This window comes from Mesorhizobium sp. M0019 (assembly GCF_040323975.1).
GTDB lineage: Bacteria > Pseudomonadota > Alphaproteobacteria > Rhizobiales > Rhizobiaceae > Mesorhizobium.
In genome coordinates this window covers 1-57,671 of record NZ_JAMYVK010000047.1, presented here as the reverse complement: position 1 = coordinate 57,671, position 57,671 = coordinate 1, and the positions used below count along the sequence as shown (strand labels likewise).

The window sequence follows — 57,671 nt, the reverse complement described above, 5'->3', positions numbered from 1 at the left end:
CATGCCGGCGCTGTCGGCAGCGATGCGCATGCAAAAATTCACAGATGCATTCTGGCCAAATGCTAGCTGCCCAGCAAATGTCCGGCATTTCGCAAGGCCCCTACGAAGAGACTGGCATGGCCGTTGGCATCGATCTTGGCCTGCATCGACAGGGGCATGCTGTGCCAGTTCTCCAAGGGCGTAGTGAAATGTGAGAACGTACCGTTGACGATGCACTGGTGGGTAACAAGACCCTGTCTGTCCAACGCCAGCACGCCGATCTGGTCGCCCTGATATCGGATGGCTGCGACCCGCTGGACCTCCGCGTCACCGTCGACCCGCACGTCGAAAAGCAGGATGCCGCGGCTCCTGGTGGCTACCTCGGCGGCCTTTTCAGCGAAGCTTAAGGAGAGCGAGCGGACGCTTTCGACCGCCAGCCGTAAAACCATCAAATCCAGTTCATCCACTGCCATAAGGTACCTGCGCGCAACACATGGGTGATAGCAATCGACCACACCGCTTGTTCTCAGATGTCGGCTCACGACCGATCATTCAGGGTTTGCCGGTCAGTCCATTGACCGAGGGCGTGCTCCGGTTCGAACCGATCCTGAAGCGGAATGCGCTGGATCTACGGAACCCGAGGAGCAGGCCAGCCAAAGTTGCCGCGACAACTGATGTCGTGATCATTCCAGACATCTGCATCGGCGTCGCTGAACATCCCACTGGTAAGTCCGTTGTTTGCGGCAAGCCCATCCTTGGGCCGTCTAGTACCTGAAACCCTCGCGGTGGCGTCCCTCGAAGCTCGGGACCGCCGGGCGCTTGATCGTCGGGAACTTTGTTTACGAAGGTCCGGACCTCCTGCAGAGCTTATTCTGGTGCGCTCGCCTTTGAGCATTCCGCTGAAGCGTGACGTTTCGCTAGTCAGTGTTCCTTGCAGGCTCACCGCGAGGGCGCCTTGCACACAGCTGCACGTCAGCGCATGAAACTCGTCCCCCGTTCACTTCACAAAATGGATTTCCTGAAGTACTGGGAGCGCAGAGAAATCTCCGGTCGCAGCCTACCCGGTTAAAACAAGGACCCAAAAATGAAGACTCTCGTCGTCTGCTCCGGCGGATTGGACTCCGTTACCCTTGCTCACAAGGTGGCAGCGGAGCACGAACTCGCCGGCCTCCTATCTTTCGATTACGGCCAACGGCATAGGAAGGAATTGGGCTTCGCCGCCCTTTGCGCGGAGCGACTGAGCGTCCCGCACCGCATCATCGACATCCACGAGATCGGCGGCGGCCTTTCCGGCTCCGCGCTGACCGATAATGTGGACGTGCCCGACGGGCACTACGCCGAAGACACGATGAAGGTCACGGTGGTGCCGAACCGGAACGCCATCATGTTGGCCATTGCCTTCGGCTTCGCCGCAGCGCACGGCGCTGAGGCGGTGGCGACGGCCGTGCATGGTGGGGATCATTTCATTTATCCCGACTGCCGTCCGGCCTTCATCGACGCTTTCCAGATGATGCAGGACCACGCGCTCGACGGCTACGCGAAGATTCGCATTTATGCACCCTATGTGAATCTCACGAAGGCGGACATTGTTAGGAATGGAGCAGCATACGGCACGCCATTTGCGCAGACCTGGTCCTGCTACAAGGGCGCCGAGCGTCACTGCGGGAGGTGCGGGACCTGTGTCGAGCGGCGCGAGGCGTTTCATCTCTCTGGGCAGCCGGACCCCACCGACTACGAGGACTCCGACTTCTGGCTCGATGCGCTGCGAAGGAGGACCGCGTAATGTTCCGCATCACCAAGGAATTCCACTTCTCAGCCTCGCATCAGCTCACCTCGTTGCCACCCGATCACCAATGCGCGCGCCTGCACGGGCATAACTACATCGTTGAAGTGGAGCTTTCAGCGAATGGACTGAACGAGAACGGCTTCGTGCGCGACTATCACGATTTGGCGCCATTCAAACGCTACATCGACGAGAGCTTCGACCACCGACATCTCAACGACGTGCTGGGACATGAGCAAGTCACGGCGGAATATCTGGCCAGACATTTTTATGAATGGTGCAAGGCACGCCTGCCCGAAACCTCGGCCGTGCGGGTGAGCGAAACGCCGAAAACCTGGGCGGAATACCGGCCATGACCGATACGCATCCCGCAATCCGCGTGAGTGAGATTTTCGGGCCGACGATCCAGGGCGAGGGCGTGCTCATCGGTTTGCCGACCGTCTTCGTCAGAACCGGCGGGTGTGACTATCGCTGTTCCTGGTGCGACAGCCTGCATGCGGTGGACAATCAATTCCGCCATGAATGGGAGATGATGTCCATTGGCGCGGTGTGGCAAAACGTGCTTGCGCTTTCCGGTGGCCGCCCGCTGATGGTGTCGCTGTCAGGCGGCAATCCGGCCATCCAGCCGCTCGCCGCGCTCATCGAGCGAGGCCATGGTGAAGGTTACCGTTTTGCGCTGGAAACCCAAGGTTCGGTGGCCAGGGACTGGTTTGCCGACCTTGACGTGCTAGTCCTCAGCCCAAAGCCGCCGTCAAGCCAAATGACGACCGATTGGGCCGCTTTCGAGGCGTGCCTCCAGGCGGCACAAGGCAGGCCGCAAGTCGTGCTCAAGCTCATTGTTTTCGACGAAAGGGACTACGCCTACGCGAAAGACGCCGCTGCGAGATTTCCGCGACTTCCGATCTATCTGCAACCCGGCAATCACACGCCGCCACGCCCCGCAAATGAAGACGCGCCTGTCGACCTTGACGGAATATTGAAGCGCATGGAGTGGCTGGTTGATAGCGTGACCCGCGACAGGTGGTTCGAAGCCCGTGTGCTGCCGCAGCTGCACGTTATGCTCTGGGGTAACAAGAGAGCCGTCTAGCCTAGGCCCGCTTTTCACTGAAACTGCGCCGGCGGATATTCGGGTGGACGGGTTGTCCCACGCTTGACGGCGCTGCCGGGGTGCTTGCGGACTTTCTGCCACCGGCACCAAGAGCGTGGCCAGCCGCTTACGACTCGGAATGTTGCCGAGGCTCGGTTTCGACGGGCGTCGGCCTGGCGCGAACCAATCAAAGGTTAGCGCGAGCCACGGGTGGATAGTGTGGTGGTGCGATGCGGCGGCGCCTGCTGCAGCTGGCACGGTCCTTGCGGATTCTTGTTGCAAGGCCGAAGGGAGCTGTCGGCCGACAACCATGATCTGGCCAGGACGATTGTCGACTGCTTCCGATACAGAAAAGAGGCCGGACTCGACGTGGCGCTTCAGGGACTGCGAAATGGAATACGGCGCCGGAAGGCACGACCGGACGATATCGTCGCTATGCCAAGACGCGTCTGGTCCGCTCTCTTGTCTCGACACGACGGTCGCCGATCAACAGTGAAAAACGTAGCGCAATCGGTTCACGATCGACTGAGAACCATGACCGTTCCTCTGCGGTGCTCAGACTGCCGCTGAGTGCCTGGCCGTTCCACTTTCGAAATATTTGTCGAACTTTGCCGCGATGCTCCTGACAAAGGGCCGGCTTTCCGCAGGCACGACGAAGCGGTCACCATCAAGTTCAAGCAACCGCGCAGGATCTTGGAGGGCCGTGGAACTCGCTCGGACGAGAAGTCTTTGGCCGGCTTCGCCAAAGCGCTCCACCAGTACGATCGCCGAGAAGCCGAAGTCACACATCAGCCGCTCGATGATCCAGCCGCGAACACGGTCGTCTTCGGAAAGCGCAATGCCGCGGACCGCAGCCAGCCCGCCGTCTTCGACCATGCGTCCATACTCGGCGGTCGAAGGCATATTCTGTGCATAGCCCTGGCGAAACTGGCTGATGGACGATGGGCCGAGGCCGATCAATGTCTCGTAGCCGTCCTCGGTGTAGCCTTGGAAGTTCCGGTGCAAAGTCCCGGCGCGTGCCGCAAGCGCCAGCGCATCGCCCGGCTTGGCGAAATGATCGAGCCCGATTGCTTCGTATCCCTGGTCCATGATCGCCCGCGCTGCCAATTGCGATTGGGCAAACCGCTCCGCCGGACCCGGCAACCAGGCCTCGTCGATCATCGTCTGATGTTTCTTGAACCACGGCACATGGGCGTAGCCAAAAAGCGCGATCCGATCCGGTTCCAGGGTCAGTGCCTGTGCAACCGTGGAGGCGACGCTCTCCCTGGTCTGATGCGGCAGGCCGTAGAGCAGATCGAGATTGACGGATTCGACGCCACGCGAACGGACGCCATCAACAACCGTCTTGGTCTGCAGAAAGCTCTGCTCGCGGTTGATCGCTGTCTGCACCTTCGGGTCGAAATCCTGGACGCCGAGGCTCGCCCTTGTCATGCCGATTTCGGCGAGTGCCTCGAGGCGGGCATCGTCCATATCATTGGGTTCGATTTCGACGCTGATCTTTGCACCGGGGAGAAACGTGAAGCTGTTGCGCAGGACGGTTCCCAGCGCCACGATATCTTCCGGTTTGAGCATCGTCGGCGAACCGCCGCCGAAATGAACCGCGCGAACTCGGCCCTTGCCGGTGACAAGGCCGCCAATAGTCGCGATCTCCGCATACAGCGAGCGCAGATAAGCGGCCACCGGCTCGTAGTGGCGCGTCTGTTTCGTATGGCACGCGCAGAACCAGCAGAGCCTGTCGCAATAGGGAATATGCAGGTAAAGCGATATCTCGTCACCACCTTCGAGCGCCTCCAACCAGCCTCGGTAAACGACGGCATCGACCCCCGTATGGAAATGCGGCGCGGTCGGATAACTGGTATAGCGCGGGACGTTCTCGCCAAGTCTGGCAGCTAGCTCCAGTCGCATGTCGTGGTCCACCGTGTTTGCGTCGCCGGAACTGTGGATGCTTGGATGAGCCTAAGCCCTGATTTCGATCAACGTTCAGCACGGACAAACTGCCGCAAGGATTTTTCTACCGTCGATTGCTATCCTGCCCGCACTGGACCGGTAGAGCGATCGAATGACATTACGGCAGGACATTCACAGTTCCGGCATTCCCGTTCTTTGCCTGTCTTGCGAGGCACGGCACCGCGGCGTCTGCGGTGCGCTCGAACCAGACCGTTTGGCTCGGCTCGCCAAGACGTCGTCGCGGCACAAAATCGAGCCGGGGGTCGAACTGATCGGCGACGCCGAGGCGGTCGACTGTTATTCAAATGTGCTTTCAGGCGTGGTGAAGCTGACGAAGAGCCTTTCGGACGGCCGCCAGCAGATCGTCGGCCTCCAGTTCGCGCCGGATTTTCTGGGACGGCCCTTCAAGATGAAAAGCGCGATCAATGCGGAAGCGGCAACAGCTGTCTCGCTATGCTCGTTTCCGAGAGCGGCCATCGAACGGATGATGAAGGAATCACCGGAATTTGTGCATCGCCTGCTCAAGCAGGCGCTGAACGAACTCGACGAGGCACGCGAATGGATGGTGACTCTGGGGCGCAAGACCGCACCGGAGAAGGTGGCGAGCTTTGTCCTCATGATCGCCCGGAACATCGGTTCCAGTCTTGACCCGGCGGCTAGGTCGGTGTGCTTCGAGCTGCCGATGACGCGTGCCGACATCTCTGATTTCCTTGGAATTACAAACGAGACCGTGAGCCGTCAGCTGACCAGCCTGAGAATGGACGGCGTGATTCGGATCGAGAACAACCGCCGTGTCACCGTGGACAGCATGAGCCGGCTGGAACGGCGCTGCGGCGGCCGAGGCGCAACCGCCGTTTGAATGACACCGAAGCTGCATCGCCTACGTCACTTACTTCGTTCGGGGCAGGGCATGCTCGCGTTGGGCTTAGAAGAAGTCGCATAGCGACAGCCCGCTCTCCATCCGATCGCATGAGCCAGGTGCATTTCGGCCAACTCGTCGGCGAAGCATCCATCCTCGAGGTGCTCGACGTGCAACCGGCTGTTCCAGGCAGGATCGCACTCGGCCGAAGTCAATACGCCTCATACGCAGGGGAAAATCGCCGTCTCCCCGAACCATGGATGTCACGAAGTCAGCGCAACGCTGGCGCTGGCTGTCCCAAGGCATTGAAACGATCGACGTTCGGCAAGGCATCGGCCTACTTTCCAGCGTCACAGAAGGCGCGCTTCCCACACGCCCGCGATCGCCTCCAAACCCGGCCCGACCTGGGACGCCGGGCCTGTCCATAAGCGTGGCGGCCGATGCTGCGCTTCCACATTCGATCGCCACAGTCTGATCGAACCGAACTCGATGCTGCTCGAAGCAAAATCGTGCGGCTCTGACATGGATCAGGGCGAGCAGGCCACGGCTGCGCAATAAGGCACTGCGGTTTGGCGCCCGCCGAAATCGGAAATCGGGGCTTGCGATGAAATTCGGCACAGAGATCGTCCTTCTAAGCCTGTTTGCGTTTGCGGCCCTGGTGGCTGCCGGCTTCGGCGTAGATGAACCTTTTCGGCGGCATATGTGGGTTTTGTTCTTCGCCGTGGCTGGCTTCACTGCGATTCTATTGCGCAACACGGAGTTCAAGCCGGCAGTTCCGATCGACCCCGCCGCTTACATGGATGGGCCGATCCGCTACGGCGCCATCGCCACCGTATTCTGGGGCGTCGTCGGCATGCTGGTCGGCGTGGTCATCGCCCTGCAGCTCGCCTACCCGGATCTCAACATCCAGCCCTGGTTCAATTTCGGCCGACTGCGGCCGCTGCACACATCCGGTGTTGTGTTTGCTTTCGGCGGCAACGCGCTGATCTGCACGTCTCTCTATGTGGTGCAGCGCACCTGCCGCGCGCGTCTGTTCGGCGGCGATCTCGCCTGGTTCGTGTTCTGGGGCTATCAGCTCTTCATCGTCATGGCCGCGACCGGCTACCTGCTCGGCATCACCGAGAGCCGCGAATACGCCGAACCCGAATGGTATGTGGACATCTGGCTGACCATCGTCTGGGTCGCCTATCTCATCCTGTTCCTCGGCACGATCCTGAAGCGCAAGGAGCCGCATATCTACGTCGCCAACTGGTTTTACCTGTCCTTCATCGTCACCATCGCAATGCTGCATGTGATCAACAACCTGTCGATGCCGGTCTCCTTCCTGGGCTCCAAGAGCTATTCAGCCTTCTCCGGCGTACAGGACGCCCTGACGCAATGGTGGTACGGCCACAATGCCGTCGGCTTCTTCCTCACCGCCGGCTTCCTCGGGATGATGTATTATTTCGTGCCCAAGCAAGCCAACCGACCGGTCTATTCCTACCGGCTGTCGATCATCCACTTCTGGGCTTTGATCTTTCTATACATCTGGGCCGGCCCCCATCACCTGCACTACACCGCCCTGCCCGACTGGGCCCAGACACTCGGCATGGTGTTCTCGATCATGCTCTGGATGCCGTCATGGGGCGGCATGATCAACGGCCTGATGACGCTGTCGGGCGCCTGGGACAAGCTGCGCACCGACCCGATTATCCGCATGATGGTGATGGCCATCGCCTTCTACGGCATGTCGACCTTCGAAGGTCCCATGATGTCGATTAAGGCGGTCAATTCGCTCTCGCACTACACCGACTGGACCATCGGTCACGTGCACTCCGGTGCGCTCGGCTGGGTTGGGATGATCTCGTTCGGCGCGATCTATTACATGGTGCCGAAGCTTTGGAACCGCCAACGTCTCTATTCGCTGCGGCTCGTCACCTGGCACTTCTGGCTGGCGACGCTTGGGATCGTCGTTTACGCCGCGGTGATGTGGGTCTCCGGCGTCATGCAGGGCCTGATGTGGCGCGAATACAACGAGCAGGGCTTCCTGGTCTACTCCTTCGCCGAAACCGTGGCCGCCATGCACCCCTACTATGTCATGCGCGCCATCGGCGGGGCCATGTATCTCTCCGGCGCCCTGATCATGGCCTGGAACATCGCCATGACCATTCTCGGATACCAGCGCGAGGAGGAGCCGATGCCCGGCTCCATCCCCGCCCTCCAGCTTGTGCGATCAGGAGCCAGAAAATGGGCCTGATGGACAGACACGCGGTCATCGAGAAGAACGCCACACTTCTTCTCCTCGGGTCCCTGCTGGTCGTAACAATCGGCGGCATCGTCGAGATCGCACCGCTCTTCTATCTCGACAACACGATCGAGAAGGTTGAAGGCATGCGCCCTTACTCGCCACTCGAACTGGTGGGGCGCAACATCTATGTGCGCGAGGGCTGCTACCTCTGCCATAGCCAGATGATCCGGCCGTTCCGTGACGAGGTCGAGCGCTATGGGCATTACAGCCTGGCGGCCGAGTCGATGTACGACCACCCGTTCCAGTGGGGCTCGAAGCGCACCGGGCCGGATCTCGCCCGGGTCGGCGACCGCTACTCGAACGGATGGCACGTCCAGCATCTCACCGAGCCGCGTTCGGTGGTGCCGGAATCGATCATGCCGAGCTACGCGTTCCTGAAGGACATGCCCATCGAGGTGAAGGATTTCTCGACGCATCTGATCGCCAACAGCCGTGTCGGTGTGCCCTATTCAGACGACATGATCGCTCATGCCAATGCCGATCTCATGGCGCAGGCCGATGCGAATGCCGACACATCGGGCCTGGAGAGACGCTATCCGAAAGTCAAGGTTGGGGACTTCGACGGCGATCCGCAGCAGGTCACCGAAATGGATGCGCTGGTCGCCTATCTCCAGATGCTCGGCACGCTGGTCGATTTCAGGACCTATGACGAAGCCGCCGGTTACCGCTGAGGAGAATGGCGATGACCTACAATTTCATGCGGGAGTTTGCCGACAGCTGGGGCCTGCTTGCCATGGCACTTTTCTTCCTCGGATGCGTTGCCTTTGCATTTCGTCCCGGCAGCCGCAGGCAAGCCGAGAGAGCCGCTCACATTCCTCTCAAGGACGACTGATCATGGGCAGCGAGCATATCGACGAGGTTTCGGGCATCTCGACGACCGGCCATGAGTGGGACGGCATCAAGGAACTCAACAACCCGCTTCCGCGCTGGTGGGTCATCACCTTCTACATCACCATTGCCTGGGCGATCGGCTACACCGTCGTCTATCCGGCATGGCCGATGCTGACTTCCGCGACCAGGGGTGTGCTGGGGTATTCGAGCCGCAAAGACGTCAAGAATGAACTGGCGGCGGCCGAAGTGGCCAAGGGCAAATATGTCGCTGCCATTCAGGCGAAGACCGTCTCCGAGATTACTGCCGACGATACACTACGCGAATTCGCGGTCGCCGCAGGTGGCGCCGCGTTCAAGGTCAATTGCGTGCAATGTCATGGCTCCGGGGCCCAGGGCTCCAAGGGCTTCCCCAACCTCAATGACGATGACTGGCTGTGGGGCGGCAAGGCGGATCAGATCCAGCAGACGGTCACGCATGGTATCCGCTTCGCATCCGATCCGGATACGCGACTTTCGGAAATGCCAGCCTTTGGCGACATTATCACTGCCGACCAGATTAAACAGGTCAGCGCCTATATTGCCGGCCTGTCCCAAGCCGTCAGCGACGAATCTTTGGTGGCGCCCGGTGCCAAGGTTTTTGCGGAAAACTGCGTTGCTTGTCACGGCGACAACGCAAAGGGCAACAGGGAGCTCGGCGCACCCGACCTGACCGACGCGATCTGGCTTTATGGGTCTGGCGAAACAGCCATCGCCGCGCAGGTCCGCGCCCCGAGGCATGGCGTCATGCCGGCCTGGATCGGGCGTCTCGGCGAGATCAAGGTCAAGGAACTCGCGGTCTATGTCCATTCGCTTGGCGGCGGAGAATAGGAACGCAAGCCTATTCTCGTCCTCCCCCCAACCGCCAAGCGACGAGGCCCGGCGCGAGCCGGGCCTCGGCATCATCCAGAAACCGATGGGTCGGGCTTCCGGCGAAATCGTCGCTGGTGACTGGAGCTTCTCGTGCTCGATAACACGCAAATAGAACGGCTCGAAGCCGATGCGGTCAACTCCGCCAAGACCCGTCAGCCGCTCTATGCCGGACGCAAGAAGATCTTCCCGAACCGGGCCTCTGGCAGTTTCCGCCGCTTCAAGTGGTCGGTGATGGCAATCACGCTGGGGATCTACTACCTGACCCCCTGGCTGCGGTGGGATCGCGGGCCATTTGCCCCTGACCAGGCCGTGCTGGTCGATCTTGCCAACCGCCGCTTCTACTTCTTCTTCATCGAGATATGGCCGCAGGAATTCTACTACGTCGCCGGCCTGCTGGTCATGGCCGGTGTCGGCCTTTTCCTGATCACATCCACCGTCGGCCGGGCCTGGTGCGGCTATACGTGCCCGCAGACCGTGTGGGTCGATCTGTTTCTGGTCGTCGAGCGAGCCATCGAGGGCGACCGCAACGCGCGCATCAAGCTCGACGCCGGTCCCTGGACTGCGCGCAAACTCGTGCTGCGAACATCGAAACACGCCATTTGGCTGGTCATAGGGGTGCTGACCGGCGGCGCCTGGATCTTCTATTTCGCCGATGCGCCGACGCTGCTTTGGGAACTCTTCACCGGCACCGCCGCCCCCGTCGCCTACATCACCGTGCCCGTGCTGACGGCGACGACCTATACGTTCGGCGGGCTGATGCGCGAGCAGGTCTGCACCTACATGTGCCCATGGCCGCGCATCCAGGCGGTCATGCTCGACGAGAATTCCCTCACCGTCACCTATAATGACTGGCGCGGCGAACCGCGCTCGCGTCACGCCAAGAGGGTCCTTGCCGCCGGGCAGCCCGTCGGCGACTGCGTCGACTGCAATGCCTGTGTCGCGGTGTGCCCGATGGGGATAGACATTCGTGATGGCCAGCAGCTTGAATGCATCACCTGCGCGCTCTGCATCGATACCTGTGACGGTATCATGGACAAGCTCGGCAGGGAGCGCGGACTGATTTCCTATGCGACGCTGGCCGACTACAACGCCAACATGATGCTGGCGACCCCGGGCGGCTCCGGTTCAGTCAACCCGTCACTGGTCAGGAGCGCTGACGGCCTGTTCTCCGACAAGGTGGCCCGTTTCCATATCCGCAAGATCTTTCGCCCGCGCATCTTCATCTACATGGGCGCCTGGTCGGCGGTCGGTTTCGCGCTGCTCTATTCGCTGCTGACCCGCGAACGGCTCGAATTGAATGTCCTGCACGATCGCAACCCGCAGTTCGTGACGCTGTCGGACGGTTCGATCCGCAACGGTTACACCGTCAAGCTGCTCAACATGATCTCCGAACCAAGAACGATCATTGTCACGATGCAGGGCCTGCATGGAGCCGAAATGAGCGTTGTCGGCATCGACCTGCCGGCGGATCGCTCCTTCGCCATCCCGGTCGAACCCGACCGGCTGAAGATGCTCAAGGTTTTCGTGCGTCAGCCGGCAGATCAGGTTCGGGGTGCAGCGCAAAGCTTCAAGTTCCGGGTCGAAAACAAGGCAACGTTCGAGTCGGACGAATACACGGCCACTTTCAACGCACCGGAGAGCGCCAGATGAGCGACACCTCGCGACAATCCTGCGAATTCACCGGCAGGCATATGCTGTTCACCATCCTTGGCTTCTTCGGCGTGGTCATAGCGGTCAATTTGACGATGGCGACGCTCGCCAACACGAGCTGGACCGGCCTTGTCGTCGAAAACACCTATGTGGCGAGCCAGCAATTCAACAAAAAGGCCGAGCAAGGGCGAGCTCAGGCAGCCCTCGGCTGGACTGGCAAACTGACCATCGCAGGCGGTGAGGTCCGCTACAGCCTCACCGATGCTGGCGGCAAGCCGGTTGCCGTGCATGGCGTCAAGGTGCTGTTTCGTCATCCCGCCTACGAGGCAGAGGACAAATCCGTCACTCTTGCCGCTGCCTCCGGTCAGATATTCGCCGCGCACCACATGCCCAAGGACGGCGTCTGGATCGTCGAAATCGACGCCGATGCGAGCCTTGCGGAACCCTATCGCGACGTTCGCCGGATCGTGATTTCCCGCGGGGCGCTGCAATGAGCTGCTGCGCGCCAGGCGCCGAAATGGCATTGGACCTGGAAAAGGTCACACTGGTCCTGCCTTCTGGCCAGGAAATCAGCCTGGCGAGCCGCTCGATTGGCGAAAATCTTCGCCAGACCGACCTCTCGGTGCCGGCTGTGCATTGTGCCGCCTGCATCCAGACGATCGAGACGGCGATCGGCAAGCTGGATCGCGTCGAAGGCGCTCGTGTCAATCTTTCGACGAAACGTGTTTCGGTCCGGTGGCGCGGCGAGGAGGTTCCGCCATTCGTCGCCACACTTGGACGGCTGGGCTATGGCGCGCACCTGTTCGATCCCGAGGCTGACGGGAAGGACAAGACGCTCTCGGAACTGATCCGCGCCGTCGCGGTCGCCGGCTTTGCGGCGGGCAACATCATGCTGCTATCAGTCTCCGTCTGGTCCGGCGCGCAAGGCGCGATCCGCGACCTGTTCCATTGGGTCTCGGCCTTGATTGCCATTCCTGTGCTCGCTTTCGCCGGCGGCATCTATTTTCGCTCGGCCTGGAATGCGCTGCGCCACAGCCGCATGAACATGGATGTGCCGATCGCGGTCGGGGTATCGCTCGCTTACGCCATGAGCCTCTACGAGACGATCAACCATGGCGACCATGCTTATTTCGACGCGTCGGTGTCGCTGCTGTTCTTTCTGCTGATCGGCCGCACGCTGGATCACGTGATGCGGGAACGGGCTCGGACGGCCGTAAACGGACTGGCTCGGCTGGCGGCGCGCGGCGCCATGGTGCTGCGCGAGGATGGTTCGCGCGACTACTTGCCGGTTGGCGAGATCGAACCAGGAATGGAGCTCTTGATCGCGGCCGGCGAGAGGATGCCCATCGACGGCAGGATCATTGGCGGGGCGTCGGATCTCGACTGTTCCCTGGTTTCCGGCGAAAGCACGCCCAGAACGGTGGGCCCGGGGGCGCAGGTCCAGGCCGGTACACTCAATCTCACCGGTCCACTGACCATCGAGGCGACGGCCGCCGCGAAGGATTCCTTCCTGGCCGAAATGGTTCGGCTGATGGAAGCGGCAGAGGGCGGCCGCGCCCGCCATCGCAGGATCGCCGATCGCGTTTCCGCGCTCTACGCCCCCGTGGTCCACCTCACCGCCTTTGTGACGTTCCTCGGCTGGATGGCGGCGACCGGCGACTGGCACCGGGCAATAATAATCGCGATCGCCGTTTTGATCATTACATGCCCGTGTGCGCTCGGTCTCGCCGTGCCGATCGTGCAGGTGGTCGCTGCGCGGCGGCTGTTTGAAAGCGGCGTCATGGTCAGGGACGGCTCCGCCATGGAGCGCCTGGCCGGGATCGACACGGCATTGTTCGACAAAACCGGCACGCTTACGCTGGGACTGCCCAGGCTGATCAATGCGCCGTCCATCGATCCGACGATGCTCGCCATGGCGGCCGAGATGGCAGCGCATTCCCGCCATCCCTTTTCGAAGGCAATCGCTTGCAATGCAGCCTTTGCCGGCCAGCCGAAACTCGCGTCCGTCAGCGAGCATCCGGGCTTCGGCATCGAAGCCATCGCCGAGGGCAGTACCTGGCGGCTGGGTCGCCGCGGATGGGGTGAGTGGAAAGTCCGGACCGGCGGCGAAAGCAAACAAGGCTATGGCGGAACCGTTTTGACGAAGGACGGGGTCATTGTCGCGACTTTCGATTTCGAGGATGAGCTGCGTGCCGATGCCAAGGCGGCCATCGAGCAACTGAACGGCGCCGGCGTGTCGGTGGAGATGCTGTCGGGCGACACAGAAGCTGCCTGCGGCGAAGTCGCGGAAGCACTGGGCGTCGAGCGCTTCGTTCCCGCGTTGCTTCCCTCCGGGAAGGTCGAACACATCGAAGCATTGACCAGATCCGGCCACAAGGTCCTGATGGTCGGCGATGGGCTCAACGACACGCCTGCGTTGGGTGCCGCACACGTTTCGCTCGCTCCGGCCACGGCGGCGGATATCGGTCGCAACGCCGCGGATTTCGTGTTCCTGCGTAAAAGTCTTCTGGCGGTCCCACTTGCTTTAGACATTTCGCGGAAGGCCGGACGGCTGATCCGGCAGAACATCGCCATCGCGATCGTTTACAATGGCATCGCCGTGCCGGTCGCCATTCTGGGGCACGTTACGCCACTGATCGCGGCGGTCGCGATGTCCGCCTCGTCCCTCCTGGTCATCGGCAATGCGCTACGCCTGCAAGGTTTCGTGTCAAATGCATCGGTGCAAGATGCCCGACATGACAGGCGCTCCGACATTGGCGCACTGGCACAATCCTCATGACGACGCTCGCCTACCTCATACCTGTGGCCCTGTTCCTCGGAGCGCTTGGGCTGGCCGGGTTCCTGTGGGCCTTGAGGAGCGGCCAATATGAAGATCTCGATGGCGCCGCCGAGCGGATCCTGATCGATCGCGACGAGCCACGCAGTTGACCCAGCCTGCCCTGCGAGGACTCGCTCGAATATTTTCCGCGGTTGCTTCGCGTCATGCCGATTTCGGCGCGCGACGGGTGCGAACGGATCAGCCAGAATACGTTGCCGAACTTTCGGCCAGGAAAGGGCCGCACCGAACGGCAAGCCGGCCATTCCATGATGACCTGACCAGACCATGGCGTCGCGATCGACCAGTCGACCGTGAACCCGCCGTTGCCGCGTTTATCGAGCCTGGTTGATCCACATCAGGGTTATCTCTTCATCGGCATGGTTTCATTGAGCATTTTTGAACGGAGAACGGATGTCTAACGGACGGTTAGGTCGCGTGGAGACGCTTGGGGAGATGAGCCGCAAACCGTGGATCGATTGCGATGCGTTCCAGTGCCCTTCGTCGCAGATAGCCGACGCTATGGCGGCACGCTGATGGCCGGCTCTGTCGATAGATTCGACGTTATTGTCGTCGGAGCCGGGCCGGTCGGACTTTCCTTCGCCGCATCGCTTGCCCAGAGCCGACTCAAGGTGGCAGTGGTTGAACGGCAGTCGCTCGAAAGCCTGGCGAATCCGGCTTTCGACGGTCGCGAGATCGCGCTGACCCACGCATCGGTTGGAATCCTTCGCGAGCTCGGCGCCTGGGATGCCATCCCGGCTTCGGACAAATCACCGCTACAAGGCGCGCGCGTGCTCAACGGATCGAGCCCTTTCGCCCTGAGCTTCGATTCTCCCAGCGGATCTGGGGAACCACTCGGAATTCTGGTCCCAAATTGTCGGATCCGCGACGCCCTGTTCAAGCTTGTCCACTTCCAGGATCATGCCCAGCTGCTGTGCGGCCGCTCGGTCGTCACTGCAACAACCAGCCACAAAGAAGCAGTCATAACGCTCTCTGATGGCAGGCAATTGGCCGCTCGGCTGCTCGTTGCAGCGGATTCGCGTTTGTCCGCGACGCGCGACCTCCTCGGCATTGGCGCCGCCATCAATCGGCTTGGCAACTCGATGCTGATTTGCCGGGTGAGGCACGAGCGCGCCCATCACCAGATCGCGGTCGAATGGTTCGATCACCATCAAACGATAGCGATGTTGCCGCTCATGGAAGGCGTGTCGTCGCTGCTTCTCACTTTGCGCTCAAGCGAGGCCGACAGACTGCTTGCTCTCGACGACGATTTGTTCCTCATGGAATTGACGAACCGGTGTCGAGGACGCCTCGGAGAGATGACCTTGGCAAGCACCCGCCATGCCTATCCGCTGGTCACGACCTGGGCGCACAAGTTCTGGGCTCCGAGTGCGGCACTGATCGGCGATGCTGCCCTCGGCATGCACCCGGTGACCGCTCATGGTTTCAACATCGGCCTCAGTGGCCAGAAGCAACTCGCCGATAGAATCCTGGCGGCATGTCGCGAGCGCCGCGACATTGCTGATCCCGACATGCTCGGCAGATACGAAAGCCGACTGCGTCGGTCGGCGGCACCGCTCTATCATGCTACGAATGTACTTGTCGCTCTCTACTCAGGCGAGCACCCGACGGCACGGCTTGCAAGACATGCGGGGCTTCGCTTTGCCCAATATCTTCCCTTTATCCGCCATGGCATTTCGGCCATGCTCAGGCGGTGAATCGCAGGCAGCGCTGCCGCTCTGGAACGCTATCTCGGCCCGGCTTCCTTTTGTCTCGCCGGGCGCGTTTGATGCCGTTGGCAGGGCTGCTTCCATGGTGACGTTGCCGATCCTGGGATGATTCGGATCAAGGCACGCGTGCGGGCAAGAGCTCGATGGTCAGACGGCAAGGCCAAGAGCAGACGTGCGACCCGAAGACATCGTGAGCGCACTGGTTACCCCCGCTGGATAGTTAACCCATCCTTCAGTGGGCTTGCGTAAGCTTGTCCTCGCGAACAACGATGGGAGCAAGCTGGTCCGTCCATGGCCCCGAAGAAAGAAGACACGCTGGAGGCCAAAATCCGTCAGGATCAGCTTGCTGACCTGAGGACCGGTCGCGAACCCGCGCTAGCAAGGCCGCGTCCGACCACGGCGCCTGTCCCGCGAAATGCAGCAGAGACTGATGCTTGGCCGACACCCGCGACGGCGCCGTGACGGCCGCCAACGGCTCACGCTCTTGCGCTCTATCGGCATCAGAAGTCCGAGGCAATAATCGTTCAGCGGCTCAGCTCGGTCGGCGTGGCCGATCACCCCGATCAAAGCATCGACATAGGCGTCGAACTCGGCTTCACTCTCGGCTGTCCAGTCGGTCATGGCGGGGCGCTTCCCTGATCACCAAGCAGCACCCTAACAAATCCACGACCAGCGCGAATCCCCCCGCAGCCCCGACTTTCTGACTCAGTAAGACTTGCAGCTGTTGAAGAAGTCTGACGTATTGCCTTGAGGATGGCCTCGTCGCCGTTGTGGTAGGCGAATGTGATCTCGATCGAGCCGTCGTCGAGCAATTCGGCATAGCCATCGCCTGTGACTTCATCCATCTCGTCACACCCGGCCCATGTGAAGTGAACTATCGAGGGGCTGTAGCTCAGTTCGAGACCGGCTTGCAGGGCGCCAAAGGCGATCTCGCCGTTGTTGTCGGGTCCGATGGCGATGGTTGCGGGTCCACCGAGGTTCAGGTAACCGCGATCCCACAGATCGGCTTCGATGATCCGCCAGCGGCCGATCAGTTGGCAACCTGCGGGCACGGTCATTTCGACGCCGCCAAGAGCTTGGGCAGCCGCACCAGATTGTAGGCGGCGGCCGCGAAGGTGAAGGCCCACCCAACGCGGTCGCGGCCGCGCAATTTGGTCTTCTCCTGCCCAGCGACGGTTTTGATCCAGCCGAACGCCTCTTCGATGCGCTTTCTGATGCGCTGGCTGACGGCATAGCCACCGTGGCGCGTGGTGCGGCGATCGATCGCCGAACGACGGCCGTTCGTGTTCTGCGCTACGTGGGGTGTCACCTTCATCGAGCGCAACTCGTTGACGAAGTCCTCTGCGTCATAGGCCTTGTCGGCACCGAGCGTGATCGCCCGCGGCCGGTCGGCACGAGGTTCGATCATGTGCAGGGCCGCCACCCGCTCGGCATGTCCGTCGGCCAGCGTCAGACAGGCTTCCACCAGCAGGCCGTGGCGGTTCTCCATCAGCCCATGTCCCAAGAAGCACAACCTGGCCTCCTTGCCCCGCCCTTTGCGGTAGAGCCTGGCGTCGGGGTCGGTAGTCGAGGTATGTGTCTCGTTCGATCGCCTCTCGCCGTGGAAGTCCGCTTCCGCATTGCGTCCGCCGCCGTCTGCCGGCGGTTCGCCATGACCGCCGCTTGGGCCGCCCTTTGGCTTGACGCTCTTCATCGAAGCCCAGGCCTCGATCAGCGTGCCGTCGACCGAGAAGTGATCCGTGGACAGGAGCTTCTTGGCTTTGGGTTGCGCCAGCACGGCCGCCAGGAACTTCGCCGCGATATCGCCCTCCAGCAGCCGGTCACGGTTTTTGGAGAACACCGAATGGTCCCAGGCTGCGTCGTCGACGCCGATGCCGACGAACCAGCGGAACAGGAGGTCGTATTCCAACCGTTCCATCAAAAGCCGCTCCGAGCGGATCGAATAGAACGCCTGCAAAAGCATCGCCCGCAGCAGCTTCTCCGGCGGGATAGATAGCCGTCCGATCGGCGAATATAGCGCCGCGAACTCACGCTCCAGCCTCGACAGGGCTTCAGTCACGATCGTCCGGATCGCCCGCAATGGATGATTGCGCCGAACCCGGACCTCAAGGTCCACGTAGCTGAAAAGTTCGCCAGTTCGATCGTCGCCGCCGCGCACTCGTCACCTCCGATTCCCTTCGGAGCCAGTGAATCATTGCTGCGGTCCGGTGGCGAGGACCCTTTCAACAGCCTGCTAGCTCAGATCAAGTCACCAACGTATCTCATTTCACAATGCTCGGACCGCACGGTGCCAACAGTATTATCGAGATGCGGATAGCTTTTTTGTTGCGGCCACCGTTGGGCAGGATCTAAGTGTTCGGCTCTGGGAGTGGGGGCATAATTGTCAGAATCCGAAAAGTCAGTCTTCCAAAGCGATCTACCGCTAAAGGAGAAGCTCGAGCGCGCCAGGATGGAGTTGCTCGACCTCTCCGCACGTAATCGCCTTTTGAACGTGCCCCGGTTTTCAAAGAGTGCGAAAACGATCGACATCGTCGATGAGCGGTCATCCGAGGTCTATCGGTTGCTGGTGAATGAAGGGAAGGTCTTTACGTTCGTCGCAGGCAAGCCTGATAGACCAAAGGCTGGCCAAGAAGGCTCTGCTACGGAAGACGAGATCGACTACTCCCCCATTTCCCTTGCTCAGCCAGAGGACGATGAAGTGGACGACAGGGGAGTGTTTGCGCGACATTCAGACACCAAACTGCAGACGCGGATGACCCCCACCGGCTTGCAACGCCGGCTTCTCGATCTCCATCACGATGCCAGGACGCTAGAGGAGGAGCAGGGCGTCAACATCCTCTTTCTGGCTCTCGGGATGCTGAAGTGGATTGACCCGAACAACAAGGAAAACATCCGTCAAGCACCGCTCATTTTGGTGCCGGTCCGGCTCGAGCGAGGAACGGCTGGAGAGAAGTTTCGGCTGCGCGCCAGGCCAGAGGATCAGAGCGCGAACCTCTCCCTTGAGCTCTATCTGGATCGGATGCACAAGCTCGCCATGCCGAGCTTCGATGCGGGAGACGACTTCGACGCCTCAAAGTATCTCGATGCCGTGGCCGAAGCGGTTTCAACCAAAGAGGGTTGGGAGGTGCTCCGGGATGATATGGTGCTGGGCTTCTTCTCGTTCGCGAAGTTCTTGATGTACCGGGATCTTGATCCTGAGATCTGGCCCGAGGCCTCCAAGATAATCGAGCAGCCGAAGATCCGCTCGCTCCTTTCCGACGGCTTTGAAGCGCGCGAGCCGCTGATGTCTGACGACATCGCGATTGATCCGCACATTGCGCCAGCGGAGATGTTGCACATCGTCGACAGCGACAGTTCCCAGACACTTGCGATCCATGATGTCAGAAAGGGTCGCGACCTTGTGATCCAGGGCCCCCCAGGCACTGGCAAATCGCAGACGATTGCGAATGTTATCGCGTCGGCCGTGGCCGACGGAAAGACCGTCCTTTTTGTGGCTGAAAAAATGGCCGCGCTGGAGGTCGTGAAGCGCCGCCTCGACAATGCCGGGGTAGGGGACGTGTGCCTGGAACTCCACAGCAACAAGGCGAACAAGCGCATGATGCTGGAGGAACTGCGTCGTACCTGGCAGCTCGGATCGCCTCGAGGACAATTCCCATCTGCGCTGGCCGATCAGTTGTCGCAGGCGCGCGACAGGCTCAATGCGCATGCCCACCGGATGCATGTTCCGTTCGGCGCATCCGCCCTGACGCCCTACCAGGTTTTCGGCCAGCTAACCCGGCTCAGGCAGAACGGGCAAAAACCCGTAGATATCGAGCTCGAGGGTGCCATCCATTGGACGAGTGAAGGCGTTTCGTCACGCCGGAAGCTTCTCGACGAGGTCTCTCAACGGATCAACGAAATCGGGCTACCCATCCACCATCCCTGGAGAGGGGTAGGCCTGGACGTCGTACTGCCGACCACGGTCGAGCGGCTCGTCCCGCGCATCGGGTCATTGCTCGATCAAGCGAAGGCTGTGCAGGCAAAACTGATCGACATTGCCGCGCGGACCGAGGCCGGGCCTTCGCGAATTCTCAGCGACAGCGGCGACATAGAAGATCGCGCAGAACTGCTTGCGTCCGCACCAGAGCTTCCCGCCGATGCGTTGGTCTCGCCGGTGTGGGACGACCATCCTAAGGAGATCTCATCGCTTCTTTGGACAGGATCGGATTTCGCCCGCAAATTCGAAGACGTTTCGCAGCATTTGGTGGCGACGGCGATCGACACCCCAATTGAAGGTCTCGAGGCAGAGCTTGCAAAGCTGCCATCGGAATTCCCGAAAGACGGTTTTGTCCGTGCGCACCAGCTGACCGTTCTGCTCCCGCGCTTGCGGGATGAAGCGGAGCGGCTGAACCAGGAGCTGGGATCAACGGTTGTACCGGACACGTTGGCAGGGCTGGTTAGATTGATCGTGACGGGGGAGAGAGTTGCGGCCGCCCCTGACGCGAGCCCTGAAGCGTTTGCGGCGACCGTTTGGGACACAGGACTTGAACAAGCGGCGGACCTTGCCGAGAGCGTCGCGACGCTTGAGGCAGTCCAAGCAGAGCTGAAGGGCAAAGTTGTCGATGCTGCCTGGAACACGGAGGTTGCACCGACAAGGCAAGCCCTCGCTAGTCACACGGGTCTGTTGAAGGCATTGAGCGGCGACTACCGTCGCGCCAAAGCCCTTCTGCGGTCCCTTCTAGTCGATCCTAACGCGCCGTCGACTGAGACAGTGCGTCTCCTAGACGTGTTGATGAAGGGGCAAGCGGCGGCCACGAAGGTTCGTGACGGTGACGCCTTTGGTCGTTCCGCCTTCGGAGCAGATTGGCGCCGGGAGAAATCCTCGTCGGCACCGCTCTTGGCTCTAGTGGAATGGATGCGCACGCTAAGGGGACTTGGCTCGGAACCGCGACTTATTGCTGGTCGGATGGCCGAGCGCTCTGAAGCGGGCGCGCGTGCGCTCCGGGTTCGCAAGGTGATCGATATCGGCCGGCCGATGATCGAGGGTTTCTGGAATGATCTCGGCCACCTCGCGCCGTCCATGCTGGGTGACGTGGCCTCCGCCGAAAGGGCTTCACTGCAGCTGATGGAAGTGAAGGCGCGATCCGTGGCTCAAGCGGACGAAGCGTCTCGAGAGGTTCTGGCCAGCCTGCCTGATCAGCTATCCGGTCGGGTGAAGCTCGTCCGACGACTGGGCGCCCTACAGAAGCTTGCTCAAGAGATCGATGCTGCTCACGGCATTGGCATGTCCGCATTTGGCTCGTCTTGGCTCGGGCGAGGATCCGACTGGGCCGCGCTTACGCAGGCCGAGCTCTGGTTGAAAAACAATACCGCACTCCGACATCTGGTCGCGCGTCTGCCTGACAGGGTCGAGATCGCAAAATCAGCTCGTGCAACGCGAGAAACGACGCAGGCCGCGGCACTGCGGCTGAAGGCGCTTGCGGACGATTTGAAAGCTGATGCTTCGTCTTTGTTCGGAGTAGGCGATTTCTCTGAGGTCGTGATTGCTGAGTTGATTGCCCGATTGGAGACCTGGGTCGAGCATCAGGAACAGCTCTCGAAATGGGTTGCCTACGAAGAACGATCCGAGAGTGCCCGAAAGGCGGGACTAGGACAGTTGATCGGCGGCTTGGCCAATGGCCAGGTTCCAACCGCATCGGCGCGATCGGTCTTCGACATGGCCTATTACGAGAAAATGCTGACGGCGATGGCGAACAAGGAGCCGGACCTCGGGAGGTTTGACGGCGAGCTACATTCGAGAGCTGTTCGCGACTTTGCGGATTTGGACCGGCAGAGGATCAAGGCTAGCGCCATCGAGGTCGTGACCGCGCATCATCGCAAGATCCCCTCAAGAGATGGCGGAGCTGGGCCTGTCGGTTTGCTTCGATCTGAGATGGCGCGCAGAAGAGGCCATATGCCTATCCGGCAGTTGATGCTGAGGGCAGGACCTGCTGTCCAGGCGTTGAAGCCGGTGTTCATGATGAGCCCACTTTCGGTGGCGCAGTTCTTGTCGCCCGGTCGAATGTCGTTCGACCTCCTGGTTATGGACGAAGCGTCTCAGATCCAGCCGGTGGACGCACTCGGCGCAATTGCCAGGGCGAACCAGGTAGTCGTCGTTGGCGATGAACGCCAGCTGCCACCGACGACATTCTTTGCGAAGATGACGGGCTCGCAATCTGAAGATGACGACGGCGAGGGTGCGCAGGTCGCTGACATCGAGAGCATTCTCGGGCTTTTCACAGCCCGTGGTTTGCCACAGCGCATGCTTCGCTGGCACTACCGCAGTCGACATCAATCGCTCATCGCCGTGTCGAATAGCCAGTTCTACGACAACCGGCTCTTCATCGTCCCAAGTCCGTATACCCAAGAGGCTGGTATGGGGCTGCGGTTCCATTACGTGCCGGACGGAGTGTTCGATTCAGGTGGGACAGGGACGAACCCGATCGAGGCGCGTGCCGTAGCAGAAGCGATCATTCGTCACGCGAAGTCCAATCCACAAGAGTCTCTTGGCGTTGCGACTTTTTCTGTCAGCCAACGCCGTGCGATCCAAAATGAGCTTGAAGCCCTGCGGCGGTTGAATCCGGACACCGAAGACTTCTTCCACGCCCATCCGAGTGAGCCGTTTTTCGTCAAGAACCTGGAGAACGTTCAAGGCGACGAGCGGGACGTGATCATGATCTCGGTGGGATACGCGAAGAATTCCCAGGGCTACATGGCCATGCGCTTCGGCCCACTCGGTTCGGAAGGCGGAGAACGTCGACTCAACGTTCTCATAAGCCGGGCTAAGCGTGCCTGTGAGGTGTACGCGTCGATAACAGATGAGGACATCGACCTCGAGCGCGGAAAGGGTAAGGGGGTCTTTGCCTTCAAGCTCTTTTTGCACTACGCGAGGACTGGACGCATCTCGCTTGCTCAGACGACGACCAGAGAGATGGATTCAATCTTTGAAGAACAGGTAGCCAACGCCTTGATTGAACGAGGCTATCAGGTCCATGCACAGGTGGGTATCGCGGGCTTCTTCATCGATCTGGCAGTTGCTGATCCGGAGCGGCCAGGGCGCTACCTGCTGGGCATCGAATGCGACGGTGCCGAGTATCACTCCTCGCGCTCCGCAAGAGATCGGGATCGGCTTCGCCAGGCTGTGCTCGAAGACCACGGCTGGATAATTCACCGCATCTGGAGTGCCGATTGGTTCCAGCGTCCGCGTGAACAGCTCGAGCGGACGGTGGCGGCGATCGAGGCTGCAACGAGAGAACTTGCTGAACGGGCGGAGTTGGGAAACCAGAGAAGCCGTGGGGCGGCCGTACAAGTCGTAACGGTCGACCGGGGTAACGTCACCGAAATCGCGTTGGAGACTACGAATGGAGCCGCGACACCAGATCGAGCCTACGCAGAAGCGAGTGTACAGAGACCGCCCGGGCGGTTTGAACTTCACGAGACGCCCACCGGTCTCCTGGCTGGGCTGGTCGAGCAAATCGTCGCCGCAGAGACGCCAGTCCATCTCGATGAGGTAGTATCGCGCATTCGGGATGCATGGGGCCTACAGCGGGCCGGCGGCAGGATTCAGGACGCGATTGAGCGTGGTCTTGTTATCGCCGAAGCGCGGGGAGTGGTGGCGCGTCGAGGCGACTTCTGCTTCAAACCGGGCGCGCCTATTCAGCTACGCGACCGCAGTGGTGTCATGTCCCCTGGATTGCGTAAGCCCGAAATGATCTCCTCGGAGGAAGTTGCCCAGGGTGCAATCGAGGTGGTGAGATCCAATCTCGGCGCGACGGAGGACGAAATCGCAACGAGCGTCTCGAGGATGCTGGGCTTCAAAGCCACGAGCGCGCAGCTGAGGCAATTGATTTCAGCGGCGGTCGCCGGTGCTGTTGCGAATGGATCGTTGCGGTACCAAGACGGCCTGCTGATAGACGGCGCAAACGGTCAGTAAGAAATCAGCGAGGACGCGAGGGTGGACCGCCACCCTCGCAAGATCATGGCGAACCTGGGGACAAACTCTGCCCTTGGCTGGAGGCTGAATGGCGTTTCGATTTGTTCATACGGCAGACATTCATCTGGATTCACCGCTGCGTTCGCTAGCGTTGCGAAACCTCGAACTCGCAGAGCTCGTGGGAGACGCCAGCCGCCAAGCCTTCATTTCGATAGTGGATTTGTGCCTCGAGGAACGCGTGGATGCGCTGGTCATTGCGGGCGACCTCTACGATGGCGATCAGACTTCGATGAAGACTGCGCGGTTCATCGCGACACAGATCGGACGGCTGCACCAGGCTGGTATTAGGGTCTTCAAGATCCGCGGCAACCATGATGCCCTCTCACGCATCTCAAAACAGCTCGTGTTTCCGGACAGCGTGACTATTTTCGGCGGCCGCGCCCAATCGGTATTGCAGACTTCAGGTGGTCTGGATGTGATGTTCCATGGCCTGAGTTTTACGCATTCGAAGGCGCCAGAAAGTCTGTTGCCCAAGTACCCAACACCTCGTGAAGGCGCGGTCAATGTCGGTATCATGCATACCAGCATGGCCGGTTCGCTCGGTCACGACGTGTACGCGCCCTGCAGTGTGGCTGACTTGCACAATCATGGTTTCGACTACTGGGCGCTCGGACACATCCATGTTCGCCAGGTCTATCCAGGGGCACGCGCAACGGTCGTGATGCCGGGTATTCCGCAAGGCAGGGATATCAACGAGGCGGGCGAGAAATCGGCAACGCTTGTGACGATACGTGATCACGGTTCTGTTGAGATCGAGGAACGGCTGACCAGCGTCGCGCAGTTCGAACGCCTCAACATCGACCTTATCGGAACCGTTGAGTGGCCCGAAGTCGCCACGCGCATTCGAGACGCACTTGAACAGCTGCGATCCAATGTTCGATCGCGGCACGTTCTGGCTCGAGTCAATTTGAGCGGAGCGACACCGTTGTCGTGGCAGCTCATTCGCGACAGGGACCTCCTCCTTGCCGAAGCTCAACAGGTGGCCGGGCAACTGGGTGACACGTGGATCGAAAAGCTCGATCTCAACGTCCTTTCACCTGGGACCGAAGCAGTTGAGGACACCGCTGATCCAATTTATGAGCTAGCCGCGTCGATGCGCAGTGACGCCACGTCCGAGGCGTTCCGCGCCGAGGCGAGGGCGTTCATTCAAAAGACAGTTGCCGAACTTCCGGCGGAAGGCCGCGACTTTGCTGGCAAGAGCGAAGCCGACCTCGACCTTTTCCTAGATACAGCGCTGGCCAGGGGCATTGACCAGGTCACCGCACGTCTCAAGGCTGGTGCCTCGTCATGAGACTGCGACGCCTTGACCTCGTTCGCTATGGGAAGTTCACCGATCGTACGATCGACTTTGGACCGAAGCCCACGTCCGGCCCTGATTTGCATATCGTGTTCGGTCTGAATGAGGCTGGCAAGTCGACCGCTCTTTCTGGCTTTCTCGACCTCTTGTTCGGGATCGAGGAGCGTAGCAAATACAACTTCATTCACGAGTATAGCGCCATGCGCCTTGGTGGAGTGCTCGAATTGGCAGGTGTGGAGCATTCATTTACCCGCACGAAACAGCGGAACAATTCGCTCCTTGATGCGACCGGCAAGCCGGTCAGTGAGATGGCAATCTCGGCACACCTCGCCGGCCTGTCTCGCGATGCCTACGCGACAATGTTTTCCTTGGATGACGAGACGCTGGAAGCCGGTGGAAAGGCGATCCTGGAATCGCGCGGTGATCTCGGCAAGCTGTTATTCACCGCCAGCGCAGGACTTGGCCATGCAAGCGATACGCTAAATGCCTTGGATGCAGAGGCCGACGCGCTACATCGCAAGCAGGCGCAAGGTACCGAGATCGCGCTGCTCAAGAGGCGGCTGGCCGACCTAAAAACTCGGAAGGATGATATCGACACACTTGCTTCGACCTACGAAGGACTGGAGGCTGAACGTCGCGACGCGGCACAACAGTACGACGCCCTGATCAACGAACGAGCGGTGCTGGCGAACCGGCTTGAGGCGATTGCGCGGTTCGAGCGTGCACGGCCGATGCTGGCAGATATTCGGCGCAAGCTCGTCCAATTAGACGGATTGCCGAAAACCGCTTCACCTACGCGCACTTGGGCGGGCTCGATCGCGGAGCTGATTGGTGACGATGCGAGCTTGAGAACGCGTTTGGCGGGCAATGTCGGCGAAGTTGAACGTCTGACGTCAAGCATTGCATTCCTCGACGTAGACGAGCTGATCTTGGGGGTCTCGGAGCGCATCAGAAGCTTGGCAGAGAGCAAGGTGCGCTATTCGTCGGCAGGCCTTGATTTGCCCACTCGCAAGTTCCAGCTGCAGATCCTCGACAACACCGTAGCGACTTGCCTTAGCGCGTTGGGACGCACTTCTGAACAGGATCCTGCGAAGCTACTTTTGCCAGCAGCGACGGTGGGCGTCTTGCGCACAATGATTGAGCAGCGATCCGGGATCGCCACGGCGGCAAGCGCTGCCCATGACGAAATTGCGGCTGCTGTCGATGCGCTCCAATTGGCTCGACAGCGAGTTGGCGAAGAAAGAGCCGTGCCCGAATCCGTCAGAGCGAAGCTCAGTTCAGCATTGTCGAAGGCCCGCGCCAGCAATCAGCTCGCGGAAGTTGCGGCGGCCCGCGAGGAGGAAGATGCGGGTACAATACGATTCGAGGAGTTGCGGGCTCAGCTGCGGCCGTGGGCCGGCGATGCGAGCGCGCTCGCGAGCATCGCTGTTCCGAGCGCTGGGCAGATTGCTTCCTGGAAAATGGCCGCAACAGATTTAGCCAGAACCAGCTCGGTGGTCGCCGAACGCCTTGAGGAATGTGAGAGCAATTCCACGAGGCAATCGGCACGACTGGAAGCATTTCGTGTGTCGATCGATGTGGCTGACGACGAAGCCGCTGCAGTGAGCCGACGAGCACGTGACGCAGCTTGGGAAACGCATAGGGCGGCGCTGACCAGCGAAACAGCTGATGACTTTGCTCTAGCGCTAGCCCGCGACGATGGCGTCGGCACGGGCCGTCTAGCGAACGCGTCGGATTTGGCAGAGATACGCGCAACGACCAGGGCGCTTGGCGAAACTTCGGCGGATTTGTCTCGTTTGCGTCAACAATACGCGCAGCTTGCCCTCGATCTTGAAGCCAAGATGGCTGAAGTCCGTCAGGCCGGCGGTGCGTTGCTGGAAGACATGATCGAGCCATCACTAGAGCGCCTGGTACAGCGCTTGGACAATCGAATTGAGTTGCGTGCTGATGCACTCGGTGAATGGCGGCAGATCGAGCTCTCTCGGAAGAGGGCGGACCGGGCTGCCGAGGCGGGCGAGCAGATCCGACTGGAACTTATCAGGGCGTTGACGAGCGTCGGAATAGTACCGGCGCCGCATGACACGCTTGAAGCCGCTATGGCCCTCGCGGAATTGTTTCTAGAGCGGCAGCGCAAGTTAGACGCAGAATACGCTGAAGCACTAAGAACCGTGAATGGCAGGGAGGAGGATCTTACTGTCAGGCGTCGGGCTCTCGCCATGGCCGAGCGGCGCGAGGAGGAGTGGCTCGCCACGACAGGTGAGACGCTCAAGGGAACTTGGCTCGAGAGCGGCGTATCCGCTTCCGGCTTAAGCACAGTGCTCGAACAGTTGAGTAATCTGGCCAAAAGCGTGCAAGAGCGAGACGCCCTTCAACTGCGCATCGACAAAATGGAAGCTGACAGGGCCGATTTCCTCAGTGAGGTCAGCTCTATCGCAGCAGATCTGGGAGAGGCTACGAAGGATGGAGAGCCGGAGCAGTTAGCGGTTCGCGTTGGCGACCGCTTGGATCGCGCTGAAAGGGCGCGTGACACGAAGGCAGGCTTTTTGGCCGATCTCAAACGCTTGCAAGGCGAGCGCAATGTCCTCGACAATGAGACTTCGGTCCATGAGTGCCGCAAGAATGAGGTGCTGATCGCGTTCGGCGTCGAAACCTTAACCGATGTGGCGCACCGCGACGAGTTGCTGCGCGAGAGGGATCGTCTGCACACCAGCGTGGCCGAGCTTGAGGATCGGGTGGCGGCTGAACTTTCATTGGAGAAGTTTGAGCAGGCCCGCTCGGTCCTTGACGAAATCGACTTCGACGGCCTGGCGATCGAGAAGGGACAAGGCGAGCAGAGGCTCCAGCAGCTAGACAGCTTCCTCCAACAACAGCTGATCCGACAAACGCGCGCTGCGGATAAGATTGACGAGATTGGAGGCGACGGCGCTGTCGCTCGGCTCGACGCCGAACGCCGAACCATTCTGCTGGAAATCGAGGACAGCGCGGTTCGCTATATTGAACTGAAGCTCGGCATCATGTCAGCCGGGAATGCTCTGCGCGCCTATCGCGAGCGCCACCGGTCAGGAATGATGGCGCGTGCATCGGACGCTTTCAAGCTGATGACGCAAGGCCAGCATTCTGGCCTCACGACCCAGCCCGTGAAGGGTGGCGAGGTCCTGATAGCGATGCAGCGCGACGGCCAATCCAAGGTCGCCGATGCGCTGTCAAAAGGCGCGCGGTTTCAGCTCTATCTGGCCCTGAGACTCGCTGGATATTACGAATTCGCGCAATTCCGACAGTCGGTCCCATTCGTCGCGGACGACATCATGGAGACGTTCGACCATATCCGGTCTGAAGAAGTGTTCAGGCTTTTCGGCGAAATGGCGGGCATGGGTCAGGTGATATATCTAACGCATCACAAGCATTTATGCGAAATCGCCAAGGCAGTTGTGCCAGGGACTACCATCCACCAACTCGAATAGGATGGCCGCCCAAACAGCGTCTTCCAATCTACAAGGAAATCGCTTGGCGTGGGCCGCGCTGCCGGGAATTGCGGCTTCTTCCCCCTAGCCTTGCTTGCCAAGATCCCCCGGCAACTTTGCGCCTCATTTCGTCCGCATCACCCGCTCTTCTTATAGAAGTCGGATGCTTCGCCATTGACCTCGTCCGGAAACGCCAGGAGCGGACGTTACAAAACAAAGCAACGCCGCAATACCCCGCCATCAGGTGATTTGATACTTGAGTCGACGTTGTACGAAGGCTGGCCGCGACCCTTCGAGCACCTTTACGATATGGCCATTGGTGTTCGGGTTCTCGATCGCGCCGCAATCATAGCTGAACCTGTAAGCGTTCACCTTGTCCAACCGGACATAGACGATTTGTTCGGCGTCGGCTCCGATCGCGAGGTTTGGGTTATGCGTCACCAATATGACCTGCCGGGTTTTCTTCGCGTCGCGAATACACCTTGCGAGTACCGCGAATATGCTGTCGTTGTCGAGATTGTCTTCGGGTTGGTCGATGATGAGGGGCGAGCTGTCGGTGTCCAGGTGTAGGTAGAAGACCAGCAGCAGAAGCCCCTTCTCTCCGGGGGAAAGCTGGTTCAGGTCTTTGCCTCCCAGTCTCAACTCGTACCGGGGTTCGAAGTATCCGAGGGAATAAAGGAAGTCGTAGAATTTCTTGACGTCTTTGGTCTGCCGTCTGATGCCACCGGATTTCATCGATCCGACCACATCGTTCACAAAGGCAAAGATGCTTTCGAAGGAGTTCCAGTCGACTATCGATAGCTTTTGTTGAAGGGCGCGCGCGCCTTCCGCGACTCCGCGGAAGGGGCCGCTCACGTTTTGGTTCAGATGGTTGAAGAATTCATCACCGAACTTGGGAGACGGTACAAAAGACGCGTCGATCGACACCTTGAAGTCCCCGGTACTCACCGCGGTGAGCCGCGACTCAACCTTGGTTTTCAAACCCTCGTAAAACGTTCTTATCTTGTGTTTGCTTTCGAAGAGGGTCAAGCAAAGTGCCTTACGGTCCTCAAACGCCTTGGACAATTCACCCGGCAGATCGTTGTCGATCCGGGCAATGCGGGCCTCTAGTTCCGCGATCGTCCCTAATTTCGGCGAGGCCTTTTGACCGACGATATCGCTGATCTGCTCGGATATCTCGCGGACGGCCTGCACATACCTTTGATAACGCTGTTGAGGTGCCGAGAGAGCGGCGCGCGTCTCGGCAATGCGATCGGCAATATATTTCTGCGCAGCACGAAGCTCGGGTGCACTGGCGACTTTGGAAAGATCGGTCTTTGAATCGAAAACAATGGCGCTCTCGCGCTCAATCTGAGCGATTTCTTCGTTCGCATCGTCAATCTTCTTCGTGACTTCTTCGAGGTTAACGGTAATACGGATGACCTGATCAACATCTAAGCCGAGAGCCCTATACTTAGTTTTAAAAGCCTCCTTGTCGCCTTGCACACGGTTTTTCAGGGCATTTACGGCGTCCTTGAATTCACTGGCCTCTTGCAGGGTAGTCTTGTGCCAGCCGAGCCGCGTGACGGCGCTCTTTTCACGTGCAGAAAGGTCATCCAGCAACCGGGTTTGTGACGCGATTTCTTCTGTCGCCGCTTCCTGTTCCGCACTCTGAGCAGCCGGGGCAGCTTCCTCCGGAGGCTTCGACGCTTCGAGTGCGAACACCTGCTTCTGAAGGACCCCTAGTTCCGCCTGCAGTTTGGTCTTGAATGCAGGTTCGCTCTGGTCCTCGAGTTCGAGAATCCTGATGTTGAGTTCCCGCAGCTTCGTTTTGATCTGGCTAGCTTCCTGTCGACTGTTCAACGTCTTCCGTTCTTCGAGGTCGCGGAAGCTCTTGGCGTCCATCTTGTCGCTGATGTCGACGTGTGAAAATACGACGTCTTCGATTTCCCGGCGCAGCGCCTGGACTTCGATTTCGTTCGTCAGGCTCTCGAAGTAGTTCTGTGGTAGGTATTTGACCGCCTCCGGCTCGAGTTCATCGACATCATCGCTCAGTGCCCGTTCAACAACGCTCCCACTCTTCCATACGAGACGACCCGAAAAATTCTCGGCGAACCCGCGCCGCTTGAATTTCTTGTTCGTCTGACTGTCGGTTAGAAACGAGAAATATTTCGCTTGGCGAGTATTTCCGAGCAGCGCGACAATGTCCGCGACGGCGCTTTTGCCGCTTCCCTTGTTGCCGATTATGGCAGTCAGTTCAGGGTTGAACGGGATTTCGACGTTCCGAAACCAGGTGCCGTTATGATCGGCATAGGTGGCGAGGGCATTGATCTCCAGCCTGTCGATGAACTGCGTCGCCTCTCGCTCGAGCCGGACGAGAACGGTTGGACGTTCTCCAACAAAGACGCGATGTTCCGGTTCAAAGATCGTCTGCCGGAGACCTCGGAAAGTCAGATTGGCCTTGATCCAGGTCGATTGATAGCTCGGCTCGTCACCTGTCAAACGTCCGAGGTCCTCGAAGGAATGAGCGTCACTGGCGTCATAGAGGGGCTTAGGCTCGGACTTCGACCCGTCCTCGTACCGAGAGTCGCTCAGGAAGAATGCCGTGCTGTTCGACTTCCCAAAGAAGGCGCTACTGATCCTGTCGAGTTCATCGGAAATGGATTTGCTACGCTGGGAATTTTTGGCGGTACCGCGTAGGCCATCGTTTCCGGCGGCGGTGACGATAATGTATTGCTCCGGCGCGAAGCATCCTTTTAGCGAGTCCTTAACATCATGTATGCTGACGGTCGCCGCAGCGTAGTTCGCAGACGTCAGTTCACTGCAGCGTAACCGTCTGCCACCAACGGATATGTGCGTTTCGAGGTCGTTGAGGAATTTACTCAAGGCTTCGGGCGTCGCGGCAGCCGGGTCTACGAGAACATGCGCGTTGACGTTTTTGCCGTCGATGCTGACCGTCTCGGTCAAACGCAGCTCTAGGTTCGGGATCACTAGCTTGGTCGAGTCCGGATACGATTGGCGATACCACTTGACGGTGTTCAGGTAGCCGTCGAATGAAAAATAGTCCGTTATGCCAAAGGCCTTGACCTCGGATTGTTCGAGAATAGCCACGAAGCGTTTCCACGTCGCGTCCTCCGGTTTGCCATATCCGCAAGAGAGCTTCGTACCGGGCGCGTGTAAATGCAGATCCCACTTAAGCCACTGCGACCCTCGATGAGCCTCTCGTTTGGCAGCACGCGGCGTTGAGGACACACTCATCCGAAGCACTCCAGGTGACGGGGTTTCCGATCCGAAAAAAGCCTTGCCTGTCGTCCGGCAGGATCACGAATCGGCGCCCAGATGAACGCGCGGGTACAATCTAGTCGGATGAAAAAATCAATCAAGGCGTGTTCTCATGACCTTGGAGCACAAGTCACCGCCTGTCGCCGAAAGACAAAAGCAGTGCTAGAAACAAAAGGCGGGCATGCAGCCGCCGCTGCCTATCCAGGTCCACGAGGTTCCTAGGCGTGTTCTTGTGGTTTCCAACTTCCGCAAAAAAAGCCGACTGACGGGGTGACATTCGGCTCCGAAACGCTGCCTCAGTTGAGCAATGGCACCGTTGCCGAAAAGCGCGACGTCCGTTATCGGCCTCAGCGGCCAGAAGCAACTCGCTCGTAAAATCCTGACAGCATGTTACGCCCGCCGCGACATTGCCGATCCCGACATGCTCGGCAGATACGAAAGCCGGCTGCGCCTGTCGGCGGCACCGCTCTATCATGCCACCAACATGCTTGTCGGTCTCTACTCAGGCGAGCACCCGGCGGCACGGCTTGCAAGACATGCGGGGCTCCGCTTTGCCCAATATCTTCCCTTTGTCCGCCATGGCATTTCGGCCATGCTCAGGCGGTGAATCGGCAGATAGCGCTGCCGCTCTGGAACGCTGTCTCGGCGCAGCTTCCTTTTGTCTCTGACGTTGCGGATCCTGGCATGATCCGGATCAAGAAACGCGCGCGGACGAGACTTTGATGATCAGCCGGCAATCCTCAGAGCAGACGTGCGACCCGGAGCCATGGTGAGCGCACTGGTTACCCCCGCTGGATAGTTAACCCGTCCTTCAGTGGGCCTGCGTAAGCTTGTCCTCGCGAACAACGATGGGAGCAAGCTGGTCCGTCCATGGCCCCGAAGAAAGTAGACACGCTGGAGGCCAAAATCCGTCAGGATCAGCTTGCTGACCTGAGGACCGGCCTCTTCGTGTCGATGCCGATAAGCGGTATCCTGTCAGGCCTGATTTGGGCGGTGCACGCCCTTTCTGGCAGCGGCTTTGCCGCTGCAATCTGGTTCCTGGTCGTCAATGCGATAAATGCCGCCCGCCTTGCACTCGCGCGTTATCAGCTAAAGGAAACGGGGCGCCATGACGGTTTAGTGGGGGTTTTGCCGCGGCTTCGCTGGTTTGGCATCCTTGCTCTTCTGGCAGGGTTTGCCTGGTCCTTCCTGGCCGTCCTGACTGTTGGATACACGACACCTCAAGCACCGCTGCATCTGGTCATTCTGGCGGGCATTTCCGCTGGTGCGGTTACATACGGCAGTTCGTATGCCGCGGCGGCGACCAACTTCATCACACCTCCGCTCCTCATCACCGTGGGTTGCCTTTTGGCGAAAGGCAATTTTGAAGACTACATTCTGGCTTTTACCGTTCTGCTTTTCATGGGCGGCTTGGTTCGAGCTTCGTGTGTTGGGCAAGCACGGTTCCGCGAAGCGAGCCGCCTGAGGCATGAGGCCGAGCGGCTTGCGGCGGAGATGAAGGCCAGTTCCAGGCAGGACCACCTGACGGCCCTTCTCAACAGGCGTGGCCTCGAAGACGCAATCGGACGTTTCGAGACCGCGGATGGCCCCTTCGTGGCAATGCTGGTTGATCTGGACGGGTTCAAATCCGTCAACGATACCTACGGTCACAGGACCGGTGATGAACTGCTTGTCAGGATCGCCCGCCGCATAGAGGAGGAAGCACCGGAAGGCTCAACGCTCGCTCGTATCGGCGGCGATGAATTCGTGCTGTTTTTTCCCTCAACGAGGGTTTCGCTTTCTGCCAGTGATCTCGCCTCCAATATCATAGCCAAAATTGCCCGACCCTATATCGAGGTCGCGTCCGTCCGTGTCGGGGCATCGATAGGAATATACTTGGCGCAGACGCCGGGCCTGACGGAAATGTTGTTGCGGGCGGATATCGCCCTTTATACGGCCAAGCGTCGTGGCAGGAACGAATTTTGCCTGTTCGATGCCGAACTCGACAGGGAACTGCAACGCCGCCAGTCCGTCGAACGGGACCTTCATTCGGCGATAAAGACGAGAAGCTTGCAACCTTGGTTCCAGCCGATCGTGAAACTCGACACTGAGGCCGTGGTCGGTTTTGAAGCCTTGCTGAGGTGGTCCCATCCGACTCATGGCGCCATCTCTCCACCCGAAATCATCACAGCTGCACGCGAAACCGGAATGCTTCAGCTGCTGACGCAAACCGTATTCGCCGACTGTTGTGCTTTTATCGACGGCTTGGTGAAAGCTGACTGTCGTGATCTCCGTGTGGCGATGAATATTTCGCCGCGCGAACTGGAAGCCGGCGATATCGACGACATGGTTCTGAATGGTCTGGCGGCAAGAGGTCTCCCTGCCACGATGTTCGAGATCGAGATTACCGAAGAATCCCCGGTTGACCCGGACAGAGTGGATGAAAAGCTCGGACGGCTTTCACATGCCGGCATTTCCATCGCGCTCGATGACTTCGGCACCGGCTTTTCTACGTTGGCATCGCTCAAGGACAGTCGGATACGCAAGGTGAAAATAGACCAGGGCTTCATTCGCGGCTTGGCCAAGTCCCGAGAGGACCGACTGCTTGTCAAATCGGTCATCGATCTTGGTAACATGCTCGGGATCGAGGTCATGGCCGAGGGCGTCGAAACAGAGGCGGATCGGCAAACCCTGCACAAGCTTGGCTGCCGAACCGCTCAAGGCTTCCTGTTCTCCAAGGCTGTGCCTCTGAGCCAAGCACTAGAAATGGCAGTCAAACAGCACGCGAACCAGTTGTGACCGCTCCCGCCGCGCCGTCTCTCGCGGCCGTGCGCTCATGAATGGCGGGTATCTGAACTTCCTTGTTTGAAGAGCATGACAGTCCGTGCTGTGCCTCAGCCGGCGAACAGTTCCTTGTAGCCAGTCGTCACCATCCAGTTCGCACGGTCGATATGGCTGCGAAGAGCCTTGCGGGCGCGGACCGGTTCAAGGGCCGGGTCGATGCCGAGAATGAGATCAGCCATCTCCTCTTCGCTGGCATTGTCGGCGCAGGCATCCAGGATCCGCAGGTAGATCGTGAAATGCTCCCTGTCGTAGCTCGTGAGGTTCTCCGACCAGGGGACTTCGTCGCACAGAGTTGAGTTTCGAGTCTCATCTGTTCCCATTGATCGATTCATGCGTGCGAACCTCGCCTGTTGAGCGCCCGCAGCATATCCCAAAATGGGATAATCCGAAACCGGGATTAGTCGCTGATCCGGTCTTTACCCGACCGGTTCGCCTACATGCCCAAGTCTCTTCGATCGCCCCGCCACCAGCGGTTTCTGGCCCAGTTGGTTTCCCTGCGCAAGGCCAAAGGCCTGACTCAGGCGCAGGTGGCCGAGAAGCTTGATCGTCCCCAATCCTTCGTGGCAAAGTACGAGGGTGGAGAGCGGCGTCTCGACGTCATCGAGTTTCTCGACTTAACTGCGGCGCTTGACGCTGATCCGTGCGAGATTCTGTCCAGCCTGCGGTCGTAGCGGGCGCCCGCGCGCCAACGGCTCGCGCCGGTGCCGTGAACCGAGCGCGCTTTTCTTCGGCAAGCTGCCATTCCGCTGCGGGTGGGTCTTTACCCGGCCATGCCGATATAGGATCATAATCCTAGGTGGGGCGATTCCTCAACGGAGATCGCAATGGCTAGGACCAAACTTTCCAAGCAGCTTTCACAGGCTGAAATCGAGCGCTTTGTGGCGGAGGCGGAACGGCTGCACAAGAGCATCGTCCAGCCGCTTCTATCACCTACCAGCAACCATTACCGGGCCTCCAACGCACCCATGAAGCGCTGTTAAAGACGGTGAAGGATATCACGGGGAAGGATGCGCCGTTCATTCAATGGTTCGGAACAGGACCGGTGAATTAGACCCGACTTGTAGACTCCAGGCCGCAAACGTCGCTTTCTCTCTTCGGAGGGAAGGGCGTGGGCAACCATCGCTATCAAAGCAACTCCTGGCTGGCTTTCTTGCCTTCGAATCGACCCTGCCGCTGTCGGCTGCAACATCAAAGCCAATATAAGCTACAAAACGGGCGAGCGCGTCTATCATGATCCCGGACAGGAATTACTGGGACACGCGCCTCAACCTGTTGAAAGGCGAGCGCTGGTTTTGTTCGGAGCAAGCCGCGCCACGGCGGCGATGTCGTCGAGTTTCTCGACGTAACTGCGGCGCTTGACGATGATCCGTGCGAAAAATCTGTCCAGCCTGCCGTCCTGGCGGGCGCCCGCGCGCCTGACGACGCGCACCAGGTGCTCGTGAACCGAGCCCGCTTTTCTTCGGCAAGCTCAGGCGGTCTCGGCCATTCGGCGTCGCCCCTTGGCGTGGGCAGCCCTTCGGGCTGAGACGGCCGCCGGCCGAGACGGCCGTCGCGGTTTGTCTGTTGGCCTTTCCCGGTGGCGCGGGGTGGGCGGCACTCCCTTCTAGGCCCGCCGCGGCAGCCCGCAACCCTTCGCTGCCGCTCAGGGTCCTCCTCTTCGTTCCGGTCCTTCGGATGCGGTCCGCCTACCACGGCGGGCCTTTCCGGTCGCGACTCGCCGCCCATCCCCGCTCACATGGGGACTTTGTCGTCAAGGCTGTCTTCGCATATCAACCTCAATGCGTTGTGATCCAAGGTCCGAGCCTGTCGTCTTGGCGCGGCGACAACACCGGTCCAAACTCACATACGGTCGCTGCACAGTGGCAGCTGCACCAACATCCCGCTTTCGTCGGCAAGGCTCAGGGGAACGCGACCAATCTTCCGGGCGGCATTTTGGGCCAAGTGGGGTGGGAGGTTCGTTCGCCCAGGATCAGCCGGGAGCGATCAATCCCGGCGGATGGAAGAAAGTACTTTGATCATGCCGGCTTCATGACAGCGCCCTCAATGACAGCACCATGATGAACATACTTCCACAGCGCGATCAGAAGTTTTCTCGCGAGCGCAATGATGGCCGGCTTGCGGCGCCTGCCACCGTCGAGCGCGACCCGCTCCTGGAACCATTGTGCCAAAGCCGATCGCGGTTGATGCAAGAGCCAGAACCACGACAATTGCACCATCACCGTCCTCAGCCTCGGATTGCCCGCCTTCGATACGCCCTGTTCCCGGCTGATCGATCCGCTTTGCCATGGTGTCGGTGTCAGACCGGCATAGGAGGCAAGCTGCCTTCGGTTCGCGAACTCGCGATACAGTCCCTCGCACCACAGCACCTCGGCAAAGTCCGCCCCCACGCCGCGCAGTTGCTTGAGCATCGACATTCCATGGGCGACTTTTGAAGGCTCGCATTCTTTGCGAGCCGCTTCGTCGCGCGCTGCCTCCACGTCCTTGATTTGCCGAAGCACGAGCTCGATCCGGTCCAGTGCACGGACAATCTCCGCTTTGAGATTCGACGGTAGTTCACGACCGTCTCCGGTCCTGAGTTCTTCCAGTTGAGTGCGCCGGTTCCGCTTCAGCGGCTCAAATCCAACGATGCCCTGTGAGAACAAGAGCCCCTTGATCCGGTTCACAATCTTGATCCGCTCCGCGATGAGAGCGCGTCGCTCACGGCTGTTGCGCTTTCGGTCCTCTTGCTCGGGCGATGGCGGAACGACCATGGCGCATACCCGCGGCTCGCCGCGCTTGTAGGCAAGCAGGGCGCGAAGGAGGGTCTCCCCGTCCAGCTTGTCTGTCTTCGCCCGGCGTTTCCTGCGTGACGTGGCGATGGATGCCGCATCAACAACATGGCTTTCGATGCCATCACGCTCAAGGATCCGATGTATCCAGAAGCCGTCCAGGCCAGCCTCCTGGACTGCGATCACCGGCACGTCACGGCCCGTTCTGCGCCGAACTGTCGCCTTCAGCTGGCGGACAAGGTCGAACAATCCGGCCGTATCGCCTGCCTTGACGATGCGCTTTGACATCTTCTCTCCGTTGCACGGCAACAAGCTTGTCACCAACCAGGTCGAGCGACTGAGTTCCAGGGACAGGAAGATAGCACCGAGCGTCGTATGGACCGCACCGGTTTCAATCTCAGTCGCGTTTTCAGTCTTCATGTGTCTGGTTCCTTCAAGTTCTTCATGAGCAATGCGTCGGTCAAAGCGAGTTGATCGCAGCTGCGGTCATCGCTTCGCGATGCGGTTTGATTGTTGCCTGCCCCCGTTTCGCGGGGTGGGCGACGCTCCTTTCTAGGCCCGCTGCGGCGTGCCGCAACGCTCGCTCCGCTCGCATCCTCCACTCCGTTCCGGCCCTTCGGGTGCGGCCCGCCTCATTCAGCGGGCCAAGCCAGTCGCGTTCTGCCGCCCACCCCACTCACGGGGCAGGCACGCGAGATCGGGATCGAGCGCTGCCTCCACCACCCATGGGATCTTCCGGGGAAAGGCGCGGCGATTGGCGAGCGGAGGATGAGACGATGCATGCAAACAGCAAGCGTTCCGCCAGCGGAGAGGCTGGCGCAGGCAAGGGCGGGCGCCCCAGCGCCAGCCTTTATCAGGAGATCACGGACCGCATCATTGCCGAGCTGGAGCGCGGCACCGTGCCATGGGTCAAGCCATGGGGCTGCGCAAAGGCAGGCCTTGGCCTGCCGAGGAATGCATCCTCTGGGCGCACCTATTCCGGCATCAATATCCTCATCCTGTGGGGCGCGGTCATCGAGCGCAGCTATCCCAGCCAGAACTGGCTCACCTTCCGGCAGGCGCTCGTCCTTGGCGGCAATGTCAGGAAGGGCGAGCGCGGCACGACCATCGTGCATGCCGACCGCTTTGTCCCCAAGGACGAGAAGGAGCGCGCACGCCATGAGGGCGATGAACCACAGGCCGTGCCTTTTTTGAAGCGCTTCACCGTCTTCAATGTCGCGCAGTGCGATAATCTTCCGGAAGACCTCTATGCCGCCGCCGAGCCGCTGCCTCAGTGCGAGATCGTGCCGCACGCCGAGACGCTCATTCGCGCCAGCGGTGCTGATTTCAGGGTCGGCGGCGATCGCGCTTTCTACATGCCGGGCAGCGACCACATTCAGGTGCCGCCGCAGCCGGCGTTCCATCACCAGATCGACTATTACCGGACCTGCTTTCACGAGCTTGGCCACTGGACCGGCCACCCGACGCGGCTTGCTCGCGACCTCTCCGGCTCGTTCGGCTCCAAGGCTTACGCGCGTGAAGAATTGGTCGCCGAAATCACTGCCGCCTTCGTCTGCAGCAATCTCGGCATCGAACCGACCGTGCGTCATGCCGATTACATCGGCTCATGGCTAAAGGTGCTGCGCGAGGACAACCGCGCGATCTTCCGTGCCGCCAGTCTTGCCTCCAAGGCCGCCGATTTCCTGTTTGGCCTTCAGGCCGATGCCGAAGGCGAGGCGCAGGAAGGGATTGCGGCATGACGATGCGCGATCCTCAACTGACCGCGACCGAGCCGACGCCGCCAGGCGAGCAGATGCTCATTCCCGTGTCCGGCCGATCACCACGCGCGATCGGCTCACCCTCCTGATGGACGCGCCGATGCGTCCGCGCGCGGCGCAAAAGCCGCTCGATATCGGCCTCTTCGATGAAGCCAGCAGAAATCAACTCGACCTGTTCTGACAAGGAGTCTTTCCATGATCCTGATCACCGATCCACTGCGCGCACGACTGCTCGCCAATGGCGCCGCCGACGCCGAAACGGACCATTTTCCCGTTGTGAAACTGTTTAATCCGACAGGTGCCGCCACGTGGCTTCTGAGCGAACTCGACGCCGATGGCGACACGCTGTTCGGCCTTTGCGATCTCGGCTTCGGCTTCCCCGAACTCGGCAGCGTCAGTCTGGCCGAGCTTGCATCCGTAAAAGGTCCGCTTGGCCTCGGCATAGAGCGCGACCTGCATTTCCAGGCGCGCTTTCCGCTCTCCGTCTATGCCGAAGCCGCCCGTATTTGCCGCCACATCACCGAGGCCGAGCGACTTCTGCGGCAGGCAGCAGACGCCCTTTCAAAGCCCCATTCCGAGCTTCCGTCCGACACGGCGGAACAGCAGCGCCGATAGGCGCAAAAACCGTCCCGCCGCGCCGGCCTTCGGCCTCTGCGGCGGGGGCAACCTTAACCAAAGCGAAGGAGAGTAGCCATGCAGCTTGCCCACATCCCCTTGGATCAACTCAACATTTCCGCGCTCAACATGCGCCATGGAAAACGCGCGGCCGACATTCCCGACATCTTGCCATCCGTGCGTGCGCGCGGCGTGCTGGTGCCTCTCCTTGTGCGGCCGAACGGCCAGCCGGAAACCTTCGAGATCGTCGCCGGCAGGCGGCGCTATTTCGCCGCGAAATCGCTTGCCGACGAGCGCGGCGAAGGCGATCCCTTGCCCTGCGCCATCATGGAGGACGGTGACGACGCCGATGCGCTGGAAGCCTCGCTGATCGAAAACCTCGCCCGCCTCGATCCAGACGAAGTATCGCAATGGGAGACGTTTTCGCGGCTCGTCAAGCAAGGCCGCACCGTTCCCGACATCGCTGCGACCTTCGGCATCACCGAGCTGATGGTCAAACGCATTCTGGCGCTTGGCGACCTCTTGCCCAAAATCCGCGAAGCCTATCGCCGCGAGGAGATCGACGCCGAGACGGTGCGCCATCTCACCATGGCGTCCAAGGCGCAGCAGAAGGACTGGCTGGCACTCTGTGCCGATCCCGATCAACACGCGCCGCGTGGCTTTCAATTGAAGCAATGGCTGTTCGGCGGCCAGTCGATTTCCACCAAGGTGGCGCTGTTTGCCATCGACGAATATCCCGGCCTGATCACCTCGGACCTGTTCGGCGAGGACAGCTATTTCGCCGATGCCGACCTGTTCTGGCAAAAGCAGAACGAAGCGATTGCCGCCAGACGCGACACATATCTCAACCACGGCTGGAGCGAGGTGGTGCTGCTGGAGCCGGGCCAGTATTTCCACGCATGGGACCACGAGAAGACCCCGAAGAAGAAGGGCGGCAAGGTCGTCATCACTGTCTCGCATCGCGGCGAGGTCGAGTGTCACGAGGGCTGGCTGTCACGCAAGGAAGCCCGCCGCGCCCCCGAGGGCGGCGAGCAAGAAGAAACAGCCGCCAAGCCGCCGCGCCCCGAACTCACCGGCCCGATGCAGAACTATGTCGATCTGCATCGCCATGCCGCCGTGCGCGCCGCCATGCTCGACCACCCCGCCGTGGCGCTGCGCCTCGTGGTGGCGCACGCCATCACCGGTTCCGGCCTGTGGCAGGTGCGCCCCGAGCCGCAGCGCGCAGTCAACGAGACGGTGACTGCCAGCCTTGCCGGCTGCAAGGCTGAAGCTGCATTCGGCAAAAAGCGGCGCGAAGTGTTGGCCCTGCTCGGATCACCGGATGAGGATGGCGTGGTCGCCGGCGGCAATGGCGACGCCTTCGCTATCGCCGGCGTGTTCGCCCGCCTCTTGGCGCTGTGCGACGACGATGTCATGCGCGTTCTCACCCTTGTCATGGCCGAGACGGTTGCAGCCGGCAGCGCCGTCATCGAGGCGCTCGGCAACCATCTGAACGTCGATATGGGCACATGGTGGCAACCGGACGATGCCTTCTTCGACCTCTTGCGCGACAAGGAAATCGCCAATTCGATGCTCGCCGAAGGTCGGCGGCAAGCTGGTCGCGGACGGCAATGTCGCCGAGAAGGTCAAGACGCAAAAGAAGATCATCCGCGACTTCCTGGCGGGCGAGAATGGCCGCCTCAGGGTCGAGACCTGGCTGCCGCGCTGGATGAAATTCCCCGCCGAAAGCTACACCAGCCGCGGCAGCTTCCGCACCGCCGATCAGTGGGCACAAGTGCAGCCGCTGTTCGTCCGCGAATGAACCGATCAGCCTCAAGCGGCGGTTCTCTCGAGTGCCGCCGCTCAGGTCGCGCGCGCCGCTCCGGACCGCGCCGGCTGCCGATCGGTCGTCTTGTCGAGCCAGTGCCGCGCGCGAGAAATCCCGACGCCAATTCGCCCCGTTTCGGCAGCCCTGCACCACGCCGGGTTGCTTGCTGAGGCGCCAGGCGCATGGGCCCAATTGTCCGATCGGGTTGCCGACAGAGCCCGCGCAGCCGGCGCCCTGCATTGCCACCCGCTCCTTGTGTCACCGATCGCGCCACCTGTCTCCATGTGTCTCAGGGACCATTCCCCTGCGGCTGGCTTGACGACCTATGGGCGGATCCGGCCCGCCCGAAACCCTCGCCAGCAGCTTTTTTCCCCGCCGCCTGCGGCGGCTTCCTCGCGCCGCTTCGCTTCAAAAAAGCTGTCCGCTCGGGTCCTCCGCTATCGCTGCGGCCGTCCCGGTTCCGGCGGTCCGGACGCGCCCATCACGGTCCGCCATCGCAGGGGAATGGTCCCCGGCGAGCACCAAAAGGAGACTGAAAATGACCGCGATCGGATACGTCACCAAACAGGAAAACGGCGGCTACAAGGGCCAGCTCAAGACGCTCAGCGTGCGCGCCGACATCGACATCGTGCCCAATCAGGCAAAGAGCGCCGACACCCATCCCGACTTCCGGGTGCTGACGCAAGGGGTCGAAGTGGGGGCGGGCTGGATCCGCACCGGCGAGACCTCCGGCAAGGACTATGTGAGCCTGTCGATTGCCGCCCCGGAGTTCGGTCCGCGCAAGCTCTACGCCAATCTCGGCCGCGCCGCCGGCCAGGATGACGACGGCACATATGCCATCATCTGGAACCCCGTCGACTGAACCGCCAGCCTCGAGCCCCGCGCCGCAACCGGCGCGGGGCTCTTCTCAAGAAGGGGCGGCGAAAACTCGCCCTCCACTCTTCGCCCGTCCCCAAAACGATCTCGCTCGCCGATCCTCGCCTTCGCTTGTCCGTAACGAAACGAGGACCATCATGGACGACGAAAACGAACGCGCGGCCCGCGCGAAGAAGGGCAGTCCGTTTCTCAACACCGCGCAGGCCGCCTTCTATATCGGGCTGTCCCAGCGCACGCTGGAGAAGATGCGGCTCAAAGGCGGTGGCCCGCAATTCCGCAAGCACGGCCGCTATGTCCGCTATCACATCGACGAGCTCGACGACTGGTCGAAGGGGCGCGCGCAGGAGACCAGGCCCGAGGATGGCGGCCACGATTTCGGCTCGGCCGGTGAGGGAGGCCGCTCATGAGCCGGCGTCCCACCATCCGTCTGATCGGCAGCCATCTGCGGCGCATTCGGGCGCGCAAGACGATCGCCGTGGCCACAATAGGCGGCCTGATCGGCTTCGCCGCTTTCGACAACCCATCGCCCTGGCTGGTCTGGAACGCCTCGGCCAGTGCGCCGGTCGGCCTCTATCGCCTTGCGTCCGGATCACCGGCTCGTGGCGATCTGGTGCTCGTCCGCCCGCCAAAACCGGTCGCCGATCTCGCCGCCGAACGCCTCTATCTGCCCAGCAATGTGCCGCTCGTCAAGCGCCTTGCCGCGGTGCCTGGCGAGCATGTCTGCGCCTTCGGCGACGCCATCATCATCGGCGGCGAGATCGTCGCGCGCCGGCTGGCAACCGACACGCAGCACCGTCCGCTATCTTGGTGGAATGCCTGCCGCAAGCTCGCCGCCGACGAGTTTTTCCTGCTCGGCAACGATAGAAACCGCTCCTTCGACAGCCGCTATTTCGGGCCGGTGCCGGCCGAAAATATCGTCGGGAGGCTCGTGCCGCTATGGACCGAGTAACCCTTCTGATGCTGGGCATGGTCGCGATAGCGCCATGCGCCTGTTCCGCCGCGACCGACGCTCAGCCGGCCGCCATCTCCCGTGGTCCGCAGCTGGCAAGATGGCAGCCCTTCGTAGCCGAAGCAAGCCGGCGTTTCAGCATTCCACAGCCCTGGATTTATGCCGTCATGGATGCCGAAAGCCGGGGGCAGACAAAGCTGAATGGACGGCCGATCACGTCGAGCGCCGGCGCCATCGGCCTCATGCAGGTGATGCCCGGCACCTACGAGGAGATTCGCGAAGAGCTTGGCCTGGGAGCCGATCCGCACGACCCTCGCGACAACATTCTGGCAGGCACTGCCTATCTGCGCGCCATGTATGACCGCTTCGGCTTTCCCGGCCTGTTTGCCGCCTATAACGCTGGGCCGGACCGCTACGAACAGCATTTGCAGCGTGGGCGACCGCTGCCCAGCGAGACGGTTTCGTATCTGGAAGAGGTCAAGGCTGCGGGGATCTCGGCCGCCGACATGGACGCGTTCACCGGCAAATCCCGTTCCGGAAAAGCGCCGGAAATCCCGTCCGGGCAGTCGCTGTTTTTCCTGCGAAACGGTATTTCCGCGACCGATCCGAATGGCCAAATTGTGGTGCCGCTCGGATCGGAGCGAGCAAGGTCAGGCCGGCCGGATCGCAGGTGAGGGCAGGGGTACCGTGGGTCGGGCGGGGCAGCGAGGCAGGTCCGCGGAAGGCAAGATAAAGGCATCGCCTCCTGGAGGCGGCGAAGTCTTTGTCTGCACATCGTTTTTCACGGAGGCTGCCTTCAGCGTCAGGAGAGCTGCTGCCGACAAACCTCTGATTTTGTTAAAGATTACTAGGAGGCTCAATGCAGGATGAAGAGTTCAAGCCGAGCCTGGGCAAAATCGGATCGCGCAGCTCGAAGGCAGGCAAGCGTTTCGCCGGCCAGATCCGCGCTGCGATCAACCGAGCCGGCGGCGGCAGCGGTCGCCCTGGCCGCTTCATCGGAAGCCGGGCGGGGCGCGGCGGGGCTGCTGCCGCCGTTATCAGAGCGCGCGACCCCCACGCGGCGTTTCGGCAGCGGCGCGCCGTCGTCAAGGCGCGTATCGTCAAGCTGGCCGGCAAGGGTGTTGACGGGGCACGTGCACACCTTCGCTACCTCCAGCGCGACGGCGTCACCCGCGAAGGCGAGCCTGGCGAGCTCTATAGCGCCGACAGCGACCGCGTTGATGGCAAGGCCTTCATCGATCGTGCCGATGGGGACCGGCATCAGTTCCGCTTCATCGTCGCACCTGAAGACGGCATCGAGTATGACGACCTCAAGCCGCTCACGCGGCGCCTCATGGCGCAGATGGAAGAAGACCTCGGCACCAAGCTCGACTGGGTCGCTGTCGATCATTTCAACACTGGTCATCCGCATATCCATATTATCGTCCGCGGCAGGGACGACCGCGGCGAAAACCTCGTCATCGCGCGGGACTACATCTCGTCTGGAATCCGTGAACGGGCGGCCGAGCTGGTCAGCCTCGACCTTGGCCCGAGAACGGACCGCGAGATCGAGCAACGCCTGCGCCAGGAAATGGAGCGGGAACGCTTCACCAGCATCGATCGGCAGCTGCTCCGCATGCGCGACCATGAGGGGCATGTCTCACCGGCCAGCCGAGACACGGTTCGCCAAACGCTGCACCAGGGGCGCCTGCGCAAGCTCGAGCGGATGGGTCTGGCTGAGGAAGTCGGCTCGGGCCGCTGGCGCCTTGATGGCGAGCTTGAAGCGACGCTGCGCCGCATCGGCGAGCGGGGCGACATCATCAAGACCATGCACCGCGAACTGACCGGCAAGGGGCTCGCCCGCAGTGCCGCCGACTATGTTGTCCATGATCGATCTGCAGAGCAGATGCAGCCTGTCGTCGGCCGCATCGTTGCGCGCGGCCTGGCCGACGAAATCAATGACCGCCATTACCTCGTCGTCGACGGCGTGGACGGCAAAAGCCACTATGTCGATATCGGCAAAGGCGAGGCCACCCAACCGACGCCAGAGGGCTGCATAGTGCGGGTCACGCCGAGGGACACCGGGCCAAGGCAAGTCGACCGCACAATTGCCGAGATCGCCACGGCCCATGACGGGCGCTACAGCATCGATATCCATCTCAAGCATGACCCGTCGGCCACCGAACGCTTTGCCGAAACGCACGTGCGGCGACTGGAGGCGATCCGCCGGGCGACCGGTGGTGTCGAGCGCGAGCCGGACGGTACATGGACTATCGCGCCGGACCATCTCGACCGCGTCGCGGGCTACGAGCGTCAGCGAGCGAGGGCCGAGCCTGTTGTCGTCGACAAGCTCTCATCAATGCTGCTGGAACAACAAGTCAACTTCGACGGCGCCACCTGGCTCGATCGAGAGCTGGTTTCCGACACACCGGAGGCCTTGCACAGCTCTGGTTTCGGCCGCGATGTCCGAGAGGCGCAAGGCCGCCGACGGCAGTGGCTGATTGCGCAAGGTCTTGCTCGGGAAGAGCAGGACCGGATCGTCTATCGCGCCAACATGCTGTCGATGCTGCGCCAACGCGAGTTGAACCGCGTGGCCGGCCAGTTGTCGAACGAACTCGGTCTGCCCTATTCTGAAGCCCAGAGTGGAGATCGAATAGAAGGCACGCTCCGCCGCTCCGTCGAGCTCGCCGGCGGAAAATACGCTGTCATCGAGAAATCGCGCGAGTTCACGCTGGTGCCATGGCGGCCGGTGCTTGAGCATCATATCGGCAAGGAGGTTTCCGGCGTCGTGCGTGCAGAGGGGATTTCATGGACCATCGGCCGGCAGAGAAGCGGACCAAGCATTTCGTGACATGGCTACACAACTTCTTTGCCCGCGTTGAAACGGGTACTCAGTCCGGACGGAGTTCGCCTGCTAATTGCCCGCGGCATTGATCTCGCGAGGGATAAATGGCTGGTCGTGCAAGACTTATCGTTCGCTCTACAAAAAGCGCCCCAATCATTCATCGTATTCCATGGTTCTGAGCCAAAACCCTCCTGCGCCACCACGGCACTCTTCCCGGTGCCACGGAAGCCACGCCGACGACGGCGGTGCCGGCCTGGTTGCGCAGGGCTGCCCCCGACCCGAACAGTTGCGGCGCATGAGGACATTGCAATCACTGCAGGTGCGGCCATCGGCGCGCTCGATGCGATGGTCCGCCAGCTAGAGAGGTGGGCTGGCGCCTGGTGACAGCGCCTAGGGCTTTCGGCGGCCGCGGTACGGCGAGCAGGCTCGCGGCGTCGAGGATGAAGCCGCACTTCGCGATGTTCTTCTGCTCACACGACCGGGAGACGAGGTCGGCCCCGCGGGCCGGATGCTGTTGGCCGGGCGTGAACTGGCTGCCCATCCCGCTGAGGATCTTCTAACGGGAGAAACCTCGCTGCGGTGGGGAAGATTTCGGTCGACGCCCGCGACGACGAGGCGGTCAGCGACCTGGCCAGACGAGCTCGGCAGCTTTCCGCTGCGGCGTGGTGACCGGCGCGATCATGGCCGCCGAATGAGATCGCTTCGAACGCACCGTCGGATGCTGGCTCGCCGACGCTTTACTGGCGCAGCGCCTGGGAGGGGCAATGCGGTGCCGCTACTGGGCACCGAGGCAGCTTTGGGCATGAGACCCGATCAATCGCGCCGGGCCGCAACGGTCATTGCGGCATCTGGAGTCGAGGCCGGGTCAGACCGGGGGAAAAACTGCTCGTCGCGTAGGAGCCCCGCGTTGCGCGCCGTCGATCTTTCCGCCCAACTCGGCGTCGCGCGGACCGGGGCTTGCCATTGCCCCGAAACTGAGGCCAAGGCGACGGACCCGCCCTGCGTATACCGACGCCCGCCGCGCCGCCGTCGGCGGAAACGAGCGAGCCGTGGACCTCACACAATCTGAGGTGCTGGTGACGATGTGCATCACCTACTTCCATCCGCACTCCTGCCCACGAGCTCACCCGTGCGCCCGCGGTGCTGCGAACCCGCCGACGAATATTTGGCAGAAGCCGGAGTGGGCGCTCAGCCGCGACGATTTTTTGGCCTTGACCGGGCCGGGCGGCGCGACCCGAGCGTCGGGACAAAAAGCCGGGAAGGGGAGGGCACCAGCCCGGTTGAAGCCAAGGGCATGATGATGTGAGGACGATCTGCTGGCAAGAATTTGCGGAGATCGATGCTGTCCTGGCGCGCTCGTCGAAGATTCTGAGCGGCGCCGACGTGGCTGCTCGAGGGAGAACACTTCACTGCGTGACCGGCCGGACCTGATTACGATCTCGATTGGAATAAAGAAGAACGACGGCCGAATGGCCGGATTGATCGCCAAGGTGCGCGATCTGCCGGCTGTCCTGCGCGCGTGCGGCAGTCGCACCATGAGCTTTACGACAAAATTGCCGGCCCAGGCCGATTTCAAGAAGGTGTTGCTCGAATGCTATCAGGAGGCGATCGCACGCCCCGCAAGATCGGATCAGGCGGATCTCCACCCAGCGCCGCGCAGGTCGAACCCAGCGATTTTGTGGCACGCGCTCGAAAGGTGCTGCACCGCGGGAATTGCCGCCTCATCCATGCACTGCAAGACTCACGAAAGGACGGTGACCCCCGAAGCAAAGTCCTATCCGTGGGCAGTCACGTGCGCCCGATGCGCATGTATCCATCGTGCGCATGCGTTCCATAAACACAATCGATTTTACCGACCAAAGAGAATAGCCGATACCGCCCGTTTCTTGAGGAAGGCTTATGGACCGACCGGCGCCGCTTGACCATTCGAAACCAATCGAAGTTGGCCGGCGCGAGCCCTGAGTTCCGGTTGATCTACATTCCAGGCGGCACTGCCGCTATTGAGGCGATGAGGACGAAGTTCAATGGAAATATTGCGGCCTTCTAGCCCAGAACAGGCCTGTTCCGCTTGTGTCGTGCTGCGGCCGTCCATCCTCTCCATTACCGGCTGCATTGGGCTGCGACAATCCAGAATGGGATCCGAAGATGCCGTGCGTGAACCACTCTAGAAGCAAAGTGGGAGCGGTAACGGCAGGATATCGGCTGGAGGTCTGATGCTTAATCACAAAACAGTCGGTTCGAAGGGGCGAGACTCGCGCCCAGAAGCGGCAAAGGCCCGAGACCTAAGCTTCGATTTCGCCAAAGGCGTACTCATTATTTTGGTGATAGTTGGGCATCTATTGCAATATGTTGTCTATCGAGGCACTGACGCCTTTTGGCTGTCGCCATATTTTAAGTCAATCTACATGTTTCACATGCCTCTCTTTATGGCGATAAGTGGATATCTTTCTTCGGGAGCGATTCTGCGCAAATCGTTCCGTCAAGGCGTCAGTGATCGAGCAATGCAACTAGGCTAAGTATTGCCCATGCTTTTTTGGTGTGCGTTGATTTGGATATCGAAGGCCGCCGTAATGTCTTCGGCGAACAGTTTAACCAGTGGAATGTTGGATTTTTTTAGGGAGTTCATTGGCACATACTGGTTCATCTGGGCAGCTTTCGCGTCCTTCGTCCTTATTAAGTTGCTCACGACTTTCAATGGCTCGTCGGTGTGGATCATAGGCGCATCTGCAATTGCGATCGCGTTCGCGCCCGTCCCGTGGTCAATAACCCCGTTGGTACGATACACGTACCCGTTCTTTTGTTTGGGGTTCTTGTTTGCGCAGCCGATCGGATGGCAGGCAGCTAGCATCAGGCGCCACAAGGCTATTTTTGTGGTGTTACTTTCGATGGCTGCGTTCATGTGCTTTCTTGTTTGGGGAAAGGAGACGTACGTCTACAACAATCTCGTTTTGATCTACGATGCACAGTCGGCCAAACAAGTGTTGCTGATGTTCGCTGGCTCGGTAGCAACTTCTGCAGTGGCGATGCAGCTTATATTCCTATGCTGGAGAGTTGGCTATTCAACTCGCGTAGCTCGCTTTGTCGCGGTGGAGCTTGGTCAGAGCACACTGCTGCTTTACCTGCTTCAGGGTGCCGTGTTTCGCTTCATGGATCTCATACCGTTCGGAGAGCTTTGGGATCTCACGAGCAGAATCGAGTTCGCCACTTTGCTTGGTGCGGCGATTGCTGTCACAGCGATGACAATTCGCAGGATTGTGCGCCACCTTGGATATGTGTCGCGGAGCTATGCTTAATTTATGATGTGACTGCCGACAGTTGGCATTGAAGTCATTGGCGAGCCATGCCGGCGTGGCATTCCCCTCACGGATCACTTGATCCGCCGCCCGAAGTAAGGCGTGCCTGTAGGCCGGGATCGGTCCCGAATGCTCGTAGGACGGCAATTCGCTCGGGAGCCCGATCAGATTTGAAGCTCCGCGACCGTCTGGCGCCGACGGCAGCCAATCAAAGGGCGTCTGACCGATCGTCGCGTCCATCTCCAGAAGCCCGCCTAGCAGGTTGTGGCCATTGCTGTGGCAATGCAGCAGTCCTGGATGGCTGCATCAAATAAATCCAAGATGCCCCGGGTTCGCTTCCACCGCATCACCGGGACCTTCGCTGCAGCTAAACGCAGAAAATCCAGGCGCGCGCTGAAGCATCGTGAAAAATTCATGGATTATGTCAGCTGGTAAAATGACCCGATCCAATTTCAGTCGATCAATCAGCGCCCTTCGTCGGGGCTGTCGGTCCGCATCGCGCCTGACGGCGGCGCTATGCTGGTGCTCCTACGGCCGCCCTGTTGAACCGCTTTGTCCAGCACCGAACTGAATTGGTCCCGCTGGCGGACATTTCGATGCTTCCGCCTTGTAGGGCTTCTTTGTTGCGGCCGCCTCTGCGGCACGGCTGCGCCGACGTGAACGTGCTTGGCGGCACGTTTTGTCAGGGAGGGGAAAGAGGCGCGCGGCCCTCTCCCTGCAAGCCGCCGCTGGCGGATTCCTCCGTCTGCCCGCTTCGCTCCGTGCAGACCGGGGAGACCCCTCCGCCCCCCTTGCTCCCCGCTGCTCGCCGCGATGCAGGGGACAGGCGACCTGAACCCGTGCCCAAGCCGATCTGATGGCAGAGGCGGTGGGGCTGGACATGGGCCCGTGGTGGACATACGTGCCACACAAATCCTCACGCTCGCCTAACCGGCCGCAAGGTATGGCAATCCGGGCTGACCCGACGAAGAAGGAGTAGGTCTCGGCCATTCCCGTGTCCGAGCCCAGAAAAGTTACTGGTTTCCTTAAGGGCGCGATACAAAGGGCACAGGCTGGACTTGGCTGCCGGGGGCGGGGCTTGTCGACCGCTCGATCGAAAGTGAGAGACGAGGAGGAGAATCACCGACCTGCAGAGCGGCAAGGCGCTCGCCTACCTCCCTGTCAGTCACCGTTAGCCGATGGTTTAGACGAAGATAGTCCGTCCATGTCGGCGTGCGGAATGTCTCGGTCCAAAGAGTCGAGTTCTGAAGATCGCGCTGGAGGGTCCAGTCCCGCGCACCGGCACGGCTCTGAACGCGCCGCCTTTCGCGCATGCAGCTCAGAAATTCCTCGATATTCTCCTCGGGAATCGAGTACTCCACCTTGATCACGATCGGGCCGCTCCTGGGCTTCAAATCGAGGGCCAGTTCTGGTGGCCTGAAGTCGAAGGCCCCTTGATCCGACTCCTCCCATAGCCGTACCGGCAATAGCTTTCCCACAGCTGCAACCAGCAACAGCGCCGCTGCAGCACCTTCCAAAGCCCACGTCAGGGAATAGTACTGCGCGACAGCACCCCAGATCCAGCTGCCCGCTGCCATGCCGCCGTAGGTCAGGGCGTAATAGATCGACAGGGTGCGACCAACGACCCACCTTGGGCTTGCCAACTGCACACACACGTCGGTTCCGGTCCAGGTGACAACCCAGCCTGCGCCAGCGATTGCAAGCGCAATCGCTGCTACAGCCACCGATGATGTGAGAGCCAGTAAAAGGCAACACGTTGCGCAAGCAACGGACGCGAGCGTGATCAATCGATTTTGGGACGTGATGCGTCTCAAGTAGCTATTGCCAATGCCCGCGATGAAGGCGCCTGTGCCGAAGCCGGCCAACAGGACGCCGTAAACAATTGGCCCCCCCGCCAGTTGGTCGCGAACTAGGAGGGGGAGCAGAGCAAGGATCGAGATGCTTGACAGCCCGAACAGGGTTGCACGCACGATCGCCACTCTGATCTCCGAGGAGATTGCCGTGAAGCGCATGCCATCATGAATGGCCGTCGTCATCCGCTCGCGCGGAAGAGGCGAAGAACGAACTTGCCACTTGGAGCGCAGGACAGCGCTCAATGGGACCAGGTCGGTCAGCGCAGCGAAGGCGAAAGCCGTAAGGGGGCCCAGCAAAGCCAAAATTACACCGCCCAGCGCCGGTCCTATGCTCCGAACCACGTTGTACCCCACCGACATCAGCGTCACTGCAGCGGGTATGTCGCGCTTTTCGAGGATGTCGCCGACCGAGGCGTGCCAGGCTGGATCATTCAAGGCAAAGCCGCATCCCGCCAAGAAACTCAGTCCCAAGATCAGCCATGGACTGACAAAGCCCAGTCCAACAGAGAGAGCCAGCGCCGTGGATGCCAGTGCGATCAGGCAATGTCCGGCAAGCATCACGCCGCGGCGGCTGAAGCTGTCTGCAATCGCTCCAGCAAGGATCGACAAGAAGAAGGCGGGCAGTGTCGATGCAGCCTGCACGAGCGCAACCATCAGATCGGAGGCTGAAATCGTTGCCATGAGCCAGCTTATAGCCACGCTCTGCACCAGCCAGCCAAGGCTGGATATCTGCGTGGCTGTCCAGATCGAACGAAAGACCGGATTCTGAAGAGGAATCAGTGTGTTTGCTGCAAAGGGCGGGGAATCTTGACGCCGCATGACTTCTCACCTCCACCACGTAGTTCTTTCGCTCACTCACTTGCTGACAGCGGTGCGCTTACGCACAGCTGCGTCACAACCAAGTTCCGATATCGCGCTCGCAACAAAGTAAACAAAGTAGATGTCGCATCCACGGTGCTGATGCGCGATGAGTGTGCCAGTTGGGCGTCAGCTGGTCTGGGTCGCGCAGCCCGATGGGGTGCGGTCTTCCCTGCGACTCTTGGCCTTGTACGGTGCTACCGCCCCGATGGCCGGGTTGTCAAACTGCCACGGTGCTAGCAGCGCCCATCCCATCCTGACAGGCATGAGCATACGACGCAGCGCATCGCTGGTATCGGAGGCGGGTGCAAGATCAAGGGTGGCATCGTCTTGACAAGTACGAGCTGGTGGACGCCTTTGCCCGACCTACACATCGGCGATTTATGGGGCCGCCGTTCAACTCGTTGGTCTATGCACAAAAAAACATAATACGCTTGAAAAGACGTTTCGGGCCGGTGCCGGGGCCGAGGAGGGGGCTGAAGCCTTCACCATCGTCCCGCCGCCGAATGTCACCGGCTCGCTGCATATGGGTCATGCGCTCAACAACACGCTGCAGGACATTCTGGTGCGCTTCGAGCGCATGCGCGGCAAGAACGTGCTGTGGCAGCCGGGCATGGACCATGCCGGCATCGCCACGCAGATGGTGGTCGAGCGCCAGCTGATGGAGAAGCAGATCCACCGCCGCGACCTGACGCGAGATGAGTTCATCGACAAGGTGTGGGAATGGAAGGCCGAGTCCGGCGGCGCCATCCTCAACCAGCTGAAGCGGCTCGGGGCCTCGGCCGACTGGAGCCGGGAGCGCTTCACCATGGACGAGGGCTTGTCCAAGGCCGTGCTCGAAGTGTTCGTGACGCTCTACAAGGAAGGGCTGATCTACAAGGACAAGCGCCTTGTGAACTGGGACCCGAAGCTGTTGACCGCCATCTCGGATCTCGAGGTCGAGCAGCAGGAAGTCAACGGCAACCTCTGGCACTTCCGCTATCCAGTCGAAGGCGTGACCTTCGATCCGGAAAATCCGAAGACCTTCATCACCGTTGCGACGACCCGCCCGGAGACGATGCTGGGCGATACGGCTGTCGCCGTCCACCCCGACGACGAGCGTTTCCGGCATCTCGTCGGCAAGAACCTCATCCTGCCGATCGTCGGCCGCAGGATCCCGGTGGTGGCGGACGAGTATTCCGATCCCGAAAAAGGCAGCGGTGCGGTCAAGATCACGCCGGCGCATGACTTCAATGATTTCGAGGCCGGCAAGCGCCACCGGCTGCCGGCGCTCAATATCCTCACCGTCAATGCGGCGGTGAGCCTCAAGGACAATGAGGACTTTCTCGCCGGGCTGGAGGTGACGCCGGAGCGCTAGGCGGTCTGGGGCGAGCTCGACGGTCTCGACCGTTTCGACGCGCACAAGAAGATCGCCGAGCTGATGCAGACCGGCGGTTTCCTCGAAAAGGTCGAGCCGCATCGCCAGGCCTGAAGCGGCGGTTGCGGCGATCCTGAACAAGGTGCGGTCTCTCGCGCGCCAACGCATCCGACACCGAGATTTTCGATCGAAATCTAAGCATCGTCGAAGATGCTTTGCCTGATCTAGGCGCCCAACCGTAGCAGGCCGCATTGCTGCGCCAGCCGCCACGTAAAGCGCTGCCAGAGTTCTTGCACCCGCGTCATTCGGCTGCCGCTTTGAAGGTTCCGCCTAGGGCCTGCATCAGATCATCGACAATGTCCTGAGGATGCTCAAGTCCCACTGAGATTCGCAGTAATCCGCCTGGCGCCTTGGACTTGGCACCCTCGACGGATGCGCGATGCTCAATCAGAGAGTGCGTCCCGCCAAGGCTTGTCGCCCGGGCAACAACCTCGAGGCGGCCGGCCACGGCCATCGCAGCATCGGCTCCGCCTTTGACGATAAAGGATAGCATCGCTCCGTAATGGCTCATTTGCCGCTTAGCGAGATCGTGTCCCGGATCAGTTTGCAGGCCAGGAAAAAGTACTTTTTCGACACGCGGATGAGACGCCAAAGCCTCAGCAACCTTCTGGGCGCCTTCGCAATGCGCGCGCATGCGTACCGACAATGTCTGCAGGCCCCGCAATGCCAGCCAACAGTCGAATGGCGCTGCGACGCTGCCCTTGTGTCTCTGGACCATCCGCAGTGGGCGACCGAGGGGTGACGAGTGCGGGACGATGACGACGCCCGCCATCAAGTCCGAGTGGCCGCCGATGTACTTTGTCGCCGAGTGCATGACCGCGTCCGCCCCAACTTCGAGGGGCCGTTGAAGCACTGGAGTTGCCCACGTGTTGTCCACTACGGCCAAGGCGCCAGCCTCGTGCGCGATTTTGCAGATGGCCGAAATGTCGACAACGCGGATCATCGGGTTTGACGGCGTCTCGACCCAGACGAGGCCAGTCCGCTTCGACGTGACCGCGGCGCGCACGGCATCCAGATCGCGCATGTCGACGGCCGCAAAGTCGAAGCGAGACCCAATGTCGGTCTCGTCAATCAGCGAACGAATGCCGAAATACATGTCATCCGGCAGAACGATCCGACCCGTCGACGGATGGCTCTCAAAGACTGCAGCGATTGCAGCCATGCCCGACGCGAAGGCAATGCCATCTTCTCCGCCCTCGAGCGCGGCCATGGCCATTTCGAACGCGTTGCGTGTCGGATTTCCATCCCGCGTGTATTCGAATCCGGAAGGAAACGAGCCGTCGACGCTACGTCGGAACGTCGTGCTGGTGTGCAGCGGCAGGGACACCGCCCCCGTGGAAGCGTCGACAGCTCGGCCGCAATGGATCGCCTTTGTTTCAAAACGCATCGGTCATTTCCTCGCTAACGGGGCAGTTGCACAATTTCAGGCCGGTCATTATACTGACCGTAATAAGTGAGCCGAGGCACTAAGTCAATATAATGACCGATGTTACGACAGCGTTGGACCCCGAGCGGGTGCTTGGCCAAGCGATAGCGGTTCGGATCCGACAATTGAGGCGCGACCAAAACCTGACCCTGGATCGACTGGCAAAACTGAGCGGCTTATCCAAGGGAACCGTCGTCACGCTGGAGCAAGGCAAGGCGAACCCCAGCATCGGCATACTTTGCCGACTGGCGGCGGCGTTTTCGCTTTCGGTGGCCGATTTGTTGAATGACCATCCTTCCACAGTTCGCCTTCCTATTGAGCGGACAGAGACGAGGACGCTTTGGACAAGCGCTAAAGGAAGCTTTGCACAACTTCATTCATCGATCTCGGGACGAACGATGTTCGAACTGTGGAGCTGGGCCATTATGCCGGGCGACGTGTTTTCCGCAGATGCTCATAGTTCGGATACGCGCGAGCTGATCTCGGTGACTCAGGGGTCCCTAAGTGTCGTGGTGGGTACCCACGCAGTAATTTTGAGCCAAGGCGAGAGTGTGCGGCTTGTCACTGACCAACCGCACTCATACGCGGCGGCATCTGATCTGCCTGCCCACTTCTCGATGGCAGTTCTTGAGCGTGGTGGACAGCGAGATCCGGGGCCCTCTTCGCCGGCAACGAAGATGCCCGGGCCCGTTCCGCAAGACACCGCCGCTCGCTAACGACCGCCCATTCGCGACAGGAGATCCACCGTTGTACGTTCCGCCCCATTTTGCCGTCCCCGATCACAACACCCTGCTTGACCTAATCGGGAGACATCCGCTCGGTATCCTGGTCACCCACAGCAAAGGCACACTCGACGCGAACCACATTCCCTTCGAGCTTGACCGCTCGAAGGGAGACAAAGGCGTCCTCAATTGCCATGTTGCACGCAAAAATCGAGTCTGGGAGGAAGTTGCCAATGGCGATGAAGTCCTCGTTATCTTCCGTGCGGCCGACGCTTACATCTCGCCGAACTGGTACCCAAGCAAGCATGAATTCCATAAGCAGGTGCCCACATGGAACTATCTCGTCGTCCACGCCCACGGACGCATCACTGTCCGGGATGATGAGCGCTATGTGCGCCGTAACGTGGCGAAGCTCACTCACATGCATGAAGCCTCGCAGCCTGCCCCGTGGAAGATGGGCGACGCGCCGCAGGACTTCATTGACACGATGGTTAAGGCGATCGTCGCCCTGGAAATCGAGATCACCGGCCTGGTTGGTAAATCAAAACTCAGCCAGAACAAAGAGGTGCGCGACATTCAGAACGCTGGTGAAATGCTGAATGCCCGAGGCGTCAATGGGATGGGAGAAGCGATGCTCGCGGCTGCGGCGGCCAAATCCCAATAGCATCTATCTTGTCCCGACAAGCCGCTGGTGCTGGATTTCCAAGGGGTGACCTTGAGAGACAAATGCTTCGGCCAGCACCTGACCACCCGCTATGCGGCAGATGGACAAGAACTCAGGCCGCCATCGCCAGCCACATCCACAATGCCGCCGGATCGATGGAAGCTGCTTACCCCGCCAGCCTTTCCGGTCATGTCGCCTGCGTCGTCAATACCTCGAACAGCAGCCTGGCGCTTAAACCGAGTTGCGTGTTCGGTATGGCGGCACAGCGGTTTCGAGATCGGAGCCGACTGGCAGCGAACGCCACCCCCACGGTGGCGATGCCTCGCAGCCAGGTTGGATGACCAAGCAGCCGGGATGTTCGGCAGGCTTGCACCCGCTTTAGATGCGAGACCGGTCAAGACGATCATCCTGCACAACGTCACGCGGCGGTGGGCCGGTTTCGAAAAGGGTCGGCCCCGGCCGTTCATACAAGCGGAGTTGGGGGCGGGGCCGGATCAAGCCTATCGGGTCGAACCCGCCGGGACCGCGCGTACATCATCCCGGCAACGCCAGACGCTCGTCCGGGGCCATGCGGGCTTCGGCTTGGCGCGCCGAATGTCTGGACCGGCATCGCGGAGCATGGCGCACCAGTCTCCCACATTGTACGTAGTCGCCATGCTGCCCCTGGCCAGATCGCAAATGACGCACGGCTTGTTCGCGATGGCGAGCTGAAGCACGTTGACGGCCGTGCCGGGCGATGCGCCGTCCCAGACTATCATCCCAAAGTCCGCGCGTCGCGCCATCTCCCGGTCTTTGGCGGCTGGATCCAGTATCCTCTAGCGCCTTCACGAGACGGGACCTGGTAGGCAGCCCAGTCGCCCAGATTATTGCTAGCTTCCTCGCTCTGGATAGTGATGGGGTTGTCTAATCGCCGCTGGGACGTCAAGCATGTAATTGCGTCGAGACGACGCTGCCGGGTGCATGGTTGTCTTCGCGGTCGACATCAGTCGCCGCATGATGGAGCTCCGCGGACGAGCCTTCAATGTGGACGACGCACTTTGCTGAGACAGCGGTGCAACCCCATCAGCGGAATGGCTCGGCTCACGTCCCGGCAGGGACGTCTCAGGCGCTCA

The 57,671-nt window shown here is 60.6% G+C and carries 41 protein-coding genes and 5 pseudogenes (1 of these 46 running past the window's edge); 33 read left to right on the top strand and 13 right to left on the bottom strand.

What is annotated here, in order from left to right:
- Together NKK47_RS27215 and NKK47_RS27210 are read right to left on the bottom strand one after the other, a co-directional pair.
- Window positions 1–30: the beginning of a hypothetical protein gene (locus NKK47_RS27215; RefSeq protein ID WP_023722056.1), read on the bottom strand. 99 nt of this gene lie to the left of the window's left edge; 30 of the gene's 129 nt are visible here — the first part of the coding sequence; it begins with the start codon at window positions 28–30; the stop codon falls past the left edge of the window.
- 32 nt (window positions 31–62) lie between these two features.
- The gene (locus tag NKK47_RS27210) at window positions 63–452 is read right to left on the bottom strand and encodes a hypothetical protein (protein WP_352578928.1); all 390 of its coding nucleotides are present in this window, start codon (window positions 450–452) and stop codon (window positions 63–65) included.
- 611 nt (window positions 453–1,063) lie between these two features.
- On the opposite strand from NKK47_RS27210, the gene queC reads away from it, so the two are divergent.
- Genes queC through queE form a run of 3 tightly spaced genes read left to right on the top strand, consistent with a single transcriptional unit; the run spans window position 1,064 to window position 2,849 of the window.
- Window positions 1,064–1,762 (top strand): 7-cyano-7-deazaguanine synthase QueC, encoded by a 699-nt coding sequence (queC, locus tag NKK47_RS27205; RefSeq protein ID WP_352578927.1) that lies wholly within the window; start codon window positions 1,064–1,066, stop codon window positions 1,760–1,762.
- Complete coding sequence (gene queD, locus NKK47_RS27200) at window positions 1,762–2,118, top strand: 6-carboxytetrahydropterin synthase QueD (RefSeq protein WP_023679623.1); 357 nt, start codon at window positions 1,762–1,764, stop codon at window positions 2,116–2,118. The genes queC and queD overlap by 1 nt, the downstream gene beginning before the upstream one ends.
- Entirely contained in the window at window positions 2,115–2,849 is a 735-nt protein-coding gene (gene queE, locus NKK47_RS27195) for a 7-carboxy-7-deazaguanine synthase QueE (protein ID WP_023679624.1), read from the top strand. The genes queD and queE overlap by 4 nt, the downstream gene beginning before the upstream one ends.
- A 555-nt stretch (window positions 2,850–3,404) precedes the next feature.
- Here queE and hemN read toward each other — a convergent pair.
- On the bottom strand, window positions 3,405–4,754 hold the full coding sequence (hemN, locus tag NKK47_RS27190; RefSeq protein ID WP_352578926.1) for an oxygen-independent coproporphyrinogen III oxidase: 1,350 nt from the start codon (window positions 4,752–4,754) through the stop codon (window positions 3,405–3,407).
- A 154-nt stretch (window positions 4,755–4,908) separates the two neighbouring features.
- On the opposite strand from hemN, the gene NKK47_RS27185 reads away from it, so the two are divergent.
- The 10 genes from NKK47_RS27185 (at window position 4,909) to ubiM (ending at window position 15,865) form a co-directional block, all read left to right on the top strand.
- Window positions 4,909–5,655, top strand: coding sequence for a Crp/Fnr family transcriptional regulator (locus tag NKK47_RS27185; RefSeq protein ID WP_352578925.1), 747 nt, complete (start codon window positions 4,909–4,911; stop codon window positions 5,653–5,655).
- A gap of 604 nt (window positions 5,656–6,259) precedes the next feature.
- The gene (gene ccoN, locus NKK47_RS27180; protein WP_352578924.1) at window positions 6,260–7,891 is read left to right on the top strand and encodes a cytochrome-c oxidase, cbb3-type subunit I; all 1,632 of its coding nucleotides are present in this window, start codon (window positions 6,260–6,262) and stop codon (window positions 7,889–7,891) included.
- Complete coding sequence (gene ccoO / locus NKK47_RS27175; protein ID WP_352549583.1) at window positions 7,882–8,613, top strand: cytochrome-c oxidase, cbb3-type subunit II; 732 nt, start codon at window positions 7,882–7,884, stop codon at window positions 8,611–8,613. Before ccoN ends, ccoO begins: the two co-directional genes overlap by 10 nt.
- A gap of 11 nt (window positions 8,614–8,624) precedes the next feature.
- Window positions 8,625–8,774, top strand: a complete 150-nt coding sequence (locus NKK47_RS27170; protein ID WP_352457387.1) for a cbb3-type cytochrome c oxidase subunit 3 — start codon at window positions 8,625–8,627, stop codon at window positions 8,772–8,774.
- Window positions 8,775–8,776: 2 nt separating this feature from the next.
- Window positions 8,777–9,640 (top strand): cytochrome-c oxidase, cbb3-type subunit III, encoded by an 864-nt coding sequence (gene ccoP / locus NKK47_RS27165; RefSeq protein WP_352578923.1) that lies wholly within the window; start codon window positions 8,777–8,779, stop codon window positions 9,638–9,640.
- Between the two features lie 132 nt (window positions 9,641–9,772).
- On the top strand, window positions 9,773–11,332 hold the full coding sequence (gene ccoG, locus NKK47_RS27160; protein WP_352578922.1) for a cytochrome c oxidase accessory protein CcoG: 1,560 nt from the start codon (window positions 9,773–9,775) through the stop codon (window positions 11,330–11,332).
- Entirely contained in the window at window positions 11,329–11,826 is a 498-nt protein-coding gene (locus NKK47_RS27155; protein ID WP_352502729.1) for a FixH family protein, read from the top strand. The genes ccoG and NKK47_RS27155 overlap by 4 nt, the downstream gene beginning before the upstream one ends.
- On the top strand, window positions 11,823–14,111 hold the full coding sequence (locus NKK47_RS27150) for a heavy metal translocating P-type ATPase (protein ID WP_352578921.1): 2,289 nt from the start codon (window positions 11,823–11,825) through the stop codon (window positions 14,109–14,111). The genes NKK47_RS27155 and NKK47_RS27150 overlap by 4 nt, the downstream gene beginning before the upstream one ends.
- Window positions 14,108–14,260: a cbb3-type cytochrome oxidase assembly protein CcoS gene (ccoS, locus tag NKK47_RS27145; protein WP_023679633.1), complete on the top strand. Its 153-nt coding sequence runs from the start codon at window positions 14,108–14,110 to the stop codon at window positions 14,258–14,260. The genes NKK47_RS27150 and ccoS overlap by 4 nt, the downstream gene beginning before the upstream one ends.
- A gap of 423 nt (window positions 14,261–14,683) precedes the next feature.
- Window positions 14,684–15,865, top strand: coding sequence for a 5-demethoxyubiquinol-8 5-hydroxylase UbiM (gene ubiM / locus NKK47_RS27140; protein ID WP_352578929.1), 1,182 nt, complete (start codon window positions 14,684–14,686; stop codon window positions 15,863–15,865).
- A gap of 629 nt (window positions 15,866–16,494) precedes the next feature.
- Here ubiM and NKK47_RS27135 read toward each other — a convergent pair.
- Both NKK47_RS27135 and NKK47_RS27130 read right to left on the bottom strand, forming a co-directional pair.
- On the bottom strand, window positions 16,495–16,935 hold the full coding sequence (locus NKK47_RS27135) for a hypothetical protein (protein WP_352578920.1): 441 nt from the start codon (window positions 16,933–16,935) through the stop codon (window positions 16,495–16,497).
- Entirely contained in the window at window positions 16,932–18,035 is a 1,104-nt protein-coding gene (locus NKK47_RS27130) for an IS5 family transposase (protein WP_352578919.1), read from the bottom strand. Before NKK47_RS27130 ends, NKK47_RS27135 begins: the two co-directional genes overlap by 4 nt.
- 291 nt (window positions 18,036–18,326) lie before the next feature.
- Between NKK47_RS27130 and NKK47_RS27125 the strand changes: the two genes are divergently transcribed.
- The 3 genes from NKK47_RS27125 (at window position 18,327) to NKK47_RS27115 (ending at window position 28,646) form a co-directional block, all read left to right on the top strand.
- On the top strand, window positions 18,327–23,828 hold the full coding sequence (locus NKK47_RS27125; protein WP_352578918.1) for a DUF3320 domain-containing protein: 5,502 nt from the start codon (window positions 18,327–18,329) through the stop codon (window positions 23,826–23,828).
- A gap of 88 nt (window positions 23,829–23,916) precedes the next feature.
- Window positions 23,917–25,179: a metallophosphoesterase family protein gene (locus NKK47_RS27120; protein ID WP_352578917.1), complete on the top strand. Its 1,263-nt coding sequence runs from the start codon at window positions 23,917–23,919 to the stop codon at window positions 25,177–25,179.
- Window positions 25,176–28,646, top strand: a complete 3,471-nt coding sequence (locus NKK47_RS27115; protein ID WP_352578916.1) for an ATP-binding protein — start codon at window positions 25,176–25,178, stop codon at window positions 28,644–28,646. Before NKK47_RS27120 ends, NKK47_RS27115 begins: the two co-directional genes overlap by 4 nt.
- A gap of 240 nt (window positions 28,647–28,886) precedes the next feature.
- On the opposite strand, the gene NKK47_RS27110 is transcribed toward NKK47_RS27115, so the two are convergent.
- On the bottom strand, window positions 28,887–31,883 hold the full coding sequence (locus NKK47_RS27110; RefSeq protein ID WP_352578915.1) for a TrlF family AAA-like ATPase: 2,997 nt from the start codon (window positions 31,881–31,883) through the stop codon (window positions 28,887–28,889).
- A gap of 364 nt (window positions 31,884–32,247) precedes the next feature.
- Here NKK47_RS27110 and NKK47_RS27105 point away from each other — a divergent pair.
- Window positions 32,248–32,514: pseudogene (locus tag NKK47_RS27105) on the top strand (5-demethoxyubiquinol-8 5-hydroxylase UbiM); the annotation flags it as partial.
- Between the two features lie 263 nt (window positions 32,515–32,777).
- Entirely contained in the window at window positions 32,778–34,685 is a 1,908-nt protein-coding gene (locus tag NKK47_RS27100) for a putative bifunctional diguanylate cyclase/phosphodiesterase (RefSeq protein WP_352578914.1), read from the top strand.
- A 95-nt stretch (window positions 34,686–34,780) separates the two neighbouring features.
- Here NKK47_RS27100 and NKK47_RS27095 read toward each other — a convergent pair whose 3' ends face one another.
- The gene (locus NKK47_RS27095; protein WP_023722036.1) at window positions 34,781–35,050 is read right to left on the bottom strand and encodes a DNA -binding domain-containing protein; all 270 of its coding nucleotides are present in this window, start codon (window positions 35,048–35,050) and stop codon (window positions 34,781–34,783) included.
- A gap of 117 nt (window positions 35,051–35,167) precedes the next feature.
- Here NKK47_RS27095 and NKK47_RS27090 point away from each other — a divergent pair, with 117 nt between their 5' ends.
- Both NKK47_RS27090 and NKK47_RS27085 read left to right on the top strand, forming a co-directional pair.
- Window positions 35,168–35,401 carry a helix-turn-helix domain-containing protein gene (locus NKK47_RS27090; protein ID WP_023679646.1) on the top strand — a complete coding sequence of 78 codons (234 nt, stop codon included), beginning with the start codon at window positions 35,168–35,170 and terminating at the stop codon, window positions 35,399–35,401.
- 153 nt (window positions 35,402–35,554) lie between these two features.
- Complete coding sequence (locus NKK47_RS27085) at window positions 35,555–35,710, top strand: hypothetical protein (RefSeq protein WP_352578913.1); 156 nt, start codon at window positions 35,555–35,557, stop codon at window positions 35,708–35,710.
- A 284-nt stretch (window positions 35,711–35,994) separates the two neighbouring features.
- On the opposite strand, the gene NKK47_RS27080 is transcribed toward NKK47_RS27085, so the two are convergent.
- The gene (locus NKK47_RS27080) at window positions 35,995–36,159 is read right to left on the bottom strand and encodes a hypothetical protein (protein WP_352578912.1); all 165 of its coding nucleotides are present in this window, start codon (window positions 36,157–36,159) and stop codon (window positions 35,995–35,997) included.
- 586 nt (window positions 36,160–36,745) lie between these two features.
- Window positions 36,746–37,894, bottom strand: a complete 1,149-nt coding sequence (locus NKK47_RS27075; RefSeq protein ID WP_502905055.1) for an IS110 family RNA-guided transposase — start codon at window positions 37,892–37,894, stop codon at window positions 36,746–36,748.
- A gap of 380 nt (window positions 37,895–38,274) precedes the next feature.
- Here NKK47_RS27075 and NKK47_RS27070 point away from each other — a divergent pair, with 380 nt between their 5' ends.
- Window positions 38,275–39,237 carry an ArdC family protein gene (locus tag NKK47_RS27070; RefSeq protein WP_352578910.1) on the top strand — a complete coding sequence of 321 codons (963 nt, stop codon included), beginning with the start codon at window positions 38,275–38,277 and terminating at the stop codon, window positions 39,235–39,237.
- Between the two features lie 13 nt (window positions 39,238–39,250).
- On the opposite strand, the gene NKK47_RS27065 is transcribed toward NKK47_RS27070, so the two are convergent.
- Complete coding sequence (locus NKK47_RS27065; protein WP_352578909.1) at window positions 39,251–39,439, bottom strand: hypothetical protein; 189 nt, start codon at window positions 39,437–39,439, stop codon at window positions 39,251–39,253.
- An 11-nt stretch (window positions 39,440–39,450) separates the two neighbouring features.
- Between NKK47_RS27065 and NKK47_RS27060 the strand changes: the two genes are divergently transcribed.
- The 9 genes and pseudogenes from NKK47_RS27060 (at window position 39,451) to nolL (ending at window position 49,619) form a co-directional block, all read left to right on the top strand.
- Window positions 39,451–39,870, top strand: a complete 420-nt coding sequence (locus NKK47_RS27060; RefSeq protein ID WP_352578908.1) for a DUF2958 domain-containing protein — start codon at window positions 39,451–39,453, stop codon at window positions 39,868–39,870.
- 78 nt (window positions 39,871–39,948) lie between these two features.
- Entirely contained in the window at window positions 39,949–41,847 is a 1,899-nt protein-coding gene (locus tag NKK47_RS27055; protein WP_352578907.1) for a ParB/RepB/Spo0J family partition protein, read from the top strand.
- A gap of 368 nt (window positions 41,848–42,215) precedes the next feature.
- Window positions 42,216–42,539 carry a DUF736 domain-containing protein gene (locus NKK47_RS27050; protein WP_352578906.1) on the top strand — a complete coding sequence of 108 codons (324 nt, stop codon included), beginning with the start codon at window positions 42,216–42,218 and terminating at the stop codon, window positions 42,537–42,539.
- Between the two features lie 151 nt (window positions 42,540–42,690).
- Window positions 42,691–42,960, top strand: a complete 270-nt coding sequence (locus NKK47_RS27045; RefSeq protein ID WP_352578905.1) for a helix-turn-helix transcriptional regulator — start codon at window positions 42,691–42,693, stop codon at window positions 42,958–42,960.
- Window positions 42,957–43,502 (top strand): signal peptidase I, encoded by a 546-nt coding sequence (lepB, locus tag NKK47_RS27040; protein ID WP_352578904.1) that lies wholly within the window; start codon window positions 42,957–42,959, stop codon window positions 43,500–43,502. Before NKK47_RS27045 ends, lepB begins: the two co-directional genes overlap by 4 nt.
- Window positions 43,490–44,176 carry a lytic transglycosylase domain-containing protein gene (locus tag NKK47_RS27035; RefSeq protein ID WP_352578903.1) on the top strand — a complete coding sequence of 229 codons (687 nt, stop codon included), beginning with the start codon at window positions 43,490–43,492 and terminating at the stop codon, window positions 44,174–44,176. The genes lepB and NKK47_RS27035 overlap by 13 nt, the downstream gene beginning before the upstream one ends.
- A 185-nt stretch (window positions 44,177–44,361) precedes the next feature.
- Complete coding sequence (rlxS, locus tag NKK47_RS27030; RefSeq protein ID WP_352578902.1) at window positions 44,362–46,332, top strand: relaxase/mobilization nuclease RlxS; 1,971 nt, start codon at window positions 44,362–44,364, stop codon at window positions 46,330–46,332.
- A gap of 986 nt (window positions 46,333–47,318) precedes the next feature.
- Window positions 47,319–47,432 (top strand): annotated as a pseudogene (locus NKK47_RS27025) (SMC-Scp complex subunit ScpB); the annotation flags it as partial.
- A gap of 1,107 nt (window positions 47,433–48,539) precedes the next feature.
- A pseudogene (gene nolL, locus NKK47_RS27020) lies at window positions 48,540–49,619 on the top strand (nodulation factor fucose acetyltransferase NolL).
- 9 nt (window positions 49,620–49,628) lie between these two features.
- Here the strand turns inward: nolL and NKK47_RS27015 are convergent.
- Both NKK47_RS27015 and NKK47_RS27010 read right to left on the bottom strand, forming a co-directional pair.
- Window positions 49,629–49,877 (bottom strand): annotated as a pseudogene (locus tag NKK47_RS27015) (hypothetical protein); the annotation flags it as partial.
- A 767-nt stretch (window positions 49,878–50,644) separates the two neighbouring features.
- Entirely contained in the window at window positions 50,645–52,291 is a 1,647-nt protein-coding gene (locus NKK47_RS27010; RefSeq protein WP_031194952.1) for an MFS transporter, read from the bottom strand.
- A gap of 484 nt (window positions 52,292–52,775) precedes the next feature.
- On the opposite strand from NKK47_RS27010, the pseudogene NKK47_RS27005 reads away from it, so the two are divergent.
- Window positions 52,776–53,798 (top strand): annotated as a pseudogene (locus NKK47_RS27005) (class I tRNA ligase family protein); the annotation flags it as partial.
- Between the two features lie 190 nt (window positions 53,799–53,988).
- Here NKK47_RS27005 and NKK47_RS27000 read toward each other — a convergent pair.
- Entirely contained in the window at window positions 53,989–55,134 is a 1,146-nt protein-coding gene (locus NKK47_RS27000) for a trans-sulfuration enzyme family protein (protein WP_352578901.1), read from the bottom strand.
- 92 nt (window positions 55,135–55,226) lie between these two features.
- Between NKK47_RS27000 and NKK47_RS26995 the strand changes: the two genes are divergently transcribed.
- On the top strand, window positions 55,227–55,889 hold the full coding sequence (locus tag NKK47_RS26995) for a helix-turn-helix domain-containing protein (RefSeq protein WP_352578900.1): 663 nt from the start codon (window positions 55,227–55,229) through the stop codon (window positions 55,887–55,889).
- A gap of 31 nt (window positions 55,890–55,920) precedes the next feature.
- Window positions 55,921–56,559: an FMN-binding negative transcriptional regulator gene (locus NKK47_RS26990; RefSeq protein WP_352578899.1), complete on the top strand. Its 639-nt coding sequence runs from the start codon at window positions 55,921–55,923 to the stop codon at window positions 56,557–56,559.
- The last annotated feature ends 1,112 nt before the right edge of the window (window positions 56,560–57,671 follow it).

Coding starts and splice junctions, on each gene's coding strand:
- NKK47_RS27210 (WP_352578928.1), bottom strand. CDS start 452: ATGGCAGTGGATGAACTGGATTTGATGGTTTTACGGCTGGCGGTCGAA.
- queC (WP_352578927.1), top strand. CDS start 1,064: ATGAAGACTCTCGTCGTCTGCTCCGGCGGATTGGACTCCGTTACCCTT.
- queD (WP_023679623.1), top strand. CDS start 1,762: ATGTTCCGCATCACCAAGGAATTCCACTTCTCAGCCTCGCATCAGCTC.
- queE (WP_023679624.1), top strand. CDS start 2,115: ATGACCGATACGCATCCCGCAATCCGCGTGAGTGAGATTTTCGGGCCG.
- hemN (WP_352578926.1), bottom strand. CDS start 4,754: ATGCGACTGGAGCTAGCTGCCAGACTTGGCGAGAACGTCCCGCGCTAT.
- NKK47_RS27185 (WP_352578925.1), top strand. CDS start 4,909: ATGACATTACGGCAGGACATTCACAGTTCCGGCATTCCCGTTCTTTGC.
- ccoN (WP_352578924.1), top strand. CDS start 6,260: ATGAAATTCGGCACAGAGATCGTCCTTCTAAGCCTGTTTGCGTTTGCG.
- ccoO (WP_352549583.1), top strand. CDS start 7,882: ATGGGCCTGATGGACAGACACGCGGTCATCGAGAAGAACGCCACACTT.
- NKK47_RS27170 (WP_352457387.1), top strand. CDS start 8,625: ATGACCTACAATTTCATGCGGGAGTTTGCCGACAGCTGGGGCCTGCTT.
- ccoP (WP_352578923.1), top strand. CDS start 8,777: ATGGGCAGCGAGCATATCGACGAGGTTTCGGGCATCTCGACGACCGGC.
- NKK47_RS27155 (WP_352502729.1), top strand. CDS start 11,329: ATGAGCGACACCTCGCGACAATCCTGCGAATTCACCGGCAGGCATATG.
- NKK47_RS27150 (WP_352578921.1), top strand. CDS start 11,823: ATGAGCTGCTGCGCGCCAGGCGCCGAAATGGCATTGGACCTGGAAAAG.
- ccoS (WP_023679633.1), top strand. CDS start 14,108: ATGACGACGCTCGCCTACCTCATACCTGTGGCCCTGTTCCTCGGAGCG.
- ubiM (WP_352578929.1), top strand. CDS start 14,684: ATGGCCGGCTCTGTCGATAGATTCGACGTTATTGTCGTCGGAGCCGGG.
- NKK47_RS27135 (WP_352578920.1), bottom strand. CDS start 16,935: ATGACCGTGCCCGCAGGTTGCCAACTGATCGGCCGCTGGCGGATCATC.
- NKK47_RS27125 (WP_352578918.1), top strand. CDS start 18,327: ATGGAGTTGCTCGACCTCTCCGCACGTAATCGCCTTTTGAACGTGCCC.
- NKK47_RS27120 (WP_352578917.1), top strand. CDS start 23,917: ATGGCGTTTCGATTTGTTCATACGGCAGACATTCATCTGGATTCACCG.
- NKK47_RS27115 (WP_352578916.1), top strand. CDS start 25,176: ATGAGACTGCGACGCCTTGACCTCGTTCGCTATGGGAAGTTCACCGAT.
- NKK47_RS27110 (WP_352578915.1), bottom strand. CDS start 31,883: ATGAGTGTGTCCTCAACGCCGCGTGCTGCCAAACGAGAGGCTCATCGA.
- NKK47_RS27100 (WP_352578914.1), top strand. CDS start 32,778: ATGGCCCCGAAGAAAGTAGACACGCTGGAGGCCAAAATCCGTCAGGAT.
- NKK47_RS27095 (WP_023722036.1), bottom strand. CDS start 35,050: ATGGGAACAGATGAGACTCGAAACTCAACTCTGTGCGACGAAGTCCCC.
- NKK47_RS27090 (WP_023679646.1), top strand. CDS start 35,168: ATGCCCAAGTCTCTTCGATCGCCCCGCCACCAGCGGTTTCTGGCCCAG.
- NKK47_RS27085 (WP_352578913.1), top strand. CDS start 35,555: ATGGCTAGGACCAAACTTTCCAAGCAGCTTTCACAGGCTGAAATCGAG.
- NKK47_RS27070 (WP_352578910.1), top strand. CDS start 38,275: ATGCATGCAAACAGCAAGCGTTCCGCCAGCGGAGAGGCTGGCGCAGGC.
- NKK47_RS27060 (WP_352578908.1), top strand. CDS start 39,451: ATGATCCTGATCACCGATCCACTGCGCGCACGACTGCTCGCCAATGGC.
- NKK47_RS27055 (WP_352578907.1), top strand. CDS start 39,949: ATGCAGCTTGCCCACATCCCCTTGGATCAACTCAACATTTCCGCGCTC.
- NKK47_RS27050 (WP_352578906.1), top strand. CDS start 42,216: ATGACCGCGATCGGATACGTCACCAAACAGGAAAACGGCGGCTACAAG.
- NKK47_RS27045 (WP_352578905.1), top strand. CDS start 42,691: ATGGACGACGAAAACGAACGCGCGGCCCGCGCGAAGAAGGGCAGTCCG.
- lepB (WP_352578904.1), top strand. CDS start 42,957: ATGAGCCGGCGTCCCACCATCCGTCTGATCGGCAGCCATCTGCGGCGC.
- NKK47_RS27035 (WP_352578903.1), top strand. CDS start 43,490: ATGGACCGAGTAACCCTTCTGATGCTGGGCATGGTCGCGATAGCGCCA.
- rlxS (WP_352578902.1), top strand. CDS start 44,362: ATGCAGGATGAAGAGTTCAAGCCGAGCCTGGGCAAAATCGGATCGCGC.
- NKK47_RS27010 (WP_031194952.1), bottom strand. CDS start 52,291: ATGCGGCGTCAAGATTCCCCGCCCTTTGCAGCAAACACACTGATTCCT.
- NKK47_RS27000 (WP_352578901.1), bottom strand. CDS start 55,134: ATGCGTTTTGAAACAAAGGCGATCCATTGCGGCCGAGCTGTCGACGCT.
- NKK47_RS26995 (WP_352578900.1), top strand. CDS start 55,227: ATGACCGATGTTACGACAGCGTTGGACCCCGAGCGGGTGCTTGGCCAA.